This window comes from Curtobacterium sp. NPDC088465, from assembly GCF_044753165.1.
In the GTDB taxonomy this organism is placed as follows: Bacteria; Actinomycetota; Actinomycetes; order Actinomycetales; family Microbacteriaceae; genus Curtobacterium.
In genome coordinates, this window is the sequence record NZ_JBIVMR010000004.1 from 57672 (window position 1) to 112987 (window position 55316).

General features: G+C 72.3%; 56 protein-coding genes and 3 tRNA genes (2 of these 59 cut by a window edge). 37 read left to right on the forward strand and 22 right to left on the reverse strand.

Going from position 1 to position 55316, the window contains the following annotated elements; all coding sequences use genetic code 11:
• On the reverse strand, nt 1-465 hold the 5' portion of the coding sequence (locus tag ACIP6W_RS14645; protein WP_400430183.1) for a neutral zinc metallopeptidase. The gene continues 429 nt to the left of window position 1, outside the view; the window shows 465 of its 894 coding nt (coding positions 1-465); it begins with the start codon at nt 463-465; its stop codon lies beyond the left edge, outside the window.
• Between the two features lie 102 nt (nt 466-567).
• On the opposite strand from ACIP6W_RS14645, the gene ACIP6W_RS14650 reads away from it, so the two are divergent.
• Nucleotides 568-1710, forward strand: coding sequence for a glycerol dehydrogenase (locus tag ACIP6W_RS14650; RefSeq protein ID WP_066656610.1), 1143 nt, complete (start codon nt 568-570; stop codon nt 1708-1710).
• 34 nt (nt 1711-1744) lie between these two features.
• Nucleotides 1745-2686 (forward strand): 2-deoxy-5-keto-D-gluconate 6-phosphate aldolase domain-containing protein, encoded by a 942-nt coding sequence (locus tag ACIP6W_RS14655; RefSeq protein ID WP_400430185.1) that lies wholly within the window; start codon nt 1745-1747, stop codon nt 2684-2686.
• Between the two features lie 45 nt (nt 2687-2731).
• Here ACIP6W_RS14655 and ACIP6W_RS14660 read toward each other — a convergent pair whose 3' ends face one another.
• Entirely contained in the window at nt 2732-3586 is an 855-nt protein-coding gene (locus tag ACIP6W_RS14660; RefSeq protein ID WP_209685431.1) for an NAD(P)H-hydrate epimerase, read from the reverse strand.
• Between ACIP6W_RS14660 and ACIP6W_RS14665 the strand changes: the two genes are divergently transcribed.
• From ACIP6W_RS14665 to ACIP6W_RS14675, 3 genes are all read left to right on the forward strand, one after another.
• Nucleotides 3585-4370, forward strand: coding sequence for an alpha/beta fold hydrolase (locus tag ACIP6W_RS14665; protein WP_209685433.1), 786 nt, complete (start codon nt 3585-3587; stop codon nt 4368-4370). The genes ACIP6W_RS14660 and ACIP6W_RS14665 overlap by 2 nt on opposite strands.
• Before the next feature lie 74 nt (nt 4371-4444).
• Nucleotides 4445-5476, forward strand: coding sequence for an aldo/keto reductase (locus ACIP6W_RS14670; protein ID WP_066656578.1), 1032 nt, complete (start codon nt 4445-4447; stop codon nt 5474-5476).
• Nucleotides 5477-5795: 319 nt separating this feature from the next.
• Nucleotides 5796-7238 (forward strand): ArnT family glycosyltransferase, encoded by a 1443-nt coding sequence (locus ACIP6W_RS14675; protein WP_400430188.1) that lies wholly within the window; start codon nt 5796-5798, stop codon nt 7236-7238.
• 35 nt (nt 7239-7273) lie between these two features.
• On the opposite strand, the gene ACIP6W_RS14680 is transcribed toward ACIP6W_RS14675, so the two are convergent.
• Nucleotides 7274-7349, reverse strand: a tRNA-Thr gene (locus ACIP6W_RS14680).
• A gap of 36 nt (nt 7350-7385) precedes the next feature.
• On the reverse strand, nt 7386-7790 hold the full coding sequence (gene msrB / locus ACIP6W_RS14685) for a peptide-methionine (R)-S-oxide reductase MsrB (RefSeq protein WP_066656573.1): 405 nt from the start codon (nt 7788-7790) through the stop codon (nt 7386-7388).
• Between the two features lie 65 nt (nt 7791-7855).
• Here msrB and ACIP6W_RS14690 point away from each other — a divergent pair, with 65 nt between their 5' ends.
• The 7 genes from ACIP6W_RS14690 (at nt 7856) to ACIP6W_RS14720 (ending at nt 13695) form a co-directional block, all read left to right on the forward strand.
• Complete coding sequence (locus ACIP6W_RS14690; protein ID WP_400430190.1) at nt 7856-8323, forward strand: GNAT family N-acetyltransferase; 468 nt, start codon at nt 7856-7858, stop codon at nt 8321-8323.
• Nucleotides 8320-9318, forward strand: coding sequence for a DUF2332 family protein (locus tag ACIP6W_RS14695; protein WP_066656567.1), 999 nt, complete (start codon nt 8320-8322; stop codon nt 9316-9318). The genes ACIP6W_RS14690 and ACIP6W_RS14695 overlap by 4 nt, the downstream gene beginning before the upstream one ends.
• Nucleotides 9319-9415: 97 nt before the next feature.
• Nucleotides 9416-9709: a DUF3263 domain-containing protein gene (locus ACIP6W_RS14700; protein WP_235426381.1), complete on the forward strand. Its 294-nt coding sequence runs from the start codon at nt 9416-9418 to the stop codon at nt 9707-9709.
• Complete coding sequence (locus ACIP6W_RS14705; RefSeq protein WP_066656550.1) at nt 9706-10296, forward strand: LytR C-terminal domain-containing protein; 591 nt, start codon at nt 9706-9708, stop codon at nt 10294-10296. The genes ACIP6W_RS14700 and ACIP6W_RS14705 overlap by 4 nt, the downstream gene beginning before the upstream one ends.
• Before the next feature lie 159 nt (nt 10297-10455).
• On the forward strand, nt 10456-10659 hold the full coding sequence (locus tag ACIP6W_RS14710; RefSeq protein WP_066656547.1) for a cold-shock protein: 204 nt from the start codon (nt 10456-10458) through the stop codon (nt 10657-10659).
• A 258-nt stretch (nt 10660-10917) separates the two neighbouring features.
• On the forward strand, nt 10918-12537 hold the full coding sequence (gene groL / locus ACIP6W_RS14715) for a chaperonin GroEL (RefSeq protein WP_182046169.1): 1620 nt from the start codon (nt 10918-10920) through the stop codon (nt 12535-12537).
• Between the two features lie 282 nt (nt 12538-12819).
• Nucleotides 12820-13695 (forward strand): hypothetical protein, encoded by an 876-nt coding sequence (locus ACIP6W_RS14720; protein ID WP_271826092.1) that lies wholly within the window; start codon nt 12820-12822, stop codon nt 13693-13695.
• Nucleotides 13696-13911: 216 nt separating this feature from the next.
• Here the strand turns inward: ACIP6W_RS14720 and ACIP6W_RS14725 are convergent, their stop codons facing one another.
• The 5 genes from ACIP6W_RS14725 to ACIP6W_RS14745 all read right to left on the reverse strand — a co-directional run bounded on the left by ACIP6W_RS14725 (nt 13912) and on the right by ACIP6W_RS14745 (nt 20312).
• Nucleotides 13912-15612 carry a cell wall metabolism sensor histidine kinase WalK gene (locus ACIP6W_RS14725; RefSeq protein ID WP_251155277.1) on the reverse strand — a complete coding sequence of 567 codons (1701 nt, stop codon included), beginning with the start codon at nt 15610-15612 and terminating at the stop codon, nt 13912-13914.
• A 61-nt stretch (nt 15613-15673) separates the two neighbouring features.
• Complete coding sequence (locus tag ACIP6W_RS14730) at nt 15674-16369, reverse strand: response regulator transcription factor (protein ID WP_056120555.1); 696 nt, start codon at nt 16367-16369, stop codon at nt 15674-15676.
• Between the two features lie 55 nt (nt 16370-16424).
• Nucleotides 16425-18119 carry a DNA repair helicase XPB gene (locus ACIP6W_RS14735; protein WP_400430194.1) on the reverse strand — a complete coding sequence of 565 codons (1695 nt, stop codon included), beginning with the start codon at nt 18117-18119 and terminating at the stop codon, nt 16425-16427.
• 98 nt (nt 18120-18217) lie between these two features.
• Nucleotides 18218-19984: a helicase-associated domain-containing protein gene (locus ACIP6W_RS14740; RefSeq protein ID WP_400430196.1), complete on the reverse strand. Its 1767-nt coding sequence runs from the start codon at nt 19982-19984 to the stop codon at nt 18218-18220.
• 28 nt (nt 19985-20012) lie between these two features.
• Entirely contained in the window at nt 20013-20312 is a 300-nt protein-coding gene (locus ACIP6W_RS14745; RefSeq protein ID WP_066656531.1) for a hypothetical protein, read from the reverse strand.
• 55 nt (nt 20313-20367) lie between these two features.
• Here ACIP6W_RS14745 and ACIP6W_RS14750 point away from each other — a divergent pair, with 55 nt between their 5' ends.
• Together ACIP6W_RS14750 and ACIP6W_RS14755 are read left to right on the forward strand one after the other, a co-directional pair.
• Nucleotides 20368-20745 carry a cold-shock protein gene (locus ACIP6W_RS14750; RefSeq protein WP_066656529.1) on the forward strand — a complete coding sequence of 126 codons (378 nt, stop codon included), beginning with the start codon at nt 20368-20370 and terminating at the stop codon, nt 20743-20745.
• Nucleotides 20745-21428 carry a DUF3027 domain-containing protein gene (locus ACIP6W_RS14755; protein ID WP_400430198.1) on the forward strand — a complete coding sequence of 228 codons (684 nt, stop codon included), beginning with the start codon at nt 20745-20747 and terminating at the stop codon, nt 21426-21428. The genes ACIP6W_RS14750 and ACIP6W_RS14755 overlap by 1 nt, the downstream gene beginning before the upstream one ends.
• A gap of 100 nt (nt 21429-21528) precedes the next feature.
• Here ACIP6W_RS14755 and serC read toward each other — a convergent pair whose 3' ends face one another.
• The gene (gene serC / locus ACIP6W_RS14760) at nt 21529-22647 is read right to left on the reverse strand and encodes a phosphoserine transaminase (RefSeq protein ID WP_400430200.1); all 1119 of its coding nucleotides are present in this window, start codon (nt 22645-22647) and stop codon (nt 21529-21531) included.
• Nucleotides 22648-22812: 165 nt separating this feature from the next.
• Between serC and ACIP6W_RS14765 the strand changes: the two genes are divergently transcribed.
• The 6 genes from ACIP6W_RS14765 to argG all read left to right on the forward strand — a co-directional run bounded on the left by ACIP6W_RS14765 (nt 22813) and on the right by argG (nt 28606).
• Entirely contained in the window at nt 22813-23508 is a 696-nt protein-coding gene (locus ACIP6W_RS14765; RefSeq protein ID WP_066656523.1) for a metal-dependent transcriptional regulator, read from the forward strand.
• A gap of 290 nt (nt 23509-23798) precedes the next feature.
• A complete protein-coding gene (locus tag ACIP6W_RS14770) occupies nt 23799-24746 on the forward strand; it encodes a C40 family peptidase (protein WP_400430202.1) in 948 nt (315 codons plus the stop codon).
• Nucleotides 24747-25123: 377 nt separating this feature from the next.
• Nucleotides 25124-25618 carry an HNH endonuclease gene (locus tag ACIP6W_RS14775; protein WP_066656516.1) on the forward strand — a complete coding sequence of 165 codons (495 nt, stop codon included), beginning with the start codon at nt 25124-25126 and terminating at the stop codon, nt 25616-25618.
• A 226-nt stretch (nt 25619-25844) separates the two neighbouring features.
• Nucleotides 25845-26948, forward strand: coding sequence for an epoxide hydrolase family protein (locus ACIP6W_RS14780; RefSeq protein WP_251160900.1), 1104 nt, complete (start codon nt 25845-25847; stop codon nt 26946-26948).
• Nucleotides 26949-26961: 13 nt separating this feature from the next.
• Nucleotides 26962-27036, forward strand: a tRNA-Arg gene (locus ACIP6W_RS14785).
• A gap of 130 nt (nt 27037-27166) precedes the next feature.
• The gene (argG, locus tag ACIP6W_RS14790; protein WP_209685453.1) at nt 27167-28606 is read left to right on the forward strand and encodes an argininosuccinate synthase; all 1440 of its coding nucleotides are present in this window, start codon (nt 27167-27169) and stop codon (nt 28604-28606) included.
• A 514-nt stretch (nt 28607-29120) separates the two neighbouring features.
• On the opposite strand, the gene ACIP6W_RS14795 is transcribed toward argG, so the two are convergent.
• A complete protein-coding gene (locus ACIP6W_RS14795) occupies nt 29121-30257 on the reverse strand; it encodes an AI-2E family transporter (RefSeq protein WP_271826087.1) in 1137 nt (378 codons plus the stop codon).
• 432 nt (nt 30258-30689) lie between these two features.
• On the opposite strand from ACIP6W_RS14795, the gene ACIP6W_RS14800 reads away from it, so the two are divergent.
• The 4 genes from ACIP6W_RS14800 to ACIP6W_RS14815 all read left to right on the forward strand — a co-directional run bounded on the left by ACIP6W_RS14800 (nt 30690) and on the right by ACIP6W_RS14815 (nt 33688).
• Nucleotides 30690-30818 (forward strand): hypothetical protein, encoded by a 129-nt coding sequence (locus ACIP6W_RS14800; RefSeq protein ID WP_268746754.1) that lies wholly within the window; start codon nt 30690-30692, stop codon nt 30816-30818.
• A gap of 114 nt (nt 30819-30932) precedes the next feature.
• Entirely contained in the window at nt 30933-31100 is a 168-nt protein-coding gene (locus ACIP6W_RS14805; protein WP_158407773.1) for a hypothetical protein, read from the forward strand.
• Between the two features lie 76 nt (nt 31101-31176).
• Nucleotides 31177-32004 (forward strand): ammonia-dependent NAD(+) synthetase, encoded by an 828-nt coding sequence (nadE, locus tag ACIP6W_RS14810; RefSeq protein WP_066656508.1) that lies wholly within the window; start codon nt 31177-31179, stop codon nt 32002-32004.
• A 235-nt stretch (nt 32005-32239) separates the two neighbouring features.
• The gene (locus ACIP6W_RS14815) at nt 32240-33688 is read left to right on the forward strand and encodes a flotillin family protein (protein ID WP_066656505.1); all 1449 of its coding nucleotides are present in this window, start codon (nt 32240-32242) and stop codon (nt 33686-33688) included.
• 32 nt (nt 33689-33720) lie between these two features.
• On the opposite strand, the gene ACIP6W_RS14820 is transcribed toward ACIP6W_RS14815, so the two are convergent.
• The 3 genes from ACIP6W_RS14820 to ACIP6W_RS14830 all read right to left on the reverse strand — a co-directional run bounded on the left by ACIP6W_RS14820 (nt 33721) and on the right by ACIP6W_RS14830 (nt 35036).
• Complete coding sequence (locus tag ACIP6W_RS14820) at nt 33721-34203, reverse strand: hypothetical protein (protein ID WP_251155746.1); 483 nt, start codon at nt 34201-34203, stop codon at nt 33721-33723.
• Nucleotides 34204-34371: 168 nt separating this feature from the next.
• Nucleotides 34372-34647, reverse strand: coding sequence for a GlsB/YeaQ/YmgE family stress response membrane protein (locus ACIP6W_RS14825; protein WP_066656492.1), 276 nt, complete (start codon nt 34645-34647; stop codon nt 34372-34374).
• Nucleotides 34648-34772: 125 nt separating this feature from the next.
• Entirely contained in the window at nt 34773-35036 is a 264-nt protein-coding gene (locus ACIP6W_RS14830) for a glutaredoxin family protein (RefSeq protein WP_066656489.1), read from the reverse strand.
• A 134-nt stretch (nt 35037-35170) separates the two neighbouring features.
• Between ACIP6W_RS14830 and ACIP6W_RS14835 the strand changes: the two genes are divergently transcribed.
• The 6 genes from ACIP6W_RS14835 (at nt 35171) to ACIP6W_RS14860 (ending at nt 41341) form a co-directional block, all read left to right on the forward strand.
• Complete coding sequence (locus ACIP6W_RS14835; protein ID WP_400430206.1) at nt 35171-36886, forward strand: adenosylhomocysteinase; 1716 nt, start codon at nt 35171-35173, stop codon at nt 36884-36886.
• Nucleotides 36883-38280, forward strand: coding sequence for an amidohydrolase family protein (locus ACIP6W_RS14840; RefSeq protein WP_308201985.1), 1398 nt, complete (start codon nt 36883-36885; stop codon nt 38278-38280). Before ACIP6W_RS14835 ends, ACIP6W_RS14840 begins: the two co-directional genes overlap by 4 nt.
• A complete protein-coding gene (locus tag ACIP6W_RS14845; protein ID WP_235426380.1) occupies nt 38277-38801 on the forward strand; it encodes a cupin domain-containing protein in 525 nt (174 codons plus the stop codon). The genes ACIP6W_RS14840 and ACIP6W_RS14845 overlap by 4 nt, the downstream gene beginning before the upstream one ends.
• A 95-nt stretch (nt 38802-38896) precedes the next feature.
• The gene (locus ACIP6W_RS14850; RefSeq protein WP_400430208.1) at nt 38897-39721 is read left to right on the forward strand and encodes an ABC transporter substrate-binding protein; all 825 of its coding nucleotides are present in this window, start codon (nt 38897-38899) and stop codon (nt 39719-39721) included.
• Between the two features lie 4 nt (nt 39722-39725).
• Nucleotides 39726-40604, forward strand: coding sequence for an amino acid ABC transporter permease (locus tag ACIP6W_RS14855; RefSeq protein ID WP_066656480.1), 879 nt, complete (start codon nt 39726-39728; stop codon nt 40602-40604).
• Nucleotides 40601-41341, forward strand: a complete 741-nt coding sequence (locus ACIP6W_RS14860) for an amino acid ABC transporter ATP-binding protein (RefSeq protein WP_066656477.1) — start codon at nt 40601-40603, stop codon at nt 41339-41341. Before ACIP6W_RS14855 ends, ACIP6W_RS14860 begins: the two co-directional genes overlap by 4 nt.
• A 24-nt stretch (nt 41342-41365) precedes the next feature.
• Here ACIP6W_RS14860 and ACIP6W_RS14865 read toward each other — a convergent pair whose 3' ends face one another.
• Complete coding sequence (locus ACIP6W_RS14865) at nt 41366-42331, reverse strand: NAD(P)H-quinone oxidoreductase (RefSeq protein WP_400430210.1); 966 nt, start codon at nt 42329-42331, stop codon at nt 41366-41368.
• Nucleotides 42332-42462: 131 nt separating this feature from the next.
• Here ACIP6W_RS14865 and ACIP6W_RS14870 point away from each other — a divergent pair, with 131 nt between their 5' ends.
• Entirely contained in the window at nt 42463-42960 is a 498-nt protein-coding gene (locus tag ACIP6W_RS14870; RefSeq protein ID WP_251155750.1) for a hypothetical protein, read from the forward strand.
• A 71-nt stretch (nt 42961-43031) separates the two neighbouring features.
• On the opposite strand, the gene ACIP6W_RS14875 is transcribed toward ACIP6W_RS14870, so the two are convergent.
• The 3 genes from ACIP6W_RS14875 to ACIP6W_RS14885 all read right to left on the reverse strand — a co-directional run bounded on the left by ACIP6W_RS14875 (nt 43032) and on the right by ACIP6W_RS14885 (nt 45422).
• Complete coding sequence (locus tag ACIP6W_RS14875) at nt 43032-43907, reverse strand: aldo/keto reductase (protein ID WP_066656468.1); 876 nt, start codon at nt 43905-43907, stop codon at nt 43032-43034.
• Between the two features lie 126 nt (nt 43908-44033).
• Nucleotides 44034-44525: a DUF6264 family protein gene (locus ACIP6W_RS14880; RefSeq protein ID WP_251155751.1), complete on the reverse strand. Its 492-nt coding sequence runs from the start codon at nt 44523-44525 to the stop codon at nt 44034-44036.
• Nucleotides 44526-44534: 9 nt separating this feature from the next.
• A complete protein-coding gene (locus ACIP6W_RS14885; RefSeq protein ID WP_200884115.1) occupies nt 44535-45422 on the reverse strand; it encodes a CoA ester lyase in 888 nt (295 codons plus the stop codon).
• Between the two features lie 127 nt (nt 45423-45549).
• Here ACIP6W_RS14885 and ACIP6W_RS14890 point away from each other — a divergent pair, with 127 nt between their 5' ends.
• Together ACIP6W_RS14890 and ACIP6W_RS14895 are read left to right on the forward strand one after the other, a co-directional pair.
• Nucleotides 45550-49362 (forward strand): AAA family ATPase, encoded by a 3813-nt coding sequence (locus ACIP6W_RS14890; protein ID WP_400430213.1) that lies wholly within the window; start codon nt 45550-45552, stop codon nt 49360-49362.
• Between the two features lie 372 nt (nt 49363-49734).
• Entirely contained in the window at nt 49735-50319 is a 585-nt protein-coding gene (locus ACIP6W_RS14895) for a CDP-alcohol phosphatidyltransferase family protein (protein WP_066656458.1), read from the forward strand.
• A 137-nt stretch (nt 50320-50456) separates the two neighbouring features.
• Here the strand turns inward: ACIP6W_RS14895 and mscL are convergent, their stop codons facing one another.
• The 3 genes from mscL to ACIP6W_RS14910 are packed head-to-tail and all read right to left on the reverse strand — an operon-like array spanning nt 50457 to nt 51887.
• Entirely contained in the window at nt 50457-50957 is a 501-nt protein-coding gene (gene mscL / locus ACIP6W_RS14900; protein ID WP_066656454.1) for a large conductance mechanosensitive channel protein MscL, read from the reverse strand.
• A gap of 56 nt (nt 50958-51013) precedes the next feature.
• On the reverse strand, nt 51014-51301 hold the full coding sequence (locus tag ACIP6W_RS14905; RefSeq protein WP_066656452.1) for an FmdB family zinc ribbon protein: 288 nt from the start codon (nt 51299-51301) through the stop codon (nt 51014-51016).
• A gap of 1 nt (nt 51302) precedes the next feature.
• On the reverse strand, nt 51303-51887 hold the full coding sequence (locus tag ACIP6W_RS14910) for a 5-formyltetrahydrofolate cyclo-ligase (RefSeq protein ID WP_066656450.1): 585 nt from the start codon (nt 51885-51887) through the stop codon (nt 51303-51305).
• Nucleotides 51888-52000: 113 nt separating this feature from the next.
• On the opposite strand from ACIP6W_RS14910, the gene galU reads away from it, so the two are divergent.
• The 4 genes from galU to ACIP6W_RS14930 all read left to right on the forward strand — a co-directional run bounded on the left by galU (nt 52001) and on the right by ACIP6W_RS14930 (nt 55069).
• Nucleotides 52001-52891 carry a UTP--glucose-1-phosphate uridylyltransferase GalU gene (gene galU, locus ACIP6W_RS14915; RefSeq protein ID WP_066656448.1) on the forward strand — a complete coding sequence of 297 codons (891 nt, stop codon included), beginning with the start codon at nt 52001-52003 and terminating at the stop codon, nt 52889-52891.
• Nucleotides 52892-52980: 89 nt separating this feature from the next.
• Entirely contained in the window at nt 52981-53640 is a 660-nt protein-coding gene (locus tag ACIP6W_RS14920; protein WP_066656446.1) for a GNAT family N-acetyltransferase, read from the forward strand.
• Nucleotides 53641-53768: 128 nt separating this feature from the next.
• A complete protein-coding gene (locus ACIP6W_RS14925; protein WP_400430216.1) occupies nt 53769-54911 on the forward strand; it encodes a hypothetical protein in 1143 nt (380 codons plus the stop codon).
• Nucleotides 54912-54993: 82 nt separating this feature from the next.
• Nucleotides 54994-55069, forward strand: a tRNA-Ala gene (locus tag ACIP6W_RS14930).
• A 57-nt stretch (nt 55070-55126) separates the two neighbouring features.
• Here ACIP6W_RS14930 and ACIP6W_RS14935 read toward each other — a convergent pair.
• Nucleotides 55127-55316, reverse strand: the 3' portion of a protein-coding gene (locus ACIP6W_RS14935) for a hypothetical protein (protein WP_271826080.1). 194 nt of this gene lie beyond the right edge of the window; only the last 190 of its 384 coding nucleotides appear in the window; its start codon lies beyond the right edge, outside the window — the gene reads right to left on this strand; the stop codon is at nt 55127-55129.

The window sequence follows — 55316 nt, forward strand, 5'->3', positions numbered from 1 at the left end:
CCGGGACTGCAGGTCGTCGTAGAACGCCGTGTCGAGGAAGATCGAGCGGTCCGGCGGGCAGTAGAACGGGCCGGTCGCCGCCGAGGCCTGGCCGCAGCCGGTGTCCGTCGACCCGTCGAAGAGCACGAAGCCCGGCGTCGTGTACGAGATCCCGAGGTCGGCGGCCTCGGCCGTCCAGTAGGCGTCGAGCGACTCGGCCGCGCCCTCCATGCGGCACTCGACCCGCTGGTTCGCGTCGCGGCCGGTGCGGCACTCCTCGGCGGGCTGCACCGTCTCGTCCTGCTGCTGGATCTGGGTGGTGCCGCTGCCGTCGCCGACGATGCCGCTCAGGTCGACCCCGGTGAACTGCGCGATGAGGAACACCACGATCGCCGCGACACCGACGCCGCCACCACCGATCGCCGCCGTACGCCCGCGGCGCTTCACCTTCCCGCCGCTGAGCTGCGAGTCCTCGTTGAACGTCATGCCGCCGACCGTACCCGCAGCCGACCCGCGTAGCGTCCGGTGCGTCGGCACCGCCGACACCTGTCGTACAACAGCACGATCCACCCGGAAGGAAGCAGCACCATGGCCACTCCGATCAGCACCGTCATGAGCCCCGCCCGCTACGTGCAGGGCAAGGACGCGATCACCCGCGTCGGGGAGTTCGTCGCGCCGATCGGGAAGCGTCCGCTGCTCGTCGCCGACGACGTGGTGTGGGGCATCGTCGAGGACGCCGTCCGCACGAGCTTCGACGCCGCCGGCCTGCCGGTCGAGCGGGTCGGCTTCGGACGCTTCGCCACCCCGCAGGCGATCGACGACCTCACCGCGAAGATCCGCGAGACGGACTCCGACGTGGTCGTCGGCCTCGGCGGCGGGTCCGCGATCGACGCCGCGAAGGCCTCCGGGCACCTCGCCGGGATCCGCTGGGCGAGCGTGCCGACCGCCGCGAGCACCGACGCCCCGACCTCCGCGCTCGCGGTCGTCTACTCGGAGGAGGGGGAGTTCATCGAGTACCGCTTCTTCCCGCACAACCCGGACCTCGTGCTCATCGACACGAAGCTCGTCGCGAACGCCCCCGTGCAGTTCCTCGTCGCGGGCATCGGCGACGCCCTCGCGACCTGGGTCGAGGCCCGTGCCGCGAAGCGCGCGAACGCCGACACCATGGCCGGCGGGTTGCAGACCGAGACCGGTGTCGCGCTCGCGGAACTGTCGTGGGAGCTCCTGCACGACAACGCGCTCCAGGCGATCGAGTCCGTGAAGGCGAAGGTCGTCACGCCCGCGCTCGAGAAGGTCGTCGAGGCGAACACCCTGCTGTCCGGGCTCGGCTTCGAGTCCGGTGGCCTCGCCGCGGCGCACGCGATCCACAACGGCCTGACCGCGGCCCCGCAAGCGCACGGCCTCGCGCACGGGCAGAAGGTCAACGTCGGGACGATCGCGCAGCTCGTGCTCGAGGGGGCGCCCGCCGACGAGATCGAGGACTTCGTCGTCTTCACGACGAGGGTCGGACTGCCGAACACCCTGACCGAGATCGGGCTGACCGTCGACGACCGGGACGTGCTCCGGGCCGTCGCAGAGGCCGCCACCGTGGAGAGCGAGACGATCCACAACATGCCGTTCCCCGTGACCGCCGAGGCCGTGGTCGATGCGCTCGTGGCGATCGAGGGCATCTCGCGCAGCATCCGTGCCGCCCACGGGCTGCCGGAGCCGGAACTGTACCGCGCCCACTGAGCGCGGACGGAGGGGGTGCGAGCAGCATGGCGGCATGGCCGACCTCGATGAACAGCACCCCCTCTTCCTCCTCGCGATGGACCAGCGGTCCTCGCTCCTGGAGCACACCTACGGCGACGAGTCCGGCGAGCCCGCGGACGAGGCCGACGCCCAGCGCGTCCGTGCCGGCAAGCAGCTCGTGTACCGCGGTGTGCTCACCGCGCTCGCCGCAGGGGCCTCCCGCGCACGCACCGGCGTGCTCGTCGACGAGCGCTACGGCGACGACGTCGCCCGGCTCGTCCGCGAGGCCGGGCTGCAGCTCGCGATGCCGATCGAGCGGTCCGGCCGCGACTGGTTCGAGCTCGAGTACGGCGACGACTGGCTCGCGCACGTGGACTCGTTCGACCCCGACTTCGTGAAGGTCCTGGTCCGCGACAACCCCGCGTTCGACGCCGGCGACCGGCAGGCGCAGGCCGAGCGGCTCGCCGAGGTCTCCCGCGCCCTGCACGACGCCGACCGTGCGTTCCTGGTCGAGCTCCTCGTCCCGGGCACCGACGACCAGCAGGCGCAGGCGGACGACTACGACCGCGACGTCCGCCCGGGACTCGTCGTCGAGACCATCGGGTACCTGCAGGAGCACGGGGTCGAGCCGGACGTGTGGAAGCTCGAGGGCCTCGACCGCACCGAGGACGCCGAGCGCGTCGTCGCCGCCGTGCGCGCCGGAGGTCGGGACCACGTGCAGTGCATCGTGCTGGGCCGCGACGCCCCCGAGGACCAGCTCGACCAGTGGCTGCGCGTCGCAGCACCCGTCGAGGGCTTCGTCGGCTTCGCCATCGGGCGGAGCAACTGGGAGGACGCGCTCGACGACGTCGTGCAGCAGGGGCTCGACCACGAGGCGGCCGAGCAGGTGATCGCCGCCAACTACCGGCACTTCGTCGACACGTGGCTCGAGGCGCGTCCCGACGTCGTCGACGGGGTGGACGCCGGCGCGGCCTGATCCCGTTCCCGCCGACGCCGGGTCGGTGTCGGGCGCTGACCGGCGTCAGGTGCGGACGAGCGGCTCCATCGTCGCCAGGTCCGCTCCGATGCCGACGTCGACGAGCTCGATCCGCCCGGCGAGCGTCGCCCCGGGGCCGGTGAGCAGGCCCGCCTTGACCCCGCCGAAGGTCACGGTGACGTCGGCGTGGAGCACGTGGTCGTCGGCCACCGCGCCGGTGTCGACGTCGATGCCGCTCGGCACGTCGACGGCGACGACGAACGGGGCGCGCTGGTCGCGGGCGAGCTCGCGGATCGCGTCGACGACCTGCCGAGCGGGGGAGCGCAAGGGGGTGCCGCCGCCGGCACCGATGCCGAGGATGCCGTCGAGCACGAGGTCGGCTCCCGCGGCGGCCTCGGCGGCGACCGCCGCCAGGCGCTCGGCGTCCGGGGTCGCGGCGGCCCGCAGGACGTCGGCCGCACCGGCGTCGTCAGGGTCCGTCGGGCCGTCCGGGGCCCACGCCGCCGGTTCCGGAGCGACGCGCCAGCGGCGGTCCGGCCGTGCCGGTGGGGCGAGGCGCGACCCGGCGTCCAGCGCCGCTGCCAGGCCCGCCTCGTGGACACGTGCGCCGACGCGCAGCACCGTCACGTGCCTCCCGTCCGACGCCAGGTGCGCACCCGCGAACAGGGCGTCACCGCCGTTGTCGCCGCTGCCCACCAGCAGCAGGACCGACCCCGGGCCGTCCTGCGGGCGGACCGCCGGGTCGTCGAGCAGCTCGCCGACGATGCGGGCCAGCCCCGCCGCCGCGCGCTGCATGAGGGGTTCGCCCGCCTCGAGGTGCGGCCGCTCCGCCGCCCGGACCTGATCGCCGCCGTAGCCGTCCATGGCCACCACCATGCCCCGGTAGCCTGGTCGCGCCATGTCACTCGTCCCCGAAGCGCCCCGTCCCCGTGCCGTGATGTCCCCGGACGGCCTGAAGCTCGCGACGTACGACTTCGGCGAGCCGGACGCCCCCGTCGTGGTGGCCGTGCACGGCTTCGCCTCGGGCGCCGTCCTGAACTGGCACGCCTCGGGGTGGACCCGTGACCTCGTCCGAGCGGGCTACCGCGTCGTCGCGCTCGACCAGCGCGGGCACGGTGCCTCGTCGAAGCCGCACGACCCGTCCGCGTACTCGATGGACCTGCTCGTCGCCGACGTCACCACGGTCGTCGACACCTACCTGCTCGACGACGTCGCGTTCCTCGGGTACTCGCTCGGCGCCCGTGTCGGCTGGCACACCGCCGAGCAGATCCCGGACCGGATCTCGCGGGCCGTCCTCGGCGGGATCCCGGACGCCGACCCGATGCGCCGCGTGGCGGTCGACCAGGCGAAGGCGTACATCGCCGACGGCACCCCGGTCGAGGACCGGGTGACGAACGGGTACCTGCAGATGGCGGCGAACGTCGAGGGGAACGACCTCCGCGCGCTCGTCGCGATGGTCGAGGGGATGCGGAACAGCGTCGAGCCGACGCCGGAGAACGCCCCCGCGCAGCCGATCCTGATGGCGGCGGGCAGCGAGGACGGGATCCGGGACAGCGCCGTGCGGTTGGCCGAGGCGGCGCCGGACGCGTCGTTCTTCGAGATCCCGCGTCGGAACCACTTCAACGCCCCCACGTCGCGCGACTTCCGTGAGCGTGCGATCGCCTTCCTGTCCGAGGGGCGCTGAGGGGGCGGTGCGCACCCCTGACGGGTACTGGCAGGTCCCCGCTGGCGGAGGAGACCGGGCGTAGCGTCCCGGCCATGGACTACAGACTCCTCGGCAACAGCGGGACATCGGTGTCGACGCTGACCCTCGGCACCATGACGTTCGGCAGTGAGGCCGACGAACCCACCTCCCACCAGATCCTCGACACGTTCGTCGCAGCGGGCGGCACGCTCGTCGACACCGCGGACGTGTACTCCGGCAACGAGTCCGAGCGCATCATCGGCCGGTGGCTCGCCGCCCACCCGACCGAGGCGCAGCAGGTCGTCCTCGCGACGAAGGGCCGGTTCCCCCAGGGTGACGGCCCGAACGACCTCGGCCTGTCCCGCCGTCACCTGCGCGTCGCGCTCGACGCCTCGCTCGAGCGGCTCGGTGTGGAGCACATCGACCTCTACCAGATGCACGCGTGGGACGCCCTGACGCCGATCGAGGAGACCCTGCGCTTCCTCGACGACGCCGTGTCCGCCGGCAAGATCGGCACCTACGGGTTCTCGAACTACCTCGGCTACCAGGTGACGAAGGCCGTGTACGAGGCGAAGGCCCACGGCTGGGCACCGCCGGTGACGCTGCAGCCGCAGTACAACCTGCTCGTGCGGGACATCGAGCACGAGGTCGTGCCCGCGTGCCTGGACGCCGGCATCGGTCTGCTCCCGTGGTCGCCCCTGGCCGGCGGCTGGCTCTCCGGGAAGTACCAGCGCGACGAGGCTCCGACGGGCTCGACACGTCTCGGCGAGAACCCGCAGCGCGGCATGGAGGCGTGGGAGGCCCGCAACGGCGACGAGCGCACGTGGAAGGTGCTCGACGCGGTCTCCGCGGTCGCCGACGCGCACGGTGCCTCGAAGTCGCAGGTCGCCCTCGCCTGGCTGCTCGCGCGGCCCGCGGTGACGAGCGTCATCCTCGGCGCCCGGACGGTCTCGCAGCTCGAGGACAACCTCGGCGCTGCCGACCTCGTGCTCACCGACGACGAGCTGCAGGCCCTGACGGACGCGAGTGCCCCGCGGGTCGACGACTACCCCTACGGCACCGCCGGCGTCGCCCAGCGCGAGCGCCGCATCACGGGCGGACGCTGATCGCGGTCGGACACTGATCGCGATAGGACGCGGAGCACGGCCGTGCGCGCCGGGCATCCGCCCGGCGCGCACACAGCGGGGACGCAGTCCGACCGGCCGGTTCCTGCACATCCGTGCGGGTTCGCGTGGATCGGACCGGAACCGTGGACACGTCACCGGGTGCGGTGACACCATCGAGGGACGACCGGCTGGTTACCGCGTCGAGCGCTCGGAACGCCTCCTGATCCGCGTTCCGCGCGCCGGAGGGCCCGGGACGTCCATCGTCCGGGCCCTCCGTGCTCCCGCCGGAGGGCGGCGGCTCCCGCCGTAGGATCGTCCGGTGCCCAGTCGACGCCACGCCCTCGTGCTCCAGGACCGCCGAGCGGTACGGATCGTCGCCCTCGTCCTGCTCGCCCTGGCGGCCGCCTACCAGTGCTTCTGGCGGATCGCCGACGAGAACATCGGCGGCGACGAGGCCACCTACGTCCGCGCCGGCTTCGCGTACGTGCACGGCGCGTTCGACCAGAACCGCGAGCACCCGCCGACGGCGAAGTACCTGTTCGGGCTCGCGCAGCTCGTCGGCGGCGAGGGGGCCACCGCGCCCCGGGTCCTCGTCGCCGCCCTCGTCGTCCTCGGCGCCGCCGTCATGTTCGTGTGGCTCCGCGCGGAGGTCGGCTTCTGGGCGGGGTGGACCGCCGCGGCGCTCTGGACGCTGACGCCCCGGGGTGGATCCGGTGCGCGGCTCGACCGTGTCGCGCTCCTCGACCCGGTGATGGTGTTCTTCGCCCTGGCCGCGCTCTTCGCCGTGTGGACCTGGACACGGACCGGCCGGTGGTGGTGGCTCCCGCTGTCCGCGGTGCTCATGGCCGCCTCGGTGACGTCGAAGGCGTCGACGCTCGTGCTGGTGCCCGTGTTCCTGCTCGCCCCGCTGCTGTTCCGGCAGTGGCGTCGGCTCGTCGTCGGCGGCCTCGTCTGGGCCGTGGTCTTCGCGGTGACGGTCGTCGCGCTGTACGCCCCCATGGGCATGCGGTCGGCGGTGCTCTACATGCTGGCCTTCCAGGAGGGGCAGAACGAGAACGGCCACCTCGCCGTGATCGCCGGGCAGACCCACCAGTTCGCACCGTGGTGGGGGAACTGGTGGTTCCTGGCGCAGGGCGTCGGCCTGCCGGTGCTCGTCGTCCTGGCCGCCGGGGTGCTGCTCGCGGTCGTCGTCCGTCCGGACCGGCTGGTGGTGTTCCTCGCCGCACCGCTCCTGCTGCTCGTCGCGTTCTACACGGTGGCGGCGAAGATCGCGCTGCCGACCTACTACAGCGCGTGGACGCCCTGGATCGTCCTGCTCGCCGCGGTCGGACTCGGTCGGCTCGCGGTGCTCCGCCCCCGGCCGCTGACCGGCGCGCTCGCCGCACTCCTCGTCGTCGTCGCACTCGTCGGCAGCATCCCGACCGCGCGGGCGGTCTGGCAGACACGCCCCGAGGGGGTCGCGCGCCTCCTGCCGCTGCTGCGGAGCGAGGGCATCCGGGACGGCCGCATCTTCTTCGGCGCGATCACCCCCAGCGACTACGACCAGTACGTCGGTGCGCGCGGCGTGCGCGACGTCGACGATGCACCGTTCGAGGCGATCGTGGTGGGCCGCGACCAGCGCTTCCCGCTGCCGCAGGAGGTCACGGACCTGCTGCGCGACGAGCGGTCGTCGTTCGAGCGGGTGCGCCTGGACCGCATCGTCGTCTGGATCCCGGACGGCGAGATCGAACGGGACGCGGACGGCGAGCTCGACGTGCGGTGACGGCTCCGCCTCGGGCCGCACGAGGAGCCGTGATCTGGGGCCGGCAGCGGGACTCGAACCCGCAACCCCCGTATTACAAGTACGGTGCGCTACCAATTGCGCCATGCCGGCTGACGCGCCCATCCTACCGGCGGACGCGTCGGGGTCTCATTCGCCCTGCTCGGAGAAGTTCAGCGACAGCGAGTTCATGCAGTAGCGGTCACCCGTCGGGGTGCCGAAGCCGTCGGGGAACACGTGCCCGAGGTGCGAGCCGCAGTTCGCGCAGCGGACCTCGGTGCGGACCATGCCGAGGGACTTGTCCTCGATGAGCTGGACCGCCTCGGGGCGGACCGACTCGTAGAACGACGGCCAGCCGCAACCGGAGTCGAACTTCGTGCCGCTCTGGAACAGCTCCGCGCCGCACGCCGCACAGGTGTACGTGCCGGCGCGCTCCTCGTCGAGCAGCTCACCCGTCCACGGGCGCTCGGTCCCGGCCTGCCGGAGCACGGCGTACTGGTCCGGGGAGAGCTCCTCGCGCCACTGGGCGTCCGACTTGTCGACGTTGTACGCCATTGCTTCCTCCTGCTTCCGGTCGGGGCTCGATGGTGATGCCCGACCCCTTCAGTAAACTCGCGACGATGTCCGAGCATTCCGTCCGCCACGCCCGCTGGACCCGCCTGACGACGGACGAACTGTACGGCATCGTGCGGCTGCGGAACCGCGTCTTCGCCCTCGAGCAGCGGGTCACCGCCGACGACTTCGACGGCCGTGACTGCGAGCCCGACACCGAGCACTGGTGGTTCGGAGCCGACGACGATCCGGTCGGGTACCTCCGCCTCGTCCGGCCCGCCCCGGACGAGGACCACCCCGCGGCCAGCGAGCCGCCGGCCTGGGTGATCGGCCGGGTCGCCACCCACCCCGACCACCGGGGGCAGGGGATCGCCGGACGGCTGGTCGCGGGGGTGCTCGAGACGCACGGTCACGAGCCGTTCGTCCTGCACGCCCAGGAGTACGTCGCGGGCCTCTACGAACGCCACGGCTTCGTCCGGTTCGGTGCGCCCTACGACGAGGCCGGCATCCGTCACGTCGGCATGCACCGCCCGTGACCGTCACGCGCGAGCGGTACGCCACCTACGCGGCGCGCATCGCTCCGGCCTCGCCGTCGTACGCGGCCTGGGCACGCTCGGTCGACGACGACCTGGTCGCGCTCCTCGACGCGGTCCCCGAGCAGCAGCGGCAACCGGAGCTGGTCTTCGCCGTCGCACGTCGGCTGGGTGCCGACCCGTCGGACCCCGGAGCGCTCCGTGCGCTCGGCCGGGAGGCCCGTGCCGCGTTCGTCACGGCGCTCGCCGCCGCCACGGTGCAGGCCAACGACCCGCGGCGGCTCGGTCCCGTCGTCCCGCTGTTCGCGGCGCTCGCCGCGGCGGACCCGCGGCCGCTCGGCCTCGTCGACGCCGGGGCCGCCGCCGGGCTCTGCTCGATCCCGGACCGGGTGACGCTCGACCACCGGACCGGGGACGGCACGGTCCGGGTGCACACCGCCGTCGCCGAGCCGTCGGTGCACCTGACGGTCGACGCCAGCGGCGCGGTCCCCGAGTCGGCCGGCACCCCGATCCGGATCGGCGCGCGGGTCGCCCTCGACCCGAACCCGATCGACCTCGCCGAGCCCGGTGCGTTCGACCGGCTGGTCGAGGCCGTCCCGCCCGAGGCGACGGACCGCACCGCCCTGATGCGCGAGGCGGCGCGCGCGACGCTCGCCGTGCCTCCCGTCCGGATCCGTGGCACGCTGCCCGGCGACCTCGACCGTGCACTGGACGCGTTGCCGGACGGCGTCCGTCCCGTGGTGCTCACCACCGGGACCCTCGTCTACGTGCCGGGCGCCGACCGCCAGCGCGTGGTCGACCGGCTGGCGGAGCGTGGCGTGCACTGGGTCGCGGTCGAACGGACGGGCATCCTGCGCGGGGTGGCCGCGACGCTGCCCGACGACGTCGACCCGGCGGACCCGGACGCCTTCGCCACGGTGTCGCTCGACGGTGTGGCGACGGCGGTCTGCGACCCGTTCGGCGTCCGGGTGCGGTGGTTCCGGCGGCCCGCAGCCTGAACCGGGCTTCGCGACAGTCCAGCCGCGTGCCAGGGTCGGACCGCCGGGCACCCCTACGATGTGCGAGACCCGTGACCGAACCGTGACCGGAAGTGCCGTGACCGCCCTCCCCACCGACGAGCTCAGCGAGCTCGACCAGCGCGTGCTCGCGTTCGAGCACGACCGGGCGCGGCACGACCGCACGAAGGAGGCGGAGATCCGGGTCGAGTTCGACATGTCGCCGGCGCGCTACTACCAGGTGCTCAACCGCGTGATCGACCTGCCCGCCGCACTCGCGCTCGACCCCCAGCTGGTCGGTCGGCTGCAGCGGCTCCGGCACGCACGCACCCGAGCACGAGCGGCGCGCGCGTTCGTCGCCCCCGCGCCCGATCCCCGTGAAGAGGAACGATGACCGAGAGATTCCCGCGAGACCGGTTCGACGACGTCACCGACGGCCCCCGGGTCGGAGCGCACCGCGGTGCCCGTCGTCGTGGACGCGGGTGGATCGCGTTCGCCTGGGGCGCCCTCGCGACCGGTGTGCTCGTGCTCGTCGGTGTCCTCGTGCTCGCGCTGCTGAACGGCAGCTACTCGTTCCCGGGGTCGACCTCGTCGCCGCGCCCCTCGTCGAGCTCCTCGGCGTCGGCCGCGCCGTCGGAGACGCCCTCGGAGTCGCCGTCGGCGCCCGCGTCCGAGGAGCCGAGCGCTGCGGAGCCCTCGGCGCAGGGCGCGACGAGCGTCGTCGTGCTGAACGGCACGACGACGACCGGTCTGGCCGCCCGCGCCAGCAGCGCACTGACCACCGCGGGCTGGCAGGTCGCCTCGACGGGTGACGCCGGGACGACGGGGACGACGACCTCGGTCGTGTACTACCAGCAGCCCGAGCAGCAGGCCGTGGCACAGGGTGTGGCGAAGGCGCTCGGCATCGCGACGGTGGAGCAGTCGGCGGCGTTCCCGAACGCCGACGTCAGCGTCGTGCTCGGCGCCGACTACGGCGGCTGACGCGCGCTGTGTGACGGAGGTGTTTCGGGCACGTTGATTTCTGACGCGATCGGCGTGCAAGAACGTCACACCTCTTGCCTTGCCGCCGTTGTTGCACGAGAGTCATCGCCAGACGGCGATGGCGTCGTCCGCAACTGCAGCACCAGGGAGCAAGAGATCATGGCCAACGGAACCGTGAAGTGGTTCAACGCCGAGAAGGGCTTCGGCTTCATCACCGTGGATGGAGGGGGCCAGGACGTGTTCGTGCACTACTCGGCGATCGACATGTCGGGGTACAAGGTCCTCGAGGAGGGCCAGGCGGTGACGTTCGACGTCGGCACCGGGTCGAAGGGCCCACAGGCGGAGGCGGTCCGTCCCGCCTGAGCCCAGGACCACTCGACGAACGCGCCGTCCCCTCGGGGGCGGCGCGTTCGTCGTGCACGGCGCTCCGCCCGCCGAGCAGCCACCGCCCGGGCCGACCGTGCCGGGTCCCGGCCGCAACGTGTCCTGGGAAGTCGAGCCGCGCCTCCCGACTGTGTTGCACTCACACCCGGCGAGTGCCAGAATCGGCGTTGGCACTCGCTTGCGCTGAGTGCCAGCACGACCCCCACGCACGACGTCCGGGAGGGACGAGAAACTCACATGGCTAAGATCATTGCTTTCGACGAGGAGGCCCGTCGTGGCCTCGAGCGCGGCCTGAACACCCTGGCCGACGCCGTGAAGGTGACGCTCGGCCCGCGCGGCCGCAACGTCGTCCTCGAGAAGAAGTGGGGCGCCCCCACGATCACGAACGACGGTGTCTCCATCGCCAAGGAGATCGAGCTCGACGACCCGTACGAGAAGATCGGCGCGGAGCTCGTCAAGGAGGTCGCCAAGAAGACCGACGACGTCGCCGGTGACGGTACGACCACCGCGACCGTGCTCGCCCAGGCGCTCGTCCGCGAGGGCCTCCGCAACGTCGCCGCCGGTGCCGACCCCGTGTCGCTCAAGCGCGGCATCGAGAAGGCCGTCGCCGCCGTCTCCGACCAGCTCCTCGCCAACGCGAAGGACATCGAGACCAAGGACCAGATCGCCGCGACCGCGTCGATCTCGGCCGCCGACCCCACCATCGGCGAGCTCATCGCCGAGGCGATCGACAAGGTCGGCAAGGAGGGCGTCGTCACCGTCGAGGAGTCGAACACCTTCGGCACCGAGCTCGAGCTGACCGAGGGCATGCGCTTCGACAAGGGCTACCTGTCGCAGTACTTCGTCACGGACCCGGAGCGCCAGGAGGCCGTCTTCGAGGACCCGTACATCCTCATCGTCAACTCGAAGATCTCCAACATCAAGGACCTGCTCCCGGTCGTCGACAAGGTGATCCAGGCGGGCAAGCAGCTCCTGATCATCGCCGAGGACGTCGACGGCGAAGCCCTCGCGACCCTCGTCGTGAACAAGATCCGTGGCATCTTCAAGTCCGTCGCCGTCAAGGCCCCGGGCTTCGGCGACCGTCGCAAGGCCATGCTGCAGGACATCGCGATCCTGACCGGCGGCCAGGTCATCTCGGAAGAGGTCGGCCTCAAGCTCGAGAACGCGACCCTCGACCTGCTGGGCAAGGCCCGCAAGGTGATCATCACCAAGGACGAGACCACGATCATCGAGGGTGCCGGCGACGACGAGCAGATCGCGGGCCGCGTCCGTCAGATCCGCTCCGAGATCGAGGCGACCGACTCCGACTACGACCGCGAGAAGCTCCAGGAGCGCCTCGCGAAGCTCGCCGGTGGCGTGGCCGTCATCAAGGCGGGTGCCGCGACCGAGGTCGAGCTCAAGGAGCGCAAGCACCGCATCGAGGACGCCGTCCGCAACGCGAAGGCCGCCGTCGAGGAGGGCATCGTCGCCGGTGGTGGCGTCGCGCTCATCCAGGCGTCCGTCGCGCTCGACTCGCTCGACCTGCAGGGTGACGAGGCGACCGGTGCGAACATCGTCCGCGTCGCCATCGACGCGCCGCTCAAGCAGATCGCGCTGAACGCCGGTCTCGAGCCGGGCGTCGTCGCCGCCAAGGTCCGCGAGCTCGAGTCGGGTCACGGCCTCAACGCCGCGACCGGCGAGTACGTCGACCTCGTCGCCGCGGGCATCATCGACCCGGCCAAGGTCACGCGCTCGGCGCTGCAGAACGCCGCGTCGATCGCCGGTCTGTTCCTCACGACCGAGGCCGTCGTCGCCGACAAGCCGGAGAAGAACCCGGCCATGCCGGCCGGCGACCCCACGGGTGGCATGGACTTCTAGTCCCGGTAGCCGGAAGGGCCCCGCACGCGCTGCGTGCGGGGCCCTTCCGCGTGCGGGGCCCTTCCGCGTGCGGGCGCGCGGCCCTGGCTCGGTTTCGGTCGCAAGACTTGCCGCTCAGGTTCGACTTCGACGGCAGGTCGTGCGCCCGCAACGACCGCGCGCGGCATGCCGTGCTACCAGGACGTAGGTGCTTCTCCCGCACGGGAGGCTCGGCTGCGGTCGTTCTCCACAGGTGCGCCCGCCTCTGGCTCGGGTGGTGCCGTGCGCCTCCAGGCTACGAGCATGACCACTCCGCGCGCACTGCCCAACGGCCTCGCGGAACGGGCCTTCACCGTCGCACAAGCTCGTCGGTACGGCGAGGGTACGAGCCGCATGCGCCGCGCTGATCTCCGGCGTCCCGTCCACGGCGTCCGCGTGCCTCGTGACCGCGACGCGAGCCTGGTCGACTGCATCGCCCTGGTGCTCCGCCCCGACCAGCGGTTCAGCCACACGACCGCAGTCAGCGTGTGGGGAGCGCCGGTGCCGAGGGAACACCGCGAAGGGTCGCGGGTACACGTGGCGACCATCGGCGGAGCGAGCCTCATGCGGCGTCCGGGTGTCACGGCCCATCGTGTGGCCGACGACGAGACCGTCGAGCAGGACGGCCTCCCGGTCAGCACGCCGGCCCGCGCCTGGGCCGAGTGCGCGACCCTCTTCGACTTCCGAGCGCTCGTCGTCCTCGGCGACCACCTCGTCGGACGGGCGGGACTCGCCAGGATCGAGGATCTCGCGCGTGCGCTCCGTCCCCGCGGGCACGGGGTCGTCCTCGCGCGGGCTGCACTCGAGGCCGTGCGTCCGGGGAGCGAGTCACCCATGGAGACGCTGATCCGCCTCGACGTCGTGGATGCAGGATTCCCGGAGCCCGAGCTCAACCACGAGGTGTTCGACGAGCGCGGTACGTTCCTCGGACGGGTGGACATGTGCTGGCCACAGCTCCGTATCGCGCTCGAGTACGACGGCGACCATCACCGCGAGCGCGACGTCTTCCGACACGATCAACGCCGAGGCAACGGGTTCGCTGTCAACGGGTGGATCGTGGTGCACGCGACGGCTGCCGACGCGGCTCGACCTGCGGTGCTGTTCGAGCGACTCCGTCAAGCGTTCGCCGCCCGTTCCTGAGCCGGTCCGGCAGCTCTGATGTCGCTCGCTCCCACAGGTCCGCGCCGTGCTCCGGTCGCACGACCTGCCGCCTGCGACCGTTCGAGTCGCACGACATGCCGCGTCGGCCGGAGTTGAGCGGCAAGCCGTGCGACCAGAACGGGGACGGACGGCGGGACGGCCGGGCGGCGGGCGGCGGGCCGGCGGCGGCGGGCGGCGACGGCCGGGGCCGGCGCTTCAGGCGGCGGGGGACTTCGGGGTGGGGGTGTAGTCGCGGGGGAGCAGGGGGAGCCAGACGCGGAAGGTCGCGCCGCCTCCCTCGGTGTCGAACACCTCGACGGAGCCGTTGTGCGCGTGCACGATGCCCGACACGATCGCGAGGCCGAGGCCCGAGCCGCCGGTGTCCCGCGCGCGCGAGGTGTCCGCCCGCCAGAAGCGCTGGAAGATCTTCTCGCGCAGCTGCGGCGGGATGCCCTCGCCGTGGTCGATGACGTCGATGTGGGCCATGCCGAGGTCGTCGTCCACGCCGATGCCGATCTCGATCGGGTCGTCGTGCGCGGTGAAGCGCATGGCGTTCCCCATCAGGTTCGTCACGACCTGGCGGATCTTGTTCTCCTCCGCCAGGACGATCGGCGGACGGGCCGGCAGCACGACGGTCGGCAGGGGTGTGGTCTCGTCGGTCGGTACGCCGCCCTCGACGCCCATGGCGCGGTTGCGGCGGGCACGGAGGCGCGCGATCGTCTGCCGCGAGAACGCGATCGGGCCGGTCGAGTTCGCCGACGGCGGGGAGACGGGCGTCTCGCCGGTGTCGACCTGCCCGAACGCACCCGGGCGGACGGCCTGCGGCACGCTGACGCCCGTCACGGCGTCCTCGACGAGGACCTGGATCTCGCGGTCGGGGTTCGACGCCATGGTGTCGAGTGCCGAGTCGCGCGCGATGGCGACGAGGTCGACCGGGCCGAGCTCGAGCGGCTTCGACTCGTCGATGCGGGCGAGCTGGAGCAGGTCCTGCACGAGCAGGCCCATCCGCTGCGCTTCCTTCTCGATGCGGTCCATCGCCTGGGCGACGTCCTCCTCCTTGCGGAGCGCCCCCATCCGGTAGAGCTCGGCGTAGCCGCGGAGCGACACCAGCGGCGTGCGGAGCTCGTGGGAGGCGTCACCGACGAAGCGGCGCATCTGGTCGATCGTCCGCTCGCGGTCCTCGAACGCGGAGTCGATCCGCTCGAGCATCGCGTTGAGCGAGCGGTTGAGGCGACCGACCTCGGTGTTCGGGGTGTCGGCCTCGAGCCGCTGGTTGAAGTCACCGGCGGCGAACCGGGCGGCCGTGTCCTCCACGTCGCGCAGCGGGTCGAACGTGGCCGTCACGAGGAGCCGTGTCAGCATCGCGCCGAGCAGGATCACCGAGATGCCGAAGCCCAGGAAGATGATCGTGAAGCGGCCGATGGTCTTGTCGGTGTCGGCGCTCGACACGGCGACGAGCACGTACCCGGTCTCCGAGGTGCCGCTCGACTGGTTCTGCAGCGACGCCGGGATGATCTGCGCGCGCCACTCGTGGTCGTGCTGGCTGTCGTACAGCGAGAACCGCTGCGAGCTCTGCGCCGCGGCGGAGAAGTCGAGCGAGCGGATGTCCGGCCGGCTGGAGGCACGGGTCTGGCAGATCTTGTCGCCGCGGGAGTCGTAGGCCGCGACGTAGGCGCTCGGCGACAGGACGATCGACAGCGTGCAGTACTGCTGGCCGTCGCTGATGTTCTGGCCCTCGAGCTGCTCGGACGTCTGCTTGACCGTGTTGTCGAGCTGCTGCATGAGGTACGTCGAGAGCACCGTCATGGTGCCGAGCCCGGCGACGAGCAGCCCGAGCGCGACGAGCAGCACCGTGATGCCGGTGATCTTGGTGCGGAGGGAGATCCCGTCCCACCAGTGGCTCATTCGCGTGTGCATGCTGCCCCAACGATAAGCGGCGACCGCCCGGTGAAACCGGACGGTCGCCGTGTGCCCGGCGTCAGGACGCCTTGGACGCCTTCAGCATGTAGCCGAACCCGCGCTTCGTCTGGATGATCGGCTCGGTCGAGTACTGGTCGAGCTTGCGGCGGAGGTACGAGATGTACGACTCGACGATGCCCGCGTCGCCGTTGAAGTCGTACTCCCACACGTGGTCGAGGATCTGCGCCTTCGACAGCACGCGGTTCGGGTTGAGCATCAGGTAGCGCAGGAGCTTGAACTCGGTCGGAGACAGCTCGATCTGCGCGTCGCCGATCGTGACCTCGTGCGTGTCCTGGTCCATCGTGAGCTCGCCGGCGCGGATGATGGCGTCCTCTTCGTCGTTCATGGTGCGACGGAGGATCGCCTTGATGCGCGCGACGATCTCGTCGAGCGAGAACGGCTTGGTGACGTAGTCGTCGCCGCCGACGGTGAGCCCGGTGATCTTGTCCTCGGTGTCGTCCTTCGCGGTGAGGAAGAGGATCGGCGACGTGTACCCGGACGAGCGGAGGCGCTTGGTGACGCCGAAGCCGTTCATGTCCGGGAGCATCACGTCGAGGATGATCAGGTCGGGCTCCTCCTCGAGCACGGCGGAGATCGCCTGGGCCCCGTTGCCGACCGCACGGACGGCGAACCCGGCGAAGCGCAACGAGGTCGTGAGGAGGTCGCGGATGTTCGGCTCGTCGTCGACGATCAGGATCTTGGGGCCATCGGTCATGGACCCATCCTCTGACCGTTCCCTAGAGGTTTCCTGGGAGCGGGTCGTGTGGTGGCTACGCGGCCGCCAGCACCTGGTCGGCGTCGAGGATCGTGTACGCGTACCCCTGCTCGGCGAGGAAGCGCTGCCGGTTCTGCGCGAAGTCCTGGTCGACCGTGTCCCGCGTCACGAGCGTGTAGAACGACGCCGGCAGGCCGTCCTTGTTCGGGCGGAGCAACCGGCCGAGACGCTGCGCTTCCTCCTGTCGGGAGCCGAACGACCCGGACACCTGGATCGCCACGGTGGCGTCGGGGAGGTCCACCGAGAAGTTCGCGACCTTCGACACCACGAGCACGTCGATCGAGCCCTCGCGGAACGCCTGGAACAGCCGCTCGCGCTCGTCGACCGGTGTCGACCCGGTGATCTCGGCGGCGTCGAGTGACGCGGCGAGGTCGTCGAGCTGGTCGATGTACTGCCCGATCACCAGGATCTGCTCGCCGTGGTGCTTCTCGATGAGCTCGCGCACCACCGGGGTCTTCGCCGGTGAGGTCGCCGCCATGCGGTAGCGCTCGTCGTCACCCGACGCCGCGTACTCCAGGCGGTCCTGGTGGGGGAGGTCGATCCGCACCTCGTAGCAGGCCGCCGGGGAGATGTAGCCCTGCGCCTCGATCTCCTTCCACGGGGCGTCGTAGCGCTTCGGCCCGATGAGCGAGAACACGTCGCTCTCGCGGCCGTCCTCGCGCACCAGGGTGGCCGTGAGCCCGAGCCGCCGTCGTGCCTGCAGGTCGGCGGTGAGCTTGAACACCGGCGCGGGGAGCAGGTGGACCTCGTCGTAGACGATCAGGCCCCAGTCGAGGGCATCGAGGAGCGACAGGTGCGTGTACTCGCCCTTCCGCCGAGCGGTCAGGATCTGGTACGTCGCGATCGTGACGGGACGGATCTCCTTCGTGGTGCCGGAGTACTCGCCGATGTCCTCGGGGGACAGGGTCGTCCGGCGCAGGAGTTCGTCCCGCCACTGCCGGGCGGACACGGTGTTCGTCACGAGGATGAGCGTCGTCGCCTTGACGGTCGCCATCGCCCCGGCGCCGACGAGCGTCTTGCCGGCACCACACGGCAGCACGACCACGCCGGAGCCCTGCGCGAAGAAGGTGTCGACGGCCTGCTCCTGGTACGGCCGCATGTGCCAGGACGCCGTGTCGAGGTCGATCGGGTGCGGCTGCCCCGGCGTGTAGCCCGCGAGGTCCTCCGCCGGCCACCCGAGCTTGACGAGCTCCTGCTTGACCTGCCCGCGTGCCCAGGGCTGCAGCGCGATCTCCGAGGGGGAGCGCTGGTCGCCGAGCAGGGGCTTGATGCGCTTCGACCGGGTGACCTCGGCCAGGACCGACGGGTCCTCGGCGGTGAGGAGCAGGACCGGCTGGCGCTCGAGCTCCTCGCTCGGGGAGTTCGCGATCGCCGGGGCGTCCTCGCGCTCTTCGCGCCGGATGACGAGCCGCCCGTACCGCGAGACGGTGTCGCGGATGTCGACCGTGACGCTCTGCGGGACCGGGAACTTCGCGAACCGCTCGAGCGTGCCGATCATCGACTCGGCGTCGTGCCCGGCCGCGCGGGCGTTCCAGAGCCCGAGGCGCGTGATCCGGTAGGTGTGCACGTGCTCCGGGGCGCGTTCGAGCTCGGCGAAGGCCGCGAGCTCGTGCCGGGCGTCCTCGGCCTGGGGGTGGGCGACCTCGAGGAGCACGGTGCGGTCACTCTGCACGATCAGCGGTCCGTTCATGACGGATCAGCCTAGGCGGCGCGGCTGCGAGCCGCCGCCCCCGGTGCGCAACGGTGGAGAACCGGCTCGCGGGGCGCGGCTGTGCAGGGACGCGCGGCTCAGGCCTCGCTCTCGACCGCGACGACGAGCGACAGCGGCAACGTCCGCTCCACGTCGACCGCGGTGTCACGGCCGCGGACCCGCCCGGCGGCGACCGACGTCGGCACGATCGAGATCGGTCGCTCCGACCCGTCCGGCATGCGGACGGTCAGCCGGATCGGCGTCTTCCCGCGCACCGCCAGGTCGATCTGCCGCCCGAGCCACTCCTGCTCCGGCTCCGCGTCGCCGCGCTCCGTCGTCAGGCGCAGGCGTTCCACGAGCGCGTGGGCGGCCTGCTCCGGCGTCCGACCGGCGCCACCACGCCGACGGCCGGGAGGCGCGTCCGAGGCCACGGGACGGGCGGCGGCCGTCAGCACGGCCGGGTACCGCTGCTCCTCGAGCGCCGCGTGGACCACGTGCGGCGGGTGCGGGGCGGTGAGCGTCGTCAGGTCGGCGCGTTCCCAGGTGAGCTGGCGCAGCTCGGCGTCGACCCCGACCAGGTCGAGCTGGTCCGGCGTCCCGTGCACGACCGCCCCGCGACCGTCCGGCGCGACGTCGACCACGAGGCCGCCGTCCCGCGACGCCACCTGGTCGACGAGGTAGGTGAGGGGCTGCGGCACGTCGGTCGCCGAGAGTCGGTCCAGCAGCGCGAGCAGGTCCTCACGCGTGCTGCCGGCCCGGACCGCCCGCCGCACGGAGTCCTCGGAGACGCGGTACCGGGCGGCCAACCCCGGTGCCTCGAGGTCGGCGACGCTCCGGAGTGCGTCGTCGTCGGCGGGAGTGAGCGGCCCCGGGGCGATGACCGTCAGGTCGTGCTGCAGGTAGACGCCGTCGACGGTCGGCGGCAGGTCGTCGGCTGCGGCGTCGGCATCGCCGTCGAGGACCGCTCGGCCCGTCGCCGTCACCGTGCCGTCGACCGCGAGCCCGAGGACCTCGGCGGTGCCGGCGACGTCGAGCAGGACGGCGTCGAGCCACCGGGCGCCCGCCGGGAAGGCCCAGCGTCCGACGGCGACCAGGTCGTGCAGGTCGTCGTCGGCCGCCCGGAGCACGTCGTGCACGGCCGGGTCGAGCGAGCGCCACCACCGCCCGGCCAGGTCCACCCAGCGGTCCGGCCAGGCCGCGACGAGCCAGGTGCGCCCCTCGGACGACACGGCCCAGCGCCCCTCGCCGGGGTGCGCGAGGCCGGTGCGGTCCAGCAGCGTGAGCCGGTCCGGCACGACGTCCGGGTCGGTGCCGACGCGCTCGCCGAGGGTCCGGGCGAGCGGCGTGCCGATGCCGCCCTTGACGAGTTCGCGGACCTCGCCGGCGTCGACCGCGCGGAGCAGCTCGGCGAGCACCGTCATCGTCGTGAACGCACGCTCCGCGCCGGTCGCGCGGGCGCGCTCCTGGTCGGCCACCTGCTCGTCGGGCGCGGCGGGGCGGACCGGTGCCGTGCCTCCCGGCCGGAGGCCGGCGACCTCGGCGTGGGCGGCCAGTCGTCCGGCGACGGCGTCGTCCACCGCGCCCGCGTCGTCGGCGAGGCCCAGCGCGACCGCCGGGGCGAGCGCGTCGGCGTCGGCCGACCCGTCGCGGAGGGCGAGGAGGGTCGCCCGGGGCAGGTGCTCGAGCGCGGCGTCGACGGCGTCGTCGGTGCGCAGCGCCTCGGCGAGGTCGAAGAAGTCGGCCGCGTGCTGCGGGCCGGACTCGGCGAGGACGGCCGCGGGCAGACGGCGGGCGACCACGAGCCGTTCCAGCTCGTCGTCGGACATCCCCCGCAGCCGGGCGGCGAGGTCGGCGGTGGTCGTCATCGTCCGCCGCTCCGGTCCGCGCGGGTCCTCAGCGGTCCGACCGGTTCTCGCGGGCGCGCTTGGTCCAGGTCAGTCCGAGCAGGACGAGGACCAGCACCATGCCGATGGGCAGACCGATGAGCGGGACCGCCATGATCACCGGCCAGGGCATCGATCCGTTGGCGCTCGGGACGGTCAGCCACATCACGACCATCGCGATGATGCAGAGGAGACCGGCGATGAAGATGCCGCCGATCATGAACCCGAGGACGCGTTCGGTACGATTGAACGTCACCGGGGTGTCCGCGGGTTCGCGCGTGTTCCCGGTGGATCGGGTCGGCTTGGCCATCGGCCCAGGATATCCGACGCACCACGGCCGTTCCACGACCACGAGGAGTCCACGCATGCCCACCGGCAAGGTCAAGTTCTACGACGACCAGAAGGGGTTCGGGTTCATCACCGGCGACGACGGTGAGCCGGTCTTCCTGCACGCGTCCTCGCTGCCGGACGGCGTCACCTCGGTCAAGGCCGGCACCCGCCTCGAGTACGGCGTCGTGCAGGGCAAGAAGGGCTCGCAGGCGCTGTCCGTGCGGCTGCTCGAGCCGGCGCCCTCGCTCGCGAAGATGTCCCGCCGCTCCGCCGATGACATGGCGGTGATCGTCGAGGACCTGGTGAAGGAGCTCGACCGGGTCAGCGGCGACCTGCGCCACGGGCGCTACCCGAAGAACGGCGAACGCCTCGCCGCGATCCTGCGCCACGTCGCAGACCAGTTGGACGCCTGATGATCGACCACACGGAGCTCGCGCGGAAGGCGCTGCTCGAGGTCACGCCGGAGTCGACGGTCGGTCAGCCGGTCGGCACCGTGGACGAGGGTGACGGCGTCGTCTCGGTCCTGTTCTCGAACCGGATGCCCGGTTACCCCGGGTGGCGCTGGACGGTCTCGATCGCGCAGGTCGAGGGCGACGAGCCCACCGTGCTCGAGGTCGAGCTGATGCCCGGCGACGGCTCGCTGGTCGCTCCGGACTGGGTGCCGTGGGCGGACCGGATGGCGGAGTACCGCGCCGGCCAGGCGGACGAGGACGACGACGACGAGTCGGACGACGAGGACGACGACGAGTCGGACGAGGACGACGACCTCGACGACGCCGAGGAGTCCGACTACGACGACCCGGACGACGACGAGGCAGACGACGACGCCTCGGACGACGACGACGACGAGTTCGAGGACGACGAGGACGACCTCGCGGAGTCGGACGACGACGAGCTCGACGGCGTCGACGTCGACGCGGCGGACGACGACTCCGATGACGACGCGGCGGACGACGACTCCGAGGACCCCGCTCCGGTGCGCTCCCGCGGCTCGCGTCGTCGGGCGTCCCGCGTCCGGCCGACCGACCCCGACCAGGACCTCGAGCTCGACCGGCTCGACCCGTCCGAGACGGACCCGGAGCGCCACGGCGCCTGACACCGGCGATCCACGAGACGCAACGAAGGCGGTTCCTCGCAGCGGTACGACGCTGCGAGGAACCGCCTTCGTTGCGTTCCGCGGGCTCTGGCGAGCCGGGTCAGCCGCGCAGCTCGCCGATGACGAAGTCGATCGCCCGCACGAGCTTCGCCACGTCGTCCGGGTCGATCGCGGTGAACGTGGCGACACGGAGCTGGTTGCGGCCGAGCTTCCGGTACGGCTCGGTGTCGACGATGCCGTTCGCGCGGAGCGTCGCGGCGACGGCCTTCGCGTCGATCGACTCGTCGAGGTCGATCGTCGCCACGACCTGCGACCGGTGGGCGGGGTCGGTGACGAACGGGGTGGCGTGGTCGGAGGCCTCGGCCCAGTCGTAGATCGTCGACGACGACGTCTTCGTGCGGGTGTCGGCCCACGCCAGACCACCGGACTGGTTGATCCAGTCGACCTGGTCGTCGAGCAGCAGCAGGGTCGCGAGCGCCGGGGTGTTCAGCGTCTGGTCGAGCCGCGAGTTGTCGACGGCGTTCTGCAGGGAGAGGAACTCCGGGATGTAGCGGTCCGAGGCGGCGATGCGCTCGACGCGCTCGATCGCGGCGGGGGAGAACAGGGCGAGCCACAGCCCTCCGTCCGAGGCGAAGTTCTTCTGGGGCGCGAAGTAGTAGACGTCGGTCGCGGCGACGTCGAACGCGGCACCACCGGCGGCGCTCGTGGCGTCGACGACGGTCAGCGCGCCGTCGTCACCCGCAGCGCGGACGACCGGCGCCATGACGCCGGTCGAGGTCTCGTTGTGCGGGTAGGCGTAGACGTCGACGCCCTCGACGGGCTCGAGCGCGGCGAGCGAGCCGCCGGGCGCCTCGACGACGTGCGGGGCCTCGAGCCACGGGGTGTTCGTGGCCTTGGCGAACTTCGAGCCGAACTCGCCGAAGGACAGGTTCTCGGCACGACGTTCGACCAGCCCGAAGGCGGCGGCGTCCCAGAACGCGGTCGAGCCTCCGTTGCCGAGGACGACCTCGTAGCCGTCCGGGAGCTGGAAGAGGTCGGCGAGGCCGCGGCGGACGCTGCCGACGAGGTCCTTCACGGGCTTCTGGCGGTGGGACGTCCCGAGGATCGTCGCCCCGCGGGTCACGAGTGACTCGAGCTGCGCGCCGCGGATCTTGGACGGGCCGCAGCCGAAGCGTCCGTCGGTCGGGAGGAGTTCGGCGGGGATGACGATGTCTGCCATGCGCCGATCCTAGCGAGCGGTATCCCACCGTCACCGACCCTGGACCGGCCGGACGGGGCGGACCCGACCCGCGCCTCCAGGCCGTGGAGCGCGCCCGTCGGTGCGGTCTTGTCGCACTGCTCAAGTAGGGTGGATCGGGCTGGGCCCAGACATGAGAGGCGGACCGTGACCGATCTCGTCGACACCACGGAGATGTACCTGCGGACGATCCTCGACCTCGAGGAAGAGGGGATCGTGCCGCTGCGCGCGCGCATCTCCGAGCGTCTCGGACACTCCGGTCCCACCGTCTCGCAGACGATCGCGCGGATGGAGCGCGACGGTCTGGTCGTCGTCTCCGGTGACCGCCACCTCGAGCTCACGGGCGAGGGTCGCTCGCGGGCGACGCACGTGATGCGCAAGCACCGGCTGGCCGAACGGCTCCTCGCCGACGTGATCGGACTCGACTGGGCCTTCGTGCACGACGAGGCCTGCCGCTGGGAGCACGTGATGAGCGAGCAGGTCGAGGTCCGACTCCTCGAGATGCTCGGCAACCCCACGGAGTCGCCCTACGGCAACCCGATCCCCGGGCTCGCCGAGATCGGTGGACCGACGGCGGGGCAGTTCCTCGACGGTGTGCAGAACATCGTCGCGGCGACCGACGGCACGGACGCCGTCGCGGTCGGCGTCGTGCGTCGCCTGGGCGAACCGGTGCAGTTCGAGCCCGAGCTGCTGCACCAGCTGCGCACCGCCGGCGTCATGCCCGGCCGTGTCGCCCGGGTGCAGCGCGCCGGTGCGTACGTCGCGGTCCGGGTGGACGGCGAGGACGCCGGCATCGAGCTGCCGACCGAGGTCGCGCAGCACGTCTACATCGAGCGGGACTGACCGTCGGGGCGCCGTCCGAGCCTGAGAATCGGCACAAGGTCACGAGGGTCGATCGCCGCTGATCAGGGGTTCGTGATCGTTCCGTTACCGAACCGTCGTTTCATCTCGACAAGGTAACGGCCCCCACGTACACTCGTCGAGTCCCCGGGCCGCCCACGAGGCCCAGGACCCGTGGCAGGACGTCTCGAACCCGTCTCCTGCCTCGATCGGAAACGATGACGAACGGATGGGGTCCGCCCCTCCGCCCTGACCCAGGCGGAGACGGTGACGAGACGCCGGAGACACCACCCTTGACGCAGACCGGTTCCGCCGCGGACGACCAGACGCCCGCCAACCCGACGAACACCGCGAACGACGCCCCGCTCACCCGGCGGTCCGCGCGCCAGACCGAAGCCCCCGCCCGTCGCATCACCCCCGTCCGCGACGCACCGCTCCCCGGCGGCCGTCGCGCTGCGCAGGCCGCCCGCGCCGCCGAGACCGCCAAGGCGAGCAGCTCGGCCCGCAAGCGCCGGTTCCTCGCCCCCGTCGTGCTGACGGTCGCCGCCGGCATGTTCGGCACCGTGGCCGTCGCCCCGGCCTTCGCCGCGACGCAGCAGACCGGTTCGACCGCCGCCGACGCGCAGCGCCAGGTCCGCACGACCCAGGCACAGCAGTTCTCGGTGTCCGACGCCGTGGCCCTCGCCGGGACGTCGCGTGACGGCTACGGCGCGACCGCGCAGTCCACCCTCGACGCCGAGGCCGCGCAGAAGGCCGCCGCCGAGCAGGCCGCGGCTGCGCAGGCCCAGGCCGCAGCGACCCAGGCGGCGCGCGCGCAGACCGCGAAGCAGTACTCGTCGTACAGCGGCCCGTCCGCGAACGAGATCGCCACCACGGCGGCTGCCGCGAACACCCCGTTCTCGCTGCCGGCCGTCGTCGCCACCGCGAAGCAGTACATCGGCACCCCGTACGTCTTCGGCGGCGCGGACCCGTCCGGCTTCGACTGCTCGGGCTACATCATGTACGTCTACGCGCAGTACGGCATCAGCCTGCCGCACTCGGTCCCGCTGCAGGACGCCGCGGGCACCACGATCCCCGAGTCCCAGGCGCAGCCGGGCGACGTCGTCATCTTCAACGACGGTTCGCACGACGGCTTCTACATGGGCAACGGCATGATCATGGACGCGCCGAAGCCCGGTGGCTCCGTCTCGATCCGCCCGATCTGGACGAGCAGCTACCACATCGTGCGCTTCGGCATCTGACCCGAGCACCCGCACGACGGTGACGACCCTGGTGTCGTTCCCGTGAACACTCCCGGAAACCGGTCCGCACACCCTCGTGTCGGGCCGGTTTCCGACGTACCCTGGTGCTGCACCGGTCCGATCCGGCCCGAACACGGGAGACCTCATGTCAGCGTTCCGCACGACCCGCACCACGGGTCGGCGCGCGCTCGTGGACATACGGTCGACCGCCCCCTGCGTGCACCATCACGCCCCTGCCTGACGAGAGCACTGCCCATCCGGGTGGTGCTCTTCGTGGTTCAGGGCGTGGTCACAGGTCGCGGTCCCCTGTCGACGTCGATCGACCCGACGCACCCGCAGCGCCTGGAAGCCGTCCAGGCACCGTCGGAAGGGAACCCATGCGCACTCTCGTCCTCAACGCCGGTTACGAGCCCCTCGCGGTGATCTCGGACCGACGGGCCCTCGTGCTGGTCATGAACCAGAAGGCCGCCGTCATCGCCGCCGACCTCGACCACCCGGTCTCGGGGTCCTCCGCGAGCTTCGATCGTCCGTCCGTCATCATCCTGACCCGCTACGTGCGGATCCCGCACGCGAGACTCGTGCCGGTCTCGCGACGCGGGGTCCTGCGGCGTGACGCCAACCGCTGTGCCTACTGCGACCGGCACGCCACCACGATCGACCACGTGCAGCCCCGGTCGCGCGGCGGCCAGGACTCGTGGGAGAACCTCGTCGCCTGCTGCCTGGCCTGCAACAACACGAAGGGCGACCGCACCCCGCAGGAGATGGGGTGGCGGCTGCGCTTCCGGCCGAAGGCGCCGCACGGTGCGTCCTGGGTGGTGCGGGGGATCGAGCGCCCGCAGTCGGAGTGGGACGAGTACCTGGTGGCCGCGTAGCGCCGGCCCGGCGTCGCGACGGACGGGAGGCGCGTGGCGGGGCCGCCCCGTGCCTCCCGTCCGTCGCGTGGTCGCACTGGCGTGCGCACGGTTGCTTGCATGGACCGTCCCACGCGTGGGAGACCGATCCGCTCGTGGGGTGACGTTCCTCCGAGCCTCCGATGCGCGGAACGTCCTCCCATCGCGCGAGTGATGGGAAGGAGCGGGCAGGCGTAGCGTGCGAGCCATGAGCGAGACGCCCGTGATCGACGACGCCACGATCGGGGACCTCCGTGTCCGACTCCGCGCCACCCGCTGGCCGGACGCCCCCGCCGGCACCGGGTGGTCGCTCGGCGTCGACGTGGACGAGCTCCGGCCGCTGGTCGAGTACTGGGCCGACGGGTTCGACTTCGACGGGCACCGGGAGCAGCTCGCCGCGCTGCCGTCCGAGCGGCACGTCGTCGACGGCGTCCGGGTGCACGTGCTCCATGCGCGATCCGGCCGTCCCGACGCCCTCCCGCTGCTGCTCGCCCACGGGTGGCCGGACTCCGGGTGGCGGTACCGCAAGGTCCTGCCGATGCTCGTCGAGGCCGGGTTCGACGTCGTCGTGCCGGACATGCCCGGGTACGGGTTCTCGGACGCGCCACCGCGCGTGCTCGATGCCCGCGAGGTGGCCGGCATGTGGGCGACACTGATGACCGACCTCGGGTACGACCGGTTCGCGGCCTCCGGCGGGGACATCGGGACGCACGTCGTCCGGTACCTCGCACTCGACCACCCCGACCGTGTGGTCGCCGTGCACCGGATCGACGGTGGGCTGGCGTGGCCCGGGATCGACACCACGGAGCTGTCCCCGGCGGAGCGGGCCTTCGTGCAGGAGACCGAGCGGTGGCGGACCGCCGAGGGCGCCTACGCGATGATGCACCGCACGAAACCGCAGACCGCCGCCGTCGGGCTGACCGACTCACCCGCGGGTCTCGCTGCGTGGATCGTCGAGAAGCTCCGGTCGTGGAGTGACTGCGGCGGCGACCTGTGGTCGGTGTACACGCAGGACGAGGTCCTGGCGCTGCTGACCGAGTACTGGGCGACGGCGACGATCGGGTCCTCCATGCGGATGTACCACGCGAATGCGGCGATCCCCGCTGCGCAACTGCGTCGACGGGTGGAGGTGCCGTCGGGGTTCTCGGTGTTCCCGGGCGACATCGTGCGGGCTCCGCGGGAGTGGCTCGAGCGCACGACGAACCTCGTGCACCATCACGAACTCGACCGGGGTGGGCACTTCGCGCCGTTCGAGCAGCCGGAGCTGTTCGTGGACGAGGTCTGCGCGTTCCTGGAGCCGTACCGCCGCTAGAGTGGACGGGCCAGCCTCTGTAGCTCAATGGAAGAGCAGTTCCGTCCTAAGGAAACGGTTGGGGGTTCGAGTCCCTCCAGGGGCACCACGTCGAGTCGGGGTTCGCGTCCCTGCGGTGCTCGTCCGGGGGCACCGGCCGTCGTCTGGGCCGGAACGGGTTCTCCACAACCGTCGCCCTGGACGGTAGCCCGGGCCCAGCGCCCCGTACGATTGACCCCGTGTCCAAGGTCCTGAGCAGTCTCCCCGTCGGCGAACGAGTCGGCATCGCGTTCTCCGGAGGTCTCGACACCTCCTGCGCGGTCGCCTGGATGCGCGAGAAGGGAGCGGTGCCCTGCACGTACACGGCCGACATCGGCCAGTACGACGAGCCGGACATCGACGCCGTCCCGGGTCGCGCGAAGGAGTACGGCGCCGAGATCGCCCGCATCGTCGACGCGAAGAGCGCCCTGGTCGAAGAGGGCCTCGTCGCCCTGCAGACCGGTGCCTTCCACATCCGCTCCGGCGGCAAGACCTACTTCAACACGACGCCGCTCGGCCGCGCGGTGACGGGCACGATGCTCGTCCGCGCCATGAAGGAGGACGGGGTCGACATCTGGGGCGACGGCTCCACCTACAAGGGCAACGACATCGAGCGGTTCTACCGCTACGGCCTGATGGCCAACCCGCGGCTGCGCGTCTACAAGCCGTGGCTCGACACCGAGTTCGTCGAGGAGCTCGGCGGCCGCAAGGAGATGAGCGAGTGGCTCGTCGCCCGTGGGTTCCCGTACCGCGACTCCACCGAGAAGGCCTACTCGACCGACGCGAACATCTGGGGAGCGACGCACGAGGCGAAGAGCCTCGAGGAGCTCTCGAGCGGTCTGGACATCGTCGAGCCGATCATGGGGGTCGCCGCCTGGCGTGACGACGTCGAGGTCGCCACCGAAGAGGTCTCGGTCCGCTTCGAGGCCGGCCGCCCGGTCGCGATCAACGGCGTCGAGTACGCCGACGCCGTCGCGCTCGTGTACGAGGCGAACGCCATCGGTGGTCGCCACGGCCTCGGCGCGAGCGACCAGATCGAGAACCGCATCATCGAGGCCAAGAGCCGCGGCATCTACGAGGCGCCGGGCATGGCACTGCTGCACATCGCCTACGAGCGTCTGCTCAACGCGATCCACAACGAGGACACCGTCGCGGCGTACCACAACGAGGGTCGTCGTCTCGGTCGCCTGATGTACGAGGGCCGGTGGCTCGACCCGCAGTCCCTCATGCTGCGCGAGTCGCTGCAGCGCTGGGTCGCCTCCGCCGTCACCGGTGAGGTCACGCTGCGCCTGCGGCGCGGTGACGACTACACGATCCTCGACACCACGGGTCCGGCGCTGTCGTACCACCCGGACAAGCTCTCGATGGAGCGCGTCGGCGACGCAGCGTTCGGCCCGGACGACCGCATCGGGCAGCTCACGATGCGCAACCTCGACATCGCGGACTCGCGCTCGCGCCTCGAGCAGTACGCGGCGGCCGGGCTGATCGGCGGCGCGACGGGCGAACTCGTCGGCGAGCTGCAGTCGGGCGAGGCCGAGGAGATCCTCGGTGGAGCCGTCGTGTCCAGCGAGGACGAGGCACTCGGTCGCGCGACGGACGCCGCGTCCGAGGGCGCCGCCTTCGACTCCGGTACCGACTGACACACACCGCACCGACACGAACGGGAGCCCCTGCCGCGCGCGGGGGCTCCCGTTCGTCGTCCGTGGCGTGCGTCGGGAGAGGGCGTGTGGCTCCTCCGAGCCGCGTGCACACACGTACTTCGACGTTGCGCGCGTCGAACGACGAGCGCGGTGTCGTCCTGTGCGCCTGCATCGGTTGCGGGTGCATCGACCGACATCGCGCGGGTCGATCGACGGGTGCTTCGGCGCGGGACGTCCCCTGCATCGGGAGGAGGGGTCGGGTCGTGCGACATCATCGTCGTCGTGCGACAGCGGCGGTGTCGTTTCGGCCGCTCTGGCACGAGCGAGGTCGGTTCGTGCGACTTGTCCGTCGTCGTGCGACAGCGGCCGCGTCGTACGACAGCGCCACGCTGCCGCGACCCGGACGGGCGCAGACGCAGCTGTCGGCACATCGGCAGCGCCGACGCGCCCACACGACGGACGGGAGGCGCGGTACCGACCGGCACCGCGCCTCCCGTCCGTCCCGTGGGACCCGCTACCGCCGCTCGGCGGTCTCCGGCCGCTTCTGGCGCCACGGCTCCGCCGGCCGGTCCGGACCGCCCCACACCTGCACGGCGCCCCAGGCTGCCGCGAGGAGCGGCACCGAGATGATCGCGCCGGTGATGCCCGCGAGCACGGTGCCCGCGGTCAGGCCGATCAGGATCACCAGGCCGTGCAGCTTGAGCGTCTTGCCCATCAGCACCGGCTGCAGCAGGTTGCCCTCGAGCTGGTTGACGAGCACCACGATGCCCACGACGATCAGCGCGGCCACGGGGCCGTTCGCGACGAGGGCGACGAGCGCGGCGAGGATGCCCGCGGCGGTGGCGCCGACGATCGGGATGAACGCGGTGATGAACACGACGACGGCGAGGGGGAGCGCGAGCGGCACCCCGACGATCGCCAGCCCGACGCCGATGCCGATCGCGTCGACCGCCGCGACGCTCGCCGTGCCGCGGACGTAGCCGCCGAGGGTCTGCACGACGCGGTCACCGACGCGGCGTGCACGCTCGTACCGGGCGCCGGTGAACGGACGGAGCAGGAACTCCCAGATCGCCGGCCCGTCCTTGAGGAAGAAGAACAGCACGACGATCATCAGCACCAGGCCGGTCAGGAAGTTCGCGGTGGCCGACGCCCCGGCCAGGGCGCCCGACCCGAACTGCGAGCTGGTCAGGAAGTCCTGGACGCCGTTCACCACCTGGTCGACCTGCTGGTCGGAGATCGAGAACGGCAGGTGCGCGACGGTGTCCTGCAGCTGCTGGAAACCGCTGATCGCCGACTTCTGCAGGTCGGGCCACTGCGAGATGACCGCGACGACGATCAGCCAACCGACGAGGCCGAGCACGACGAGGACGCCGAGCAGGACCGCGAGGGTCGCGAGCACCGAGGGCACCTTGTGCCGTCGGAGCCAGGACACGACCGGGTGCATGGCGGACGCGATGATCAGGGCGAGGAGCACCGGGATCGTCACGACGCTCAGGGTCGCGGCGGCGTACACGATGCCGATCGCGATCACGAGCACGACGATCACCTGCAGGCACCGGGTCGCGAGACTGCCGAACCCGTCGGTCCACTTGCGGGCGAGTGGACCCGGTGTCGCGTCGGACGTGGCGGGGTGGTTGCCGAACAGGGGCATGAGGCTCCTCGGTGGTGGTGCGGAGCCTCCCACGCTACCGACGCAGCCGACCCGCGGTCCCGACGCAGCCGACCCGCGGTCCCGACGCAGCCGACCCGCGGCCAGGGACGTCTGGGGACGCCGCTAAGCGCATCGACCTGGACGCGCTCCTGTCCCGCTTCTACGCTGGGGTCACCGGGTTCACTCACAGGGTCCCGTCGTCACGATGCCCTCGCGGTCCGCGGGGTCTGGCACAGCGGGACGGCCCGGTCGGATCCGAGGTGAGCAACACCTCGATGAAGGGCTGGTCCTCATGACCGCCACGTACCCGTGCTGCACGCACCTCGACTTCCCGGCGGGGCACACCCGCACCCCCGTCTCCACCTTCGCTGCCACGACCCTGCAGGTGCTCTCGTGACGCCCCGCCCCGTCGAGGACTGGCACCGTCACGGCATGCGCTCGCCCGAGGAGGTCGCCGAGCTGATCGCCGACCGCGTCGGTGGCACCTCGGACGCCTCCGTGCCCGCCGGTCCCGAGCACGACGAACCCTCGTACGCGGACTTCCTCGGCGAGCAGGTCTGACGCGGCCCCCGGACGGGGGCTCGCGCCGTCCTGCCTGCGCGCGGATGATCCTCGGCAGGGGCCGTGTGGCCCGTCCCGTCTCACCAGCGGGACCCGGATCAGGGAGGACCCGACGTGCACGACCACGACACCCATCCGTTCGACCGTCACGTCGGCCCGCCGCACGTCGAACGCTTCCGGCTCACCCGGACCGACGAGATGCTCCGTGTGGTCTGCACGTGCGCGATCGGTGCCGACCACGACAACACCATCCGGCACCCCGCCGCCCCGACGGTCGCCTGAGTCGAACGGGTGAACACCAGCCGCGTGCCTCCGGTGAATCCGGTCGCGCGCGACGGTGCGGCGGGATACTGGTCGGGTGCGTGAACTCCAAGCCACCATCGCTGCGGACCTCGACGTCCAGCCGACCATCGACCCCGAGCAGGAGGTCGCCCGCCGTGTCGCGTTCCTGCGTGACTACCTGACCACGACCGGCGCGAAGGGGTTCGTCCTCGCCGTCAGCGGCGGGCAGGACTCCACGCTCGCGGGACGGCTCACCCAGCTCGCCGTCGAGTCCCTCCGCGCCGAGGGACGCGAGGCCGAGTTCGTCACCGTCCGCATGCCGTACCGGGTGCAGGCCGACGAGGACGACGCGCAGCTCGCGCTGCAGTTCATCGCCGCCGACCCCGGCATCGTGGTGAACATCGAGCACGGCGTCGACGGCGTGGTGCAGGACACCGCGGCGTCCGGCGTCGCGCTCAGCGACTTCGTGAAGGGCAACGTCAAGGCGCGCATGCGCATGGTCGCCCAGTACGCCGTGGCCGGGCAGCGCGGACTGCTGGTCGTCGGCACGGACCACGCGGCCGAGGCCGTGACGGGCTTCTTCACGAAGTACGGCGACGGCGGCGTCGACCTCACCCCGCTGACCGGGCTGACGAAGAGCCAGGGGCGGCAGCTCCTCGAGCACCTGGGGGCGCCGGCTCGCCTGTACGAGAAGGCGCCGACCGCGGACCTGCTCGACGACCTGCCCGGGCAGACCGACGAGGCCAACCTCGGCCTGACCTACGTCGAGATCGACGCGTACCTGCAGGGGCACGACGTCCCCGACGAGGTCGCCGAGGCGATCGAGTCGCGCTACCGAGCGACCGAGCACAAGCGTCGCGTGCCCGCGACGCCCTTCGACAGCTGGTGGCAGCAGGGCGCGTAGCGCCACAGCGCTGGACCGGACGGGAGGCGCGGTGCAGGTCCCGACCTGCACCGCGCCTCCCGTCGTGCGTGCGACCGTGTCGCGTGGCCGGTCGGTCCTGGTGGCCGTCCGGTTCTCCACAGCTCCGGTCGCCGTCCTGCCGCTGCGGTCCCCGCGCTCCTAGGATGGGCGCAACGGAACAACAGATGCGGAATCCCGGTCACGACCGACCGTGCCGGAGCCGCTGGGGGGAATCATGGAAGTCCTGCTCGCACTCGGCGCCGTCCCGCTCGTCATCGTGGGGATCATCGTCCTCGCCGTGATCGCGCTCGTGTACGCCAAGCTCGTCTACCGCAACGCCGGTGCGGACGAGGCGATCATCATCACCGGGAAGCGGTCGCGGAAGGTCAAGAACCCCGACGGCACCGAGACCGTCGAGTCCGGCATCAAGGTCGTCCTCGGTGCGGGTGTGCTCGTCCGACCGTTCTTCGAGCGGGTGGCGAAGATCTCGCTGTCCTCGCGTGCCATCGACATCAACGTGAACGCGCAGGACTCCCGCGGCGTCACGATCGACGTCGAGGCCGTGGCGCTCGTCAAGGTGGGCGAGGCCGATGCGTCGATCCGTGCTGCTGCGCAGCGCTTCCTCGGCCAGGAGAAGAAGATCGACGACTTCGCGCGCGAGGTCCTGTCCGGTTCGCTCCGCGCGTCGATCGGCGCGACCGACGTGTCGACGATCATCCGCAACCGCGACCAGCTCACGGTGGCGGTCCTCGACGTCGCCAAGGACGCCCTGCACAGCCAGGGTCTCGACGTCGACTCGTTCGAGATCAAGGGCATCTCGGACCGCAACGACTACATCAGCGACCTCGGTCGTGCCGAGCGCGCCCGCGTCCGGCTCGAGGCGGAGAACGCCGAGGCCCAGGCCGACCGCGAGGCACGCGAGGCCCGGGCCACCGCCGACCAGGCGATCGCCGAGGCCGAGAACACCCTCGCCATCCGTCGTGCGGCGCTGCAGCTCGACGCCGACCGGGCTTCGGCCGAGGCCGCAGCGGCTGGTCCGCTCGCGCAGGCTCGCGCGTCGCAGGGCGTCGTCGAACAGGAGCAGATCACGGCGCAGAAGCGCGCCGAGCTCCGTCGTGCCGAGCTCGAGTCCGAGGTGAGCGCGGTCGCCGAGGCGAACGCGCGCAAGACCCGGGTGGAGGCCGAGGCTGCTGCGGCTGCCCAGGTCGAGACGGCCCGTGCGCAGGCCGAGGCCCGACGCATCTCGGCCGAGGCGGTCGCCGCCGAGGCCCAGGCCGAGGCTGCCGCCCGCAAGCTCGCCGCCGACGCCTCACGTGCGGAGGGTGAGGCCGCGGCCGACGCCATCCGTGCGAAGGGTCAGGCCGAGGCCGACGCGACGAAGGCCCAGGCCGACGCGCTCGCACAGCACTCCGAGGCCGTGCTCCGGGTGAAGGCGCTCGAGACGCTGCCGAGCATCGCCCGCGAGCTCGCGGCGCCGATGGGCAACATCGACAAGCTGACGGTCGTGTCCTCGGACGGCGCAGGCGCCCTGTCGAAGAGCGTCGTGAGCCAGTTCAGCGAGGTCGACGCGCTGCTCGGCACCACGGCCGGCTTCACGCTGAGCGACATCGTGAAGAGCACGACGACCGGCCAGGCCGCTGCCCGGGCGGTCGCGCGTGAACAGGACGCCGCGCCGGTCGACTGACGGGCACGGTCGTGCGCACGGGCGCGGTCGGGTCAGCCCCGGTCGCGCCCGTCGTCGTCCCGGTGTCGCTGCTGGCCGCCGGCGTCCTCGCGCTGGTCCTCAACCGGGTCGCTGTCGGTGGCCGGGTCGCCGTCGGTGGCCAGGTCGCCGTCGGTCGACTCCTGCGGCTGTCCCTGCAGCGCGTCCCGCTCGGCGGCCAGACGCTGCTGCCAGACGACGCTGCGGGCGGCGCCCTCGAGCACGTCCTCGACCTGCCCGCCGGTCTTCGCTGCGAGTGCGCCGCTCAGGCCCGCGGTGAGGGTACCGCCAGCGGCAGCGAGGCGTTCCATGACCTCCTCCTGCCGGGGCGTGAGGGGTTCGTCGACCATGCTGTCCACGGTCTCGCGGATGTTCGCCTCGCTGGCGTCGAGCGAGGCGTCGTCCCCGGCGTGCAGTGCGGCGGCCTCGCCGACGACGACGAGTCCGAGCCGTGCGGCGTCGTCCTCGGGACGGGGGCGTTCGTTCTCGTCGGTCATGGCGGGGACGCTACGCCCCTGCCGATGTACGGCCGTCAGCACCCTGTCCCCCCTGCTCGGGGTCGACCGGTCGCACGGGACGACGAAGGACCCCGGACCGTCACGGTCCGGGGTCCTTCGTGGTGCCGCTCCGACACCCCCACGTCGGTCAGTGGCGCCTGCCGGTGGTCAGCGGCGCGCGCCGCGACCCGCGAAGCGCGTGTAGAGGAACAGCACGATGACGGCACCGATGATCGAGCCGATGATGCCGGCCGGCTGGAAGAAGCCGTCCATCGGGTCGTGCTGGAAGATGAGGAACCCGAGGAAGCCGCCGACGAACGAGCCGATGATGCCGAGCACGATCGTCATGAGGATCGACATGTGCTGCTTGCCGGGGATGATCAGCCGGGCGAGGGCGCCGGCGATGAGGCCGATGATGATGAGGCTGATGATGAGACCGAGCACGGTGTCCTCCTTGGGTCAGACCTGTCGCGGTCCGGGGGTGTCCGCGATCTGGGTCGGCCCCGATTGAACACCGCTCTTCCCCAGCATGTTCACAGCCTGCATGGAGGCGCAGGTACAGACGAGGGTCACACCGCTCCGGACGACTCCAGCTCCGCCTGCAGCTCGGTGTCCGAGGGCTCCACGAAGTGCTTGCCGTTCGGCAGCACCACGACGGGGATGTTCTTGCGGCCGCTGATGGCCTCGGCCCGGTCGGCGGCGGACAGGTCCGCCTCGACGTCCACGTAGTCGTAGTCGACCCCGAGGCGGTCGAGGAGCGCCTTCGAGCGTCGGCAGTCGCGGCACCAGTCCGCGCCGAACATCGTCACCTTGTCGAACGTCGCATCAGTCATGTCCTCACAGTACGTCCGACGGCCGCGGGACATTCCCGCGTCACCGCCCACGCCCCGACGACGTGTGACCGCGTGACCGCGTGACCGTCAGCCCGCGCGACTCCGCGCCGACCCGCACGCCCTACGATGGCCCCATGCCGCAGCGACCCGACCCCGAGCGGGCCGCATGGGCCGCGGCAGCCGTCCGACGCTTCGCCGCGGCGACCAACCTCCTCGTCGCCGGCCGCACCGTCCGTGTGCTCGGTGGCGACCCGCGTGACGCCGCGGCGCTCGTCGCACTGCTCACCGGGCTCGGTGCACGCACCGCGGCGGACCCCGCCCCCGCGGACCACGAGCCGGTCGACGACGAGCCGATCGACCAGCTCTGGTGCCTCGGCGACCCGGACGAGTCGACCGCTGCCGTCGAGCGCGAGACCGACCGGCCCCGCGGCGCCACCCTCGTGGTGGTGGACGCCGGCCGGTACTCCCCCGCGGTCGACGAGGACGCCTTCGGCCCGGTCGCCCCGGCCCGCCCCGGGGTGCTCGCCGTCCCGACGCTCTCCGACGACGTGTTCCTCGTCTCCACCGGTCGGGAGCCCGAGGACGACCCCGCCGCCGAGGACCGCATCCGCTGGGCGCGCAGGTCGATGCCGGTCGCCCGTGCCGTCGCCGCGGAGCTCCGTGACGGCGGGCTGCTCCGCGGTACCCGGATCGGCGTCGCGATGGTGCTCGAGCCGAAGACGGCCGTGCTCAGCCTGCTCCTGCGCGACGCGGGCGCCGAGGTCGTCGTGTACGCGCACGCCGACGAGACGGACGACGCGGTCGCGGACGTGCTCCGCCGCGCCGGGATGCCGGTCCACGCGGACAGCACGGCCTCGCTCGCCGAGCAGCACCGTCTCGCCCTGGCGATGCTCGACACGCGTCCGCACGTGCTCCTCGACGACGGCTCGCACCTGATCCGCCTCGCGCACCAGGAGCGGCCCGAGCTGCTGCCGACCATGCTCGGCGCCGCGGAGGAGACGACGAGCGGCCTCCGACCCCTCCGCGTCATGGCCGAGCGCGGCGAGCTCGGCATCCCCGTGGTCGCCGTGAACGACGCCCGCGCCAAGACCTGCTTCGACAACCGCTTCGGCACCGGCCAGTCCACGGTGTTCGCGACGCTCGACCTGGTCGACCCGCTCCCGTCCGCCGTGCACCGGGTCCGGCCGGGAGGCACGGTGGTCGTCGCCGGCTTCGGTCCCGTCGGCGAGGGGGTCGCCCAGGTCCTCGTCGCGCTCGGCTTCCGGGTCACGGTCGCCGAGGTCGACCCGGTCCGCGCCCTGCAGGCGCGCTTCGCCGGGCACGCGGTCGCACCGTTCGTCGACGCGGTGCGCGACGCCGACCTCGTGGTGAGTGCCTCCGGGGTGGCGGACACCGTGGACCACACGGTCCTGCGCGCGTGCGCGGTCGGTGCGGTCGTGTCCGTCGCGGGGGGCGTCGACGACGAGGTCGCCCTGTCCGCGGCGGCCGCCGCCGGTGCGGTCCGGACGGCCGTGGCGCAGCACGTGGAGCGCCTGACCTGGCCGGACGGCCACCAGGTGCTCGTCCTCGCCGGGGGCAACGGGGTGAACACGAGCGCCGCCGAGGGCAACCCCGTCGAGATCATGGACCTGTCCTTCGCGGTGCAGCTCGGCGCCCTCCGGATGCTGCTCGAGCGCGGCGACGAACTCCCGCGCGCCGTCGTGCCGGTCGACCCCGCGGTGGACGAGGCGACCGCCCGCGTCGCGCTCGCCGCGTGGGGGAGCCGGGTCGCTCCTCCCGTCCGGATCGCCGAGCAGCCCGCCGACCGCGAGCCAGACGTGCGGACGCACCGGTTCGGGACACCCCGGTGACCGCGTCGCCGGTCGTGGTGCACTCGGCGCGCGTCGTCGTGCCGATGACGGCACCGCCGATCGCCGACGGGGCGGTCGCGGTGCAGGACGGACGGATCCTGCACGTCGGCGACCGGTCGTGGGTGGTCGACCAGCTCGACGCCGCCGGGCGCACGTGCACGGAGCGGCGCTGGCGGGGCGCGCTCCTGCCGGGTCTCGTCAACGCGCACACGCACCTGCAGTACACCGGCATGTCCGGTGTCGGTCAACGGCAGTACGCGGGTTTCGAGGACTGGGCGGCTGCGTTCAACGTGGACTACGCGCTCCCGCACGACTGGCGGGCGGAGGCGTCCGCGGGCGCCGTCGCATCGATCGCGGCGGGCGTCACGAGCATCGCGGACGTGGTGACCGACATCGAGGCGGCCGACGTCCTGGAGCAGCACCGCCTCGGCGGGATCGCCTACTGGGAGGTCATGGACTGGGAGAACGCGGCGTGGGAGTCCCACGGGCGCGACCAGGTGCTCGACGAGCTCGCACGGATCCCGACCACGCCCGGGGCGGGGCTGTCGCCGCACGCGCCGTACTCCCTCGACGTGGCACCGCTGCTCGAACTGCCGGACATCGTGCGCCAGCGGGGGCTCCGGCTGCACCTGCACCTGGGCGAGGCGGCGTTCGAGGGGGAGCGGGTCTCGCTCGGGCCGGTCCCGGGGCTCGAGGGCGTCGACGGCGTCGGGCACACCGCGGACTGGCACCTGGCGAACGTGCCGTCCTTCCGGGCCATGCGGGCGCTCGGCTTCGGCGCCAGTGCCACCGCGTTCGTCGACCGGCTGGGCGTGCTGGGCCCCGACTGCCACATCGCGCACGGCGTGTACGTGACCGCGTCCGACCGAGCCCTCCTGCGGGCACGCGGGACCACGGTCGCGCTCTGCCCCCGGTCGAACGCCGTCATCGGCCTCGACCCGCCGCCCGTCGCGGACTACCTGCGCGAGGGCAGCCCGATCGCGATCGGCACCGACTCCCTGTCGTCGTCGCCGTCCCTCGACCCGATGGCCGACGTCACCGCACTGCACCGCATCGCCCGCGCCCAGGGGTACGCGCACCGCGACCTGCACGAGCGGCTGCTGGCGGCGGCGACCCTCGGTGGCGCGCACGCGATGGGGACGGCGGTCGGGCCGGACCGCGTCGGACACCTCGCCGTCGGGGCACGAGCCGACCTGGCCGTGTTCGACGTCGACGCCCGGACCGTGCCCGACGCACTCGCCGAACTCGTCGAGGACGGTGCCGGCCGCGCCGTCGCGACGATCGTCCGCGGCGTCGTGCGGGCCACCGACGGCACCGTGCACCCGCTCGAGCCCGAGACAGCCCCCACCCGGGGCCCCGTCCCCCACCACGTCCGTCCCCAGGAGGAACGATGACCGACACCGCACCCCGCCCCGGCATGGTCGCCCGCCGCACCGTCGGCGGCGAGCTGATCGAGTGGCTCGACGTCCCGCAGCGCGCGGCCGCCCTCGGCATGGAGCCGCACCCGGAGGGCGGTTGGTACGTGCGCACGTGGACCTCGCCCTCGACCGTCGAGACCCCGGCCGGCGAGCGTCCCGCCGCGACCCTCATCCACTTCCTGCTGCCCCCGGGCGAGGCCTCCGCCTGGCACCGTGTCACGAGCGACGAGATCTGGATGTGGCACGGGCCGGACACCGTCGTGCTCGAGCTCGGCGGCTCCGGCGACCGGCCCGAGCCCGGGGACCGGATCACCCTCGGCCCGGACGCCGGCCGGCACCGGCTGCACGACGCCCAGGCCTTCGTGCGCGGTGGGGTCTGGCAGCGCACCCTGCCCGGCGACGGCGAGGTGCTCCTCAGCTGCATGGTGTCGCCCGGGTTCTCGTTCGACGACTTCACGATGGCGGGCGACACCGACGGCGACGCCGCGACCGCGTAGTCGACGGTCATCCGCGTCGCGGTGGTATCCCACGCGCCGGTACACTGCCTCCTGCCCGCTCCACCCCGCTCTGTCCCGCTGACGAAGGCCCTCCCGTGACCCGCACCCGCCGTCTGTCCCTCGCCGTCGCCACCGCCACGGTCGCCGCCCTCGCGCTCGCCGCCTGCTCCGCCGGTGGGAGCAGCGCCGGGAGCGACGGCACCGTCACGGACGGCAAGCTCACGATCGCGACCGGCCAGCCGGCCTACTCGCCCTGGGTGGAGGACGACGACCCGCAGTCCGGCAAGGGCTTCGAGTCCGCCGTGGCCTACGCGGTCGCGAAGGAGATGGGCTACGCGAAGGGCGACGTCGTCTGGAAGCGCAGCACCTTCGACAGCGCCATCGCCCCCGGCCCGAAGGACTGGGACCTCAACGTCCAGCAGTTCTCGATCGACGCGAAGCGCAAGAAGGCCGTCGACATGTCCACGCCGTACTACACGACCACGCAGGCCGTCGTGACGACGTCGGGGTCGAAGGCCGCGAAGGACACCACCGTCGCCGCACTGAAGGGCGACACGATCGGTGTCGCCTCGGGCTCCACGAGCATCAGCTCCGTGAAGGACGTGCTCGGCGTCACCCCGCAGGTGTTCAACTCGAACGACGACGCCGTGCTGGCGCTGCAGTCGGGGCAGATCGACGCGATCGTGACCGACCTGCCGACGGCGTTCTACATGGCCGCCGCGCAGCTCGACGACGGCACGGTCTCGGCGCAGTTCCCCGAGGACGGCTCCGGCGAACAGTTCGGCTTCGTGCTGCCGAAGGGCTCCGCGCTGACGAGCAAGGTCGACAAGGCCCTCGAGGCCCTGGAGAGCGACGGCACGCTCGCCGACCTGCAGACGAAGTGGCTCTCCTCGGAGACGAACACCCCCGTCCTGAAGTAGCCCGGTGACCGCCCCAGCAGGTGCCGGCACCCCGGTGACCGCTCCAGCGCCGAGCCAGGTCGAGCTCGAACGACGGCTCTACCGTCGGCAGCGCGGCCGCCGCTCGGTCGTCGTGTCGGTCGTCTCGACGCTCGTCGTGATCGCGGTCGTCTGGCTCGGCGTCGTGAACACGCCCGGCTGGGCCGCGGTGCAGCAGTCGTTCTTCGACCCGCAGACGGCGATCGACACCTTCCCGGCCGTCCTGCTCGGGCTGTGGCTGAACATCCGGATCCTGTTCTTCAGCGCGATCGGCGTCGCCGTGCTCGGCACCCTGCTCGCCGTCGTGCGGGGGCTGCGGAACCCGGTGTTCTTCCCGCTGCGGATGCTCGCCACCGCCTACACCGACCTGTTCCGGGGTCTGCCGCTCATCATCGTGCTCTACCTGGTCGGCTTCGGCATCCCGGGGCTCGGCATCTTCCCGCGGCAACCCCCGGAGGTCTGGGGCACCATCGCGATCGTGCTCACGTACTCGTCCTACGTCGCCGAGGTGCTCCGCGCCGGCATGGAGGCCGTGCACCCGTCCCAGCGCCTCGCAGCCCGGTCGCTCGGCCTGTCCCACGCCGGGACGCTGCGGCTGGTCGTGCTGCCCCAGGCGATCCGCAAGGTCACCCCGGCGCTCATGAACGACTTCGTCTCGATGCAGAAGGACGTCGGCCTGGTGTCGATCCTCGGCGCCGTCGACGCGGTGCGGAGCGCTCAGATCGCACAGGCCGAGACCTACAACTTCACGCCGTACCTCGTCGCGGGGCTGCTGTTCGTCGTGATCAGCCTCCCGCTCATCCGGGTGACGGATGCCATCGCTCGACGGCAGCAGCGTCGCGAGCAGATCGGGGGGACGGTGTGAGCGAGTCGGTGGTCCTGGAACTGCGCGGACTGCGCAAGACGTTCGGCGAGCACGAGGTCCTGCGGGGGATCGACCTGACCGTGCACCGCCACGAGGTCATCTGCGTCATCGGGGCGTCCGGCTCCGGCAAGTCGACACTGCTGAAGACGGTGAACCTGCTCGAGGGCATCGACGACGGCGAGATCCTGCTCCAGGGGACGGACATCGCCGACCCCCGCACCGACGTCGACGCCACCCGCGCCCGGATCGGCGTGGTCTTCCAGCAGTTCAACCTGTTCCCGCACATGCGGGTGCTCGACAACGTCACGCTCGCGTCCCGTCGGGTGCACGGCATCGCCCGGGCCGAGGCCGAGGCCACCGCCCGCCGACTGCTCGACCGGATCGGACTGGGCGACTTCGCCGGGGCGTACCCGGACCGGCTCTCCGGCGGGCAGCAGCAGCGTGTCGCCGTGGTGCGGGCGATCGCGACGTCGCCGGAGCTGCTCCTGCTCGACGAGGTGACGAGCGCCCTCGACCCGCAGCTCGTCGGCGAGGTGCTCGACCTCGTCCGCGAGCTCAAGGAGCAGGGCGCCACGATCCTGATGACCACCCACGAGATGTCCTTCGCCCGCAACGTCGCCGACCGTATCGTGTTCCTGCACCAGGGCGAGGTGGTCGAGCAGGGTGCGCCGGCCGACGTGCTCGACCGGCCGCAGCACCCGGCGCTCGTCGAGTTCCTGTCCCGCGTCCACGCCTGACCCCGCGTCCACGCCTGACCCGGGTCACACGGCGAGCAGCACCTTGCCGATGACCTCGCCCTCGCGGACCCGGCGGTGCGCCTCGGCGGCCTCGGCGAGCGGGACCACCGAGTCGACGATCGGTCGGACGCTGCCGTCGGCGACGAGCGGCCAGACGTGCTCGCGGACGGCGGCCACGATCGCGGCCTTCTCGTCGAGTGGCCGGGCACGGAGCGTCGTCGCGCTGATGGTCGCGCGCTTCCGCATCATCGCGCCGAAGTCGAGCTCGCCCTTCTGCCCGCTGCCGGCGGCGATCACGGCGATGTGCCCGTTCGGGGCGAGCACGTCGAGGTGCTTCGCGAGGTAGTCCGCCCCGACGACGTCCAGCACGACGTCGACCCCGCGGCCGTCGGTGAAGTCGCGGGCGCGCTCGACGAAGTCCTCGGTGCGGTGGTCCACCACGAGATCGGCGCCGAGCTCCCTCGAAGCACGCACCTTGCGCTCCCCGCCGCTCGTCGCGATCACCCGGGCACCGAGCGCCTTCGCCCAGACGACCGCGTGCGATCCCATGCCGCCCGTGCCGCCGTGCACCAGCAGGGTCTGCCCGGGCCGGAGCCCCGCGATCATCCCCACGTTCGAGTACACCGTGCACGCGGCCTCGGGCAGTCCCGCGGCCTCGACCAGGTCCACGCCGTCGGGCACCGGCAGCACCTGGGCCGCGGGCACGGCCACGAGGGTCGCGTAGCCGCCGCCCGACAGCAGCGCGCACACCCGGTCACCGACCGCGAACCCGTCGACGCCGTCGCCGAGCGCGCGGACCGTCCCGGAGACCTCGAGGCCCAGGACCTCGGACGCGCCGGGCGGCGGCGGGTAGTTGCCCGCGACCTGCTGCAGGTCGGCGTTGTTGACCCCGGCCGCTGCCACCTCGACGAGGACCTCGCCCGGCCCGGCGACCGGGTCCGGGTGCTCGTCGAGTCGGAGTCCGCCGTCGTGTGCCGTGATCGCCTGCATGCCCTCGACCGTACGCCCCGCGGCAGGGCAGGCCGGCACGGCTCGTGGGACGGCAGGCCCGACGGACGCCGTGTACCGTCGGTGCCGATCCGCGCCGCTCCGTCGCGCGGGCACGACCAGGGGGGACGTCCATGTCCAGGAAGACCATCGCCGTCGCGACCGCGGCACTCGCCGTCGCACTGCTCGCCGGCTGCTCGAACGGGGGCTCCGGGAACGGCGGCGCCGAGGGCTCCGGTTCGTCGACCTCGGCAGCCTCCTCGGCCCCGAGCTCCGCGGCGCCGCAGGCCGCTTCCCAGAGCAAGGCCGAGGCGTGCAACGCGTTCCAGTCGAAGGTCGAGGACGCCGCGAAGGGCCTGCAGTCGCAGGTCACCGAGCTGCAGTCGGACCCGCAGGCAGCCGTCGCGAAGCTCGAGGAGTTCGACCAGTCGCTGTCCGACGGCGTCGACGCGGTGCAGAACGCCGACGTCAAGCCGAAGGCCGAGGCGTTCCGGTCGGCGTACACCGACATGCTGACGCAGATCAAGGCGATCACGGCGGACCCGCAGTCGGCGGACCTGTCGGCGTTCTCGGACACCACGCAGAAGGTCCAGGACGCGGGGACCGAGTTCCAGCAGGCCTGCACGTCCTGACCGCCGCAGCACGACGACGCCCCGTCCACCGATCGGTGGACGGGGCGTCGTCGTGCGGGTGCTCCGGCCCGTCAGGCCGCCGGTCGAGCAGCGTCCAAGCGAGCGACGTCCTCGTCGCGGAGCTTCACCGTCGCCGCGACGACCGAGTCCAGGATCGACTGCGGCCGCGACGCACCCGGGATCGGGATCACCACGTCGCTCTTCTGCAGCTCCCACGCCAGCGCCACGACCTGCGGCGACACGTCGCGCTCGCGGGCGATGACGGCGAAGTCCTCGTACGCGGTCCCCAGGTCGGCGGCCTTCGCGATGCCGCCGAGGGGGCTCCACGGCAGGAACGCGATGCCGAGCTCGTCGCACAGCTCGAGCTCCGGCTCGCTCGACCGGAACGCCGGTGAGAACTGGTTCTGCACCGAGACGAGGCGGCCGCCCAGGACCTCGTTCGCCTCACGGATCTGGTCGGGGTCGGCGTTCGAGATGCCCGCCATGCGGATGACGCCCTCGTCGAGGAGCTCCGCGAGTGCCCCGATCGAGTCCGCGTAGGGCACCGACGGGTCCGGCCGGTGGAACTGGTACAGGCCGACGGCGTCGACACCGAGGCGCTTCGCCGAGGCCTTCGCGGCCTCCTTGAGGTACTCCGGTCGGCCGTCCTGCGCCCACGCGCCCGGTTCCGGCCGCAGGTGGCCGCCCTTCGTGGCGACGAGCACCGCGTCGGTGTCGCCGTGGAACTCGCGGATCGCCTTCGCGATGAGCTCCTCGTTGTGCCCGACCTCGTCCTTGGCCGCCTGGTGGTAGGCGTCCGCGGTGTCGATGAGGGTGACGCCCGCCTCGAGGGCGGCGTGGATGGTCGCGATCGCCTGTCGCTCGTCGGGCCGCCCCTCGATCGACATGGGCATCCCGCCCAGTCCGATCGCGCTGACCGACACGTCTCCGATGACTCGTTGCTTCATGCGCCCAGCTTGCGCCGGTCGACCGGGGCGACGCCCAGCGTGCGCGGACGGGACAGGCCGACGGGGCCGCCGGACGGGAGGCCCGTGGCGGCCCCGCCACGCGCCTCCCGTCCGGCGGACGCCGCGCTAGGGGAGCTGCAGTGCGGTCACCTGGCCGGCCCCCGTCGCCGGGTCGGTCGCCTGCGCGAACACGACCCCGCCCCAGGTGACGACCACGATCGCCAGGACGAACCCGAGCGCGGCGATCCACCACGACGAACGACGACGCACCCAGGCGCCGACCGCGAGCACGACCGTCGCGACCCCGATGACGAAGGACCCGCCGACCGCGATCGCGGCGCCGCCGAGGAAGCGGCCCGGCGAGCACCCCGTGGCCGCGTCGCAGCTCGCGGTGGCCGAGACGACCGCGATGATCCCGACCACCAGGGTGAGGAGCGTCAGGAGGGCACCGGCTGCGAGCAGGAGGACGGTCGACACCCGGTCGGCGACCCGGCCCGCGGGGAACAGCGTCGTGCCGCCACGCGCCCACGCGGCGCGTTCGGTGCTGCCCGGGCCGGACTGGGACGGACCCGAGGGTGAGGACTGCGGCGGACCGCCGGACGGGTGCGACCAGGTCATGCGACCGGTCTACCGTGCCTCGACGCCGAACGCCCGGGCGAGCCGCTGGATCTTCTGCGCGCGGCCGAGTCGCGGCAGGTCGGAGCCGTCGCGGATGACCTGCCCGCGGGCGTCGAAGTCGTCGAGGAAGTCCTGCGCCCAGGCGACGTCGGTCGGCGTGGGGGAGATGACCTCGTTGATGACCGGCAGCTGCTCGGTGTCCAGGCAGAGCTTGCCGGTCAGGCCGAGCGACACCGCCACCTGGGACTGCTCGCGGAGGATCGCGTGCGCCGAGCCGACCGTCGGGCCGTCGATCGGACCCGGCAGGTCGCCCACGCGCGAGGCGACGACGAGCCGGGAGCGCGGGTAGGCCATGGCGAGCGTGTCGGCCGAGGTGCCGGTGTCGCGGCGGTAGTCACCCGAGCCGAAGGCCAGACGGAAGGCGCCCTGTGCCTTCGCGATCGACGTCGCCTCCTCGATGCCGAGCGCCGACTCGACCAGGGCGATCACCGGGGTGTGGCCGCCGAGCCGGTGCCACGTGTCGGTGACCTGCGCGGGCGACTCGGTCTTCGCGAGCATCACGCCCTGCAGGCCCGGGAGGCCACGGAGCTCCTCGACGTCGTCCGCCCAGAAGTCCGTCGTGACGTCGTTGATCCGGACCCAGGCCTCACCGCCGCCCGCGAGCCACGAGGCCACGGTCGTGCGGGCACCCGGCTTCGCGGCGGGGTCGACGGCGTCCTCGACGTCGAGGATGATCTGGTCGGCGCGCGACCGCTGTGCCCGCTCGAACCGGTCGGCGGCGGTGCCGGGCACGAGGAGCCACGACCGGGAGATCTCGGCGGGGACCGACCGACGCCGGTCCGGCCGGGCCGACGAGGGTGCGGGGGCGGACGGGGCGGTGCGGTCGTCGATGGCCATGCCACGTTGCTACCACACCGGCCGGTCGGACCCCGTACCGGGCCCGCACGGAAAGCCGGAAACGTCGGGTCATTGCCAGGGAGGCCGCCCGCTTCCGCCTACAGTGTCGGATGTGTGGCGAGACAGGGTGACCGACGGCGCGGACGACGCGGATGACGACGTCCCCGTCCAGGGCGCCGACGCGCCCGAGGACGGGCGCGAGCAGCGGGAGGGCGACCGGAGCGACGAGCCGGACCGCACCCTGCGGCCGGAACTGCAGCTCACGAGCCCGCAGGCGATCAGCCTGGGCGACCCGCGCCTCCAGGCCGGCAACGCCGCCGAGCCCACGTGGGACGCCTGGCGGACGCAGCTGACCGGTGTCGGCGGGACGAGCCCCCTCACGCACTTCAGCGACCACCCGCGTGCCCGGATCGAGCTGTCCACCACGCACCCCGGCGGACTCGCGCAGTTCGTCACCGGCAAGACGACGCTGCTCTCGAGCCTGATCCGCGACGAGGTCGCGCTGCGCGCCGCGCGTGTCGCGGCCGCCCAGGTCGAGGCGAAGGGCACCGAGCTCGCGACCGTGCGCGGGATCGACGCCGTGAAGCTCGGCATCGGCATGGCCGACTGGCAGCACGGCGACGAGCACTTCCGCGGCCCGGTGCTCCTCCGCCCGCTCGCGATCCGTCGGCACGGCCGTGACTTCGAGGTGCGCCTGCTCGGCGAGCCGGTGCTCAACCCCGGGCTGGCCGACGCGCTGCACGAGCAGTACGGCGTCATCCTCGACGCGCAGTCCTTCGTCGCGCTCGCGCAGCAGGACGGCTCGTTCACCCCGAACCCCGTCATCGACCGGCTCCGCGGCCTGACCGCGCACATCCCCGGCTTCTCGGTGCACGCGCGTCTGGTCGTCTCGACCTTCGCCGAGGTCGCCAGCGGCATGGTCGAGGACACCGGCGACCTGTCCCACCCGGTGCTCGACGCGCTCGCCGGCAACCCGAGCGCGAAGTGGCAGGTCGAGCAGTCCTACCACCCGGTCGAGCAGACCCCGTCGGACGAGCGCAGCCCGGAGACCGACACGCTGCTGCTCGACGCCGACGACGAGCAGGAGAACGTGATCGCGCAGATCACGGCGGGCAACTCGATCGTCGTGAAGACCCTGCCGGGCACCGGCGGGACGCAGACGATCGTCAACGCGCTCGGCGGCCTCGTCGCGGCGAACAAGCGCGTCCTCGTCGTGAGCCCGCGGCGGGCGACCCTGCGGGGCATCGCCGCACGCTTCGCCGAGGTCCAGCTGCCGGGCGTCGCCGTCACGCCGCGCACCCTGCGCCGTGACGTCGTCCGGGGCATCGCGCGCAACGAGAAGGCCGCGCGTCCGAACCTCCGCGAGGTCGACGACGCCCTGGTCCGGCTCCGCAAGGTCCTCACCGACTACCGCGGCTCGCTGACCCGCGTCGACCCGGACTTCGGCGTCTCGGTGCTCGACTGCCTGGTCGAGCTGTCCCGGCTGTCGCTCCTGCCGGTGCCGCCGTCGACGACCGCCCGACTGTCGAAGCGGTCCGTGACGAGCATGGTCGAGGGCCGTTCGCGCGTCGCCGAGACCATGGTCAGCGCGGCCAACCTCGGCGAGTTCCGCTACGGCCCGGACGACTCGCCCTGGTACGGCGCCAAGTTCGGTTCGAGCGACGGCGCGCAGCGGGCGCACAAGACCGCGAAGGACCTCGACGCCGACGGCCTGCCGACGCTGCTGCGCCGTGCGCACGACCTCGTGGCGTCGACCCACATGCGGCAGTTCACGACGATCAACGAGCTCGGCATCTACCTCCGCCTGCTCACCGAGATCCGGGACACCCTCGACCGCTTCCTGCCCGTCGTGTTCGACCGGTCGGTGTCGGAGCTCGTCGCCGCGACGGCCCCTCGTGGCGAGGGCGCCCCGATGTCGTCGACGAACCGTCGCCGGCTGAAGAAGCTCGCGCGTGAGTACGTCCGACCGGGCGTGCACGTGTCCGACCTGCACGAGGCGCTGACCCGCGTGCAGCAGCAGCGCGTGCTCTGGCAGCGCTACGTCGCGGCCGGTGTGAACCCCGAGGTGCCCACGGGCATCGGGGACGTGCAGGTGCTCTTCTCGAACGTCGTGCAGGACCTCGCCCGACTCGACGAGCCCCTCGGCCGGACCGAGCGGGACCGCCAGCTCGCGAACCTGCCGATCGACGAGCTCGTCCCGACGGTCGCCCGCCTGGCCGAGGAGTCCGACGTCCTGCACAACCTGCAGGAGCGCACCGAGCTCATGCAGACCCTGCGCGACCTGCAGCTCGAGCCACTCATCACCGACCTGGCACACCGCCACGTGCCGGACACCCAGGTGCCGGCCGAACTCGAGCTCGCCTGGTGGCAGTCCGCGCTCGAGACGATGCTCGAGTCCGACCGGGCGCTGCTCGGCGGCAACACCGACATGCTCGACCGGGTCGAGGCCGACTTCCGGCTCGTCGACGACGCCCACGCGGCCGGGGTCTCCCAGGGCCTGGCGTGGCAGCTCGCCGAGAACTGGAAGGTCGGACTGGTCGACTGGCCGGACGAGGCGACGTCGCTGAAGACGCAGCTCAAGGAGGGCGCGATCACCTCGCGCCTGCTGCAGGACTCCGCGCCGCACCTGTCCCGGTCGATCGCGCCGGTCTGGCTCGCCTCGCCGTACGAGGTCCCCGAGATCGCCGACACGATGCCGTTCGACACGGTGATCCTCGTCGACGCCGGTGCCGTCACCATCGCCGAGACCGTCGGCGCCGTCCGTCGCGCTCGCCAGACCGTCGTGTTCGGCGACCCGGTGACGCAGACCCCGTCGCCGTTCCGGATCGCGGTCGACCCCGACCACCGGGCACTGCAGGTGGACGAGGGCACGCTCGACGCCCTGCACGCCGACTCCGCGCTCGCGAAGCTGTCGACGCTCCTGCCGACCCTGTCGCTCACGCGGTCGTACCGCGCCGGCGGCGAGGACCTCGCCGAGCTCGTCAACCGCCGCTTCTACGGCGGCCGCATCGAGTCGCTGCCGTGGGCCGGTTCGTTCCTCGGCCACGGCTCCATCGCGATCGACTACGTCAGCGACGGCAAGGCCGTGCCGGACCCCGAGTCCGGGGCGGTCGAGAGCGTCGACGCCGAGGTGGACCGCGTGGTCCGGCTCGTCACCGAGCACGCCCGCACCCGCCCGACCGAGTCGCTCATGGTGATCACGGCGTCGGCGAAGCACGCGGTGCGCGTCGAGCAGGCCGTCCTGACCGCGGCGCAGGGCCACAAGGACCTCACCGAGTTCGTCATCGGCGACCGCGCCGAGCCGTTCATCGTCGCGACGCTCGAGCAGTCCGTGGCACAGAGCCGCGACCGCGTCGTGTTCTCGATCGGGTACGGCCGGACCCCGCACGGCCGCGTGCTGCGCGACTTCGGTCCGCTCGGCAAGCCCGGCGGGGAGCGTCTGCTCGCCGTCGCGATGACCCGAGCGCGCCGGTCGATGGTCATCGTCACGTGCTTCCAGCCGTCGGACATCGAGGCCGAGCGGATGGGCCACGGCACCGTCGCGCTGGCCGAGATCCTCGCCGAGGTCCGCGCGCGCACCGCCGCCGAGTACGTGCCCGACGACTCCGACCCGCTGCTCGTCGACCTCGCCCGACGACTCGAGATGCGCGGCATCCCCGTCGCACTCGGTCACCGGGGCAAGCTCGGCCTGGTCGCGGCGCACGGCGGCGTCTGCGTCACGATCGAGACCGACGCGTCGCTCGTCCGAGGTTCGCTCCGCGAGTCGCTGCGGCTCCGTCCCGAGGTGCTCCGCCGACTCGGGTGGCACTACGTGCGCGTGCACGCGTTCCAGCTGTTCTCCGACCCGGACCGCGTCGCGGACACCGTGGCGTCGGTGCTCGGCGTCGACCGTGGAGCGACGCAGGAGATCTCGATCCCTCCGATCCCCGCACGCCGATGACCCGGTCGGAGACGCATCCCCGCGTGCCCGCTCCGGGCCCCGCTCGCCGGTGAGCGGGTCCCGGCGCGCGTCCCGCGCGGCCGGTCCGGTGACGGCGGGGACGGACCAGCTGGTGGGCTCGTGGACGCGGGCCGACGACGTGACGGAGGTCGAGCCTCCCGTCCGTTCCGCAGATGACGGTGGCGGAACCGGCACCGACACGACCGACCGGCCGGGAGGCTCTCCCCGCCGCACCAGGCGCGTCACCACCGCGCCGGTGCCGGGCTACGACCCGGCCGCGCCGCCGGAACCGGCCCGCCACCGCGACGGGGAGAACGACGCCCAGCTGCTGCGCGACGTGCCCCCACACTGGTGACGGGTAGCCTGGGGTCGATGACTGACACCGCGCGACGGCGACCCGACTGGCAGACGTGGCCGAACCTGATCACGCTGGTGCGCTTCCTGCTCATCCCGGTGTTCATCGGCTTCGTCGTGGCCGGCCACCCCGGCTGGGCGCTCGTCACGCTCGTCGTCCTCGGTGTCAGCGACTGGGCGGACGGCTTCATCGCGCGTCGGTTCGACCAGGGCTCGAAGCTCGGCAAGGCGCTCGACCCGATCGCCGACCGCCTGGCGATCATCGCCATCGTGCTGTCGCTCGTGCTCGTCGGCCTGCTGCCGTGGCCGAGCGTCGCGATCATCGTCCTCGTGGACGCGGTGCTCGCGCTGCTGTCCGGCCTGTGGTTCCGCGGCGACCCGGACCTCGACGTCACGTGGACCGGCAAGATCCGATCCGCGCTGCTCTTCGTCGGTCTGCCGCTGCTGCTGTTCTCGTCGACGTCGTGGGCATCGCAGCACGACTGGATCCGGGTGCTCGCGCTCGTCTTCGTCTGGGCGGGCACGATCGGCCACGTCGTCGCCGGTGTGCAGTACGCCCGGGCCCTCGCCGCGAAGCACCGCGCGACGGCCCGCACCGCCTGACGCGGACGCGCGCGGCGCGGGCGTCCGGCCCGCGCCGTCCGGCCCGCGCCGTCCTGCCCCGTCGAACCAGGAAACCGACGTCGAACCGACCCCGGAGGCTGGTTCGACGTCGGTTCCGTGGTTCGGGACGCCCGCGGCTAGAGCTTCGTCGAGCCGCTGATCCCCGGTCCCTCGGGAGCGGTCGACGGGGCGACGTGCGCACCGCCGCCCGACGCCACCGCGTCGCCGTTCTGCGTGCGGAGCAGGTCGCGGATCTCGAGCAGCACCTCGACGTCGGTCGGCGGGACGTCCTGCGGCGTCTGCTGCTCGTCGTTCTTCACCCGCTCGAAGGCGAGCTTCTTGAGCCGGTTGACCGGGACCACCAGGGCGAAGTACACCACCGCCGCGACGATGACGAAGTTCAGGACCGCGCCGATGATCGCGCCGAACAGGATGTCCGCCGAGTCCCCGGAGACGGTGGGGATCGACACGACGAGTGCCTTGTCCAGGCTCGACGCGTTGAAGACCGCGCCGATCAGGGGGTTGATGAGCGAGTTCACGATCGCGGTGACGATCGCGGTGAACGCCGCACCGATGACGACCGCGACGGCCAGGTCGATGACGTTCCCGCGGAGCAGGAACTCCTTGAAGCCCTTCACGTGAGCCTCCTTCCGTGTCGAGGAGACCCCACCGTACCGACGGAGACGAGCCCTCGTCAGGAGGCGCTGGGCGCGGCCGGCTTCGACTCGGTCTTCTTCGGCTCCGCCTTCGCCGGCGTGCTCGACGACGACGAGGAGGACCCCGACGACCCCTCGGCCTTCGGCGTCGACCGCGAGTCGGTGCGGTAGAAGCCGCCGCCGTTGAAGGTGACGCCGACCGGCGAGAACACCTTGCGCAGCGCACCGCCGCAGACGGGGCACTCGGTCAGGGTGGCGTCGGAGAACGACTGCTTGACGTCGAAGGCGTTGTCGCACTCGGTGCAGCGGTACGAGTAGGTGGGCACCCTAACTCCGGAAGGTGATGATGCGCGACGGCGTGATGATGCCGTCGACGGGTTCGTCGTGGGCCTCGCGCGGGACCTCGTCGAGGTACTCCGCGTCGAAGATCACAGCATAGACGGGTGGCCGGTTCGCCATCGACCCGAGCGTCTTGTCGTAGTAGCCGCGGCCCCAGCCCATCCGGCAGCCGTCGTGCCCGACCGCCGCCGCCGGGGTGAGGATCGCGTCGACGTCCCCGAGCGCGAGCGGGGAGAGCACCTCGCCGACGACCTCGGGCATGCCGTGCAGGCCCTCGTGTTCGGAGACCCCGTCGTCGACCGCCCAGTCGAGCAGGCCGTCCTCGCGGGTGATCGGGAGCAGCACCCGGACGCCGTGCTCCTGCGCCCAGCGCAGGAAGGGTCGGACGTCCGGCTCGTCGGGCGCCGACAGGTAGAGCGCGAGCGAGCGCAGCTGCCGTTCCTCCACGAAGCGCTGCAGCGTCGACGTCAGGGCGGTCGTGTCGGTGTCGCGCTCCGTCGTGGTCCGGGTGCGCCGCCGCTGCCGGAGCTCGGCTCGCAGGGCGCGCTTCTCGTTCCCGAGGTCGGCGGTCATGGCGGGGAGTCTACCGAGCGCGGGTTTGCGGCTTCCCGCCGTGGGGCGCGGGATGCCGTGTCCCCCGAAGTGCCCATGCCCGGACCCAGTGGGCGTCCGGTACGTTCGCTGACATGGGCTTCCAGATTTCGAAGGCGGTGATCCCGGCCGCAGGCCTGGGCACGCGCTTCCTCCCCGCGACCAAGGCGATGCCGAAGGAGATGCTCCCGGTCGTCGACAAGCCGGCGATCCAGTACGTGGTCGAGGAGGCCGTGGGCGCCGGGCTGACCGACGTGCTCATGATCACCGGGCGCAACAAGAACGCGCTCGAGAACCACTTCGACCACGTGGCCGAGCTCGAGGAGACCCTCAAGAAGAAGGGCGACCACGAGAAGCTGCAGAAGGTCAACCAGTCGACCGACCTCGCCGACATGCACTACGTCCGCCAGGGCGACCCGCTCGGCCTCGGCCACGCCGTGCTCCGCGCGAAGATGCACGTCGGCCGTGAGCCGTTCGCCGTGCTGCTCGGCGACGACATCATCGACGCCCGCGACCCGCTGCTCAAGCGCATGATCGAGGTCCAGGGCGAGAAGAACGCCACGGTCGTCGCCCTGCTCGAGGTCCCCGAGTCGCAGACCCACATGTACGGCATCGCCACGGTCGAGGAGACCGACACCGACGACGTCGTGAAGATCACCGGCCTGGTCGAGAAGCCCCCGCAGGGCGAAGCCCCGTCGAACCTGGCCATCATCGGTCGCTACGTCATCCGCCCCGAGGTCTTCGACGTCCTCGAGAAGCAGGAGCCGGGCAAGGGTGGCGAGATCCAGCTCACCGACGCGCTCATGAAGATGGCGGGCGCCGAGGAGTGGACCGGCGGCGTGTACGGCGTCGTGTTCCGTGGACGCCGGTACGACACCGGTGACAAGCTGGACTACATCAAGGCGATCGTGCAGCTCGCCTCGGACCGCGACGACCTCGGCCCCGACCTCAAGGCCTGGCTGAAGGACTTCAACGCGGGAGAGTAGCCACCCCGTCACGAACGGGTCCGGGGTCCGTCCCGGGCCCGTTCGTGCGTCCACCCGGTCGAGCGCCGGGCACCGGAGGAACCACAGCGATGACGACGATCCCGACCCTGTCCCACGGGCGGGTCACGATCCGGCCCCTCCGGCTCCGCGACACCCGTGACCTCGACGTCGCCCTCGCCACGAACCGCTCGTGGCTGCGGACGTGGGAGGCCACCAACCCCTCCGGACACGTCTCCACCGACGTCCGCGGCAGCATCCGGGCACTGCAGGCCAACGCCCGCGCCGGGCTCGGTCTGCCGTTCGCGATGGAGCTCGACGGTCGCTTCGTCGGCCAGCTCAACGTGTCCGGCATCACCTACGGCTCGCTCGCCAGTGCGTCCATCGGCTACTGGGTCGTCGAGGGGGCGGCCGGGCACAACGTCACGCCGATCGCGGTCGCGATGGCGGTCGACCACTGCTTCCGGGTCGTCGGCATCCACCGCATCGAGATCTGCATCCGTCCGGAGAACGCGCCGAGCCTGCGGGTCGTCGAGAAGCTCGGCTTCCGGTTCGAGGGCCTGCGCCGCCGGTACATCCACATCAACGGCGACTGGCGCGACCACTTCTGCTTCGCCCTCGTCGCGGAAGAGGTGCGCGAGGGAGTCCTCGACCGCTGGGTCGCCGGTCGCGTCCCGCACGGGGCGGGCAGCGTCCCGGCCTCCGCCCGTGAGGAGGCGGCGACCCCGCTCGACACCCGACCGCGCATCTGACGGTCGTCCCGTCGTCCTGTCACGTCGGCCTGGAGGCGCGACCCGCGTCCCACGGATTCGGTCGCGACTCGCGCAACACGCGTCCGGCAATGGGCGGTCCGGGGAACGCGCACCCCTACCGTGTCCCCATGGCAGGTATCGGCTCCTGGGGCGGCGGCATCGTCCTGCTCATCGCGGCCGTGCTCTGGGTCGTCTACCTCATGCCGTCGTGGGCGGCTCGTCGGCAGTACCTCGCGACCGAGCGGAACGCGATCCGGCTGCAGCAGACGCTGCGCATCCTCGCGCAGACCGCCGAGCTCCCCGACGAGGTCCGGGTCGAGATGAACGCGAAGTCCCTGGCCGAGGCGCAGCGCGTCGCCCGGTCGGAGGAAGCGAAGCGGGCCGCCATCGTCCGAGCGCACGAGGCCGCGCGGCAGCGTGAGATCACCCGGCGCCTCGCGGAGCAGCAGCCCCAGCTCGAGCGGGTGTCGTCCGTCCCCGCACTCACGGCCATGCGGATGCGCCGCTCCCGGCTCGGTGCGACCCTCTTCGGCGCGCTCGGTGTCCTCGTCGCGGCGGTCGTCTTCGTCGCGGCCCCGGGCGCCTGGCTCGTCGGTGTCGCCGGGCTCGTCGCCGCCGGTGGGTCCGCGGCGGTCCTGGCGCAGCTGCACCAGGTCGCCCAGGCGCGGAAGGCGCGTGCCGCGGCGGGCGCTGCGGCGGTGACCCGTGCCTCCCGGCCGTCGACCGCGTGGACGGACCCGGCACCGCCGCTGTCCACCGAGCAGCCCGCCGAGCCGACGCGCGACCGGAGCTGGACGCCGGCCAGCGTGCCGAAGCCCCTGTACGTCGAGCGCCCCGCGGCGCCCGCGCCGTCGCCGGAGTCGTCCGCCGAGCTCGCTGCCCGGCTGCGCGAGCGCGTGGCCGAGGCGAAGGCCGAGGCCGAGGCCGAGGCGAAGGCCATCCGGGCGGGGGAGACCGACCCGACGCTCGCGCGGGTGTCCCGGATGCGGTCCGACGTCGAGGAAGCCGCTGCGTCGCTCTCCGCCCACGACCAGGGCCGTCTGGCGGAGCGACTCGGGCTCCGTGCCCCGGCCGGGGAGTCGGCGCCGTCCCGCCCCGCCGGATCGCCTGGCGCCGGATCGCCTGCCGCCGGACCCGCCGAGCCCGAGGTCGCCGCCGAGCCCGAGCAGCCGGCGACGCCGAGCCGCTGGGCCGGCATGGGGGTCATCGACGACGAGGCGTACCGGCAGACCGACCTCGACGCCGTCATGCGTCGGCGCCGCGCGGTCTGACACCGTCCGTGCGCGGCGCGCCCGGACGTTGCGGGCCGATTTCGGTTCGCGCTCCCGGTGGTGCTAGTGTGGTCGAGCACTTGGGGCTATGGCGCAGTTGGTAGCGCGTCTCGTTCGCAATGAGAAGGTCAGGGGTTCGAATCCCCTTAGCTCCACCAAGCAGCAGCGAAGGGCCACCCGATCGGGTGGCCCTTCGTCGTTCCTCCGCGAGCGCGTCAGCTCGGCACGCTGTCCGTCAGGACGCCGGCCTGCGCGAGCGACGCGTGGATCGCGTTCGCGGCCTGCTCGAACGCCCGGTTGCCGCGGGCCACGCCGAGTGCGCCGCCCTTGACCGCGGACCGGCCCGAGCCGCGGAGCAGTCGCGCGACGGTCCGGCCGTCGGGCGCGACCATCAGCTGCACGTCG

Bases quoted from the DNA above. Each gene is read 5' to 3' on its own strand.
- ACIP6W_RS14690 (WP_400430190.1), top strand. From the start codon at position 7,856: ATGTCCGAGCATTCCGTCCGCCACGCCCGCTGGACCCGCCTGACGACG.
- ACIP6W_RS14670 (WP_066656578.1), top strand. From the start codon at position 4,445: ATGGACTACAGACTCCTCGGCAACAGCGGGACATCGGTGTCGACGCTG.
- ACIP6W_RS14800 (WP_268746754.1), top strand. From the start codon at position 30,690: ATGCGCTCGCCCGAGGAGGTCGCCGAGCTGATCGCCGACCGCGTCGGT.
- groL (WP_182046169.1), top strand. From the start codon at position 10,918: ATGGCTAAGATCATTGCTTTCGACGAGGAGGCCCGTCGTGGCCTCGAG.
- ACIP6W_RS14710 (WP_066656547.1), top strand. From the start codon at position 10,456: ATGGCCAACGGAACCGTGAAGTGGTTCAACGCCGAGAAGGGCTTCGGC.
- galU (WP_066656448.1), top strand. From the start codon at position 52,001: ATGGGCTTCCAGATTTCGAAGGCGGTGATCCCGGCCGCAGGCCTGGGC.
- ACIP6W_RS14660 (WP_209685431.1), bottom strand. From the start codon at position 3,586: ATGGCGCGACCAGGCTACCGGGGCATGGTGGTGGCCATGGACGGCTAC.
- ACIP6W_RS14780 (WP_251160900.1), top strand. From the start codon at position 25,845: ATGAGCGAGACGCCCGTGATCGACGACGCCACGATCGGGGACCTCCGT.
- ACIP6W_RS14740 (WP_400430196.1), bottom strand. From the start codon at position 19,984: ATGACGACCACCGCCGACCTCGCCGCCCGGCTGCGGGGGATGTCCGAC.
- ACIP6W_RS14720 (WP_271826092.1), top strand. From the start codon at position 12,820: ATGACCACTCCGCGCGCACTGCCCAACGGCCTCGCGGAACGGGCCTTC.
- ACIP6W_RS14870 (WP_251155750.1), top strand. From the start codon at position 42,463: ATGTCCAGGAAGACCATCGCCGTCGCGACCGCGGCACTCGCCGTCGCA.
- ACIP6W_RS14725 (WP_251155277.1), bottom strand. From the start codon at position 15,612: ATGCACACGCGAATGAGCCACTGGTGGGACGGGATCTCCCTCCGCACC.
- ACIP6W_RS14845 (WP_235426380.1), top strand. From the start codon at position 38,277: ATGACCGACACCGCACCCCGCCCCGGCATGGTCGCCCGCCGCACCGTC.
- ACIP6W_RS14745 (WP_066656531.1), bottom strand. From the start codon at position 20,312: ATGGCCAAGCCGACCCGATCCACCGGGAACACGCGCGAACCCGCGGAC.
- ACIP6W_RS14655 (WP_400430185.1), top strand. From the start codon at position 1,745: ATGGCCGACCTCGATGAACAGCACCCCCTCTTCCTCCTCGCGATGGAC.
- ACIP6W_RS14795 (WP_271826087.1), bottom strand. From the start codon at position 30,257: ATGCCCCTGTTCGGCAACCACCCCGCCACGTCCGACGCGACACCGGGT.
- ACIP6W_RS14705 (WP_066656550.1), top strand. From the start codon at position 9,706: ATGACCGAGAGATTCCCGCGAGACCGGTTCGACGACGTCACCGACGGC.
- ACIP6W_RS14735 (WP_400430194.1), bottom strand. From the start codon at position 18,119: ATGAACGGACCGCTGATCGTGCAGAGTGACCGCACCGTGCTCCTCGAG.
- ACIP6W_RS14830 (WP_066656489.1), bottom strand. From the start codon at position 35,036: ATGACTGATGCGACGTTCGACAAGGTGACGATGTTCGGCGCGGACTGG.
- ACIP6W_RS14910 (WP_066656450.1), bottom strand. From the start codon at position 51,887: ATGACCGCCGACCTCGGGAACGAGAAGCGCGCCCTGCGAGCCGAGCTC.
- ACIP6W_RS14750 (WP_066656529.1), top strand. From the start codon at position 20,368: ATGCCCACCGGCAAGGTCAAGTTCTACGACGACCAGAAGGGGTTCGGG.
- ACIP6W_RS14730 (WP_056120555.1), bottom strand. From the start codon at position 16,369: ATGACCGATGGCCCCAAGATCCTGATCGTCGACGACGAGCCGAACATC.
- ACIP6W_RS14895 (WP_066656458.1), top strand. From the start codon at position 49,735: ATGACTGACACCGCGCGACGGCGACCCGACTGGCAGACGTGGCCGAAC.
- serC (WP_400430200.1), bottom strand. From the start codon at position 22,647: ATGGCAGACATCGTCATCCCCGCCGAACTCCTCCCGACCGACGGACGC.
- ACIP6W_RS14925 (WP_400430216.1), top strand. From the start codon at position 53,769: ATGGCAGGTATCGGCTCCTGGGGCGGCGGCATCGTCCTGCTCATCGCG.
- ACIP6W_RS14650 (WP_066656610.1), top strand. From the start codon at position 568: ATGGCCACTCCGATCAGCACCGTCATGAGCCCCGCCCGCTACGTGCAG.
- ACIP6W_RS14820 (WP_251155746.1), bottom strand. From the start codon at position 34,203: ATGACCGACGAGAACGAACGCCCCCGTCCCGAGGACGACGCCGCACGG.
- ACIP6W_RS14755 (WP_400430198.1), top strand. From the start codon at position 20,745: ATGATCGACCACACGGAGCTCGCGCGGAAGGCGCTGCTCGAGGTCACG.
- ACIP6W_RS14880 (WP_251155751.1), bottom strand. From the start codon at position 44,525: ATGACCTGGTCGCACCCGTCCGGCGGTCCGCCGCAGTCCTCACCCTCG.
- msrB (WP_066656573.1), bottom strand. From the start codon at position 7,790: ATGGCGTACAACGTCGACAAGTCGGACGCCCAGTGGCGCGAGGAGCTC.
- ACIP6W_RS14815 (WP_066656505.1), top strand. From the start codon at position 32,240: ATGGAAGTCCTGCTCGCACTCGGCGCCGTCCCGCTCGTCATCGTGGGG.
- ACIP6W_RS14875 (WP_066656468.1), bottom strand. From the start codon at position 43,907: ATGAAGCAACGAGTCATCGGAGACGTGTCGGTCAGCGCGATCGGACTG.
- ACIP6W_RS14775 (WP_066656516.1), top strand. From the start codon at position 25,124: ATGCGCACTCTCGTCCTCAACGCCGGTTACGAGCCCCTCGCGGTGATC.
- ACIP6W_RS14920 (WP_066656446.1), top strand. From the start codon at position 52,981: ATGACGACGATCCCGACCCTGTCCCACGGGCGGGTCACGATCCGGCCC.
- ACIP6W_RS14865 (WP_400430210.1), bottom strand. From the start codon at position 42,331: ATGCAGGCGATCACGGCACACGACGGCGGACTCCGACTCGACGAGCAC.
- ACIP6W_RS14665 (WP_209685433.1), top strand. From the start codon at position 3,585: ATGTCACTCGTCCCCGAAGCGCCCCGTCCCCGTGCCGTGATGTCCCCG.
- ACIP6W_RS14835 (WP_400430206.1), top strand. From the start codon at position 35,171: ATGCCGCAGCGACCCGACCCCGAGCGGGCCGCATGGGCCGCGGCAGCC.
- ACIP6W_RS14885 (WP_200884115.1), bottom strand. From the start codon at position 45,422: ATGGCCATCGACGACCGCACCGCCCCGTCCGCCCCCGCACCCTCGTCG.